The sequence below is a fragment of the Tumidithrix elongata BACA0141 genome (genome assembly GCF_036349135.1).
Lineage (GTDB): Bacteria > Cyanobacteriota > Cyanobacteriia > Pseudanabaenales > Pseudanabaenaceae > Tumidithrix > Tumidithrix elongata.
Genome location: NZ_JAZBJZ010000019.1, coordinates 1 through 57,671 on the forward strand (window position 1 = coordinate 1; position 57,671 = coordinate 57,671).

A 57,671-nucleotide genomic window follows, 5' to 3' on the forward strand; every position below is an offset into this window, starting at 1 on the left:
GTCCCTTTACGCAAAGATCTCTAGGCGTTGCATTTCATCCTTGAATTGGCGAAGGATTGAGCTTTAGAACGAAAAATCTGCTTTTATCTCTTCGACAGACAGTCCCAAGATCTCGGCAATTTGTTCAGCGCTTAGTCCAAGTTCTAACAACTTTTGTATTGCTAGGTTCTTGCCTTCCTTATGCAGGTTGATAGTTTTCGGTTCTGATTTTTCGGAAGCTTGCTGTTCGCCACACAAATGTACGTTCCCAATATGTACAATATCTTTTGCAGCAAAGTTCCCAACTTGATTTCTTTCAAACACTGCCTTCAAATTGGATTTGCGAACCATTTCTCCAAAGACTTCAGAGAGAACTTGCCATAGTTCATAACTAACATCTTTTACATGCCCTTCAGTGCAGCGATATTCTTCAGCAATTTTTGCATAGCGTTGATTTTCCCATACACCTTTCAGGATTGACACTTGCAGATCATCTAAATGTTTGCCCGTTTTTTCAAATACCATTTCGTCTGCTAAGCTCAAAATCTTCTGCATATCCATCATGAAGACGCACACTGAGTAAATGTAAAGCTACTATATTTTGTGCTTTTAGCGATCGCTGATTTCTTTTCTATATTTTTCGTTTTCAAAAAGTGCCGTCTTTATCCGCCCTTATCCGACTTGAAAAGTCTTGATGATTTTGTGAGGATTGATTCATTAATTATTAAGTAAATTTTTAGTTTTTTCACTTAATACATTAAGCCAGAAAGACTATCGCTAAGACTGTTCATTTATTCATCGCTTTCTTCGTCAATCTTCACTCAAATCATGATTCTATGCTTAAGTTGAATAAAATCTCTAGTTTACTTTGTCATTTGTCTCTTGGAGTTCTCACTCCTTTTCTGATTGCTAATCCTAGCAGCGCACAAACAGACCCTAATTATGGATCTCCTGCAATCGCAGGTAGATGTAGTGTAGTAGAAGGATATTGGTGGTACGACGAAAGAAGGTTCCCAGTTAGTTTCTATGCCTCTGGGGATGCGCTTGCTGATGATCCTGCATCAGGAGGTAGGATCTCTGCAACTTGGACTTGTCTAAATCCTGAAGCTGGTCTGGTACAGATCAATTGGAGTACAGGGGCTGTTGATAGAATGCAGGTTATCGACAGTAACACCTTGAGAGGAAATAATCAAAATACTGGAGTGTTTGCAGTCCGACGCTAAGGATCGTGAATTTAATAGCTCCGAATTCTTGCGTAGTAGTTAAAACAAGATCCCCGACTTTTCTTAAAAAGTCGGGGATCTGAATACCTTTTAAACTCTTCGTTGCCAGATGATTAGATCGGAAACATATTCTATAATCACTGTTAGCAAGATTTAACCTCAAGATTCACACAAAGATATTGCAACGGAGTAGAAATTTGATATGAGTACGATGATTTTCCCCGGATCGGCTGTGAAGGTGATCAATGCAGGTGACACCTACTATGGTTTTGAGGGACAGGTGCAAAGAGTAACCGATGGTAGGGTTGCTGTGATTTTTGGTGGTGGCAACTGGGAAAAAATCGTCTCTTTTCGCGCCTCTGAGTTAGAGTTGGTCGATGCTACGATCGGGCCTGGCAAAGGCAAGAAGAAAAAGTAGATCGCAGATTAAAAGCAGTCAGAATCGCGGATTGAGCGGATTAAATACCGTCTGTTCGGGATAAGAAAACCCAAATCGCTATACGCCTCAAGGATCCCCCCCAGCCCCCCTTGCAAAAGGGGGGAGAACTCACTTCACTTTTGTAAGGGGGATGCCCGATAGGGCAGGGGGATCAAACTCCTCGGTTCCAGCAAGTCAGCTTGCTTTGTTCCGAAATCCTTAACCCGAACGCAGGTTAAATAATGATGACACTGATTTTTCAAAAATACAGAAGTATAAAAATCCGTGCTATCCCAAAGTCCGTGAAAATCCGTGGTTCTGAATTTAGGCGATTTTTTATTGGCTTGATTCTAGCCGTCGTCACGTTACTTCTCACCTTAGCTGCGGGAGCGCAGACGCGATCGCCGCAACTACACCTCACCTATCCGCCTTTAAAACACGAAACCTACAGTAACAAAATCTTTTTCATTGGTTCGGCTCCGCCTGAGGGGATAGTCACGATTAACGGTGTGGCAATTAAACGCAATGCGGCGGGACACTTTGCACCTAGCCTGCCATTACAACTGGGGCAAAACAGCTTTACGCTTGAGTATCAAAATTCTCAAGGGCAAAAACAGACTTCGCAGGCGATCGCTACGAACATCACCCGACTTGCTACGAGGATTGCGCCACCTTCTGAGTTGGGATTTATTTCTGATTCTTTACTTCCCAAACAGGATATAGCGATCCAGCCCAACGAACGGATTTGTTTTGAAGCGATCGCCACGCCGAATGCCGATGTTTCCGTAGTTCTAGGCGATCGCACAGTTTCTCTAAAGACTAGCCAGTCAGAGGCACAACTGCCACCTAACTACGCAGTCTTAACAGGCAATAATCAACCCTCGGTGGAACCAGCGATCGGAAAATATTTAGGCTGTACTGCTTTCGCGAACTCTGGCATCCTAGGCAAGCCTGAGTTTCGAGTCACCAAAGCCAATCAAACCATCCGCCAACCAGCCCAAGGAACTGTGGAAGTACTATCACCCGATCGCCTCCAGATCGTGGAAGTTACCGTTCCTTCTGCCATAACTCGCACGGGTGCGAGTAGTGACTTTTCGCGTTTGACCCCACTGCCCAAGGGTTCAAAAGCTCTAATTACAGGCAGACAGGGGGATTGGTTCCGACTTGACTATGGCGCTTGGATTAACCGTAAATCTGTGCGAATCCAAGATGTAGAAGCCCCCATCCATTCAAGCATCCATAGCCTCGGCACGAAAAAAGTCTCCAATTGGACAGAGATTACTTTCCCTTTAGAAGTTCCAGTTCCCATGACCGTGGCGCAGGGCGATCGCACCCTCACGCTCACTCTCCATAATGTGACCGCCCAAACCGATACGATTTTAATTGGCAACGACCCCGCGATCGGGCAAATCACTTGGCAGCAAATCGCCTCGCAACAGAATGCCCCCAGTCAGGTGGTTTACACGATCGGCCTCAAATCTAGCCAGCAATGGGGCTACAAACTACGGTACGAAGGCTCGAGTCTGGTGCTCTCGATCAAACATCCCCCCATCCTCCGATCGCAACCTGCTGCACCTCAACCCCTCGCAGGAATTAAGATCGTGCTCGACCCCGGGCATGGTGGAGATGAAGACTTGGGGACGCGATCGCCGACGGGCTATCCAGAAAAAACAGCGACGCTGATTACCTCTAAACTCTTGCAAGCCGAACTGCAAAAGCGCGGTGCTACCGTCGTCATGACCCGCGACAAGGACATCGATTTAGGCTTGGAAGAACGGGTAGACACAATCGATCGAAATGAACCCGCGATCGCGTTGAGCATTCATTACAACGCGCTTCCCGATAATGGGGATGCCATAAACACAGCGGGAGTTGGCGCTTTTTGGTACCATCCCCAAAGTAGCGATTTGGCGAGATTTCTACAAAATTACTTGGTCAAACAGCTCAATCGCCCCGACTATGGCGTCTATTGGGCAAATTTAGCACTCGTTCGCTCGACTACAACACCATCCGTGCTTTTGGAACTCGGCTTTATGATCAATCCTGATGAATTTGAATGGATCGTCGATCCAGAGCAGCAACAGCGACTGGCAACCGCGATCGCGGATGGCATCACCGCATGGTTCGCCAAGATTCCCGCATCATAGGGACGGATTCACGGAATATTTTGAGCATTTTTATCTAGCTGACTGAGGGCTTCAGCAAAATCTCTGACCCCTTTAAACTGGCGATAGACAGAGGCAAAACGCACGTAAGCTACCTCGCTTACGGTTTGGAGGTGCTCTAAAACCATTTCACCAATCTCCACGCTCGTAACATTGTGATTTTCTCGCAACTGAAGCTGTGATTCGATTTCATCAATCATAGCTTCTAGCTTTTCTTGCAATACCCCCGTTTTTTCGCAGGCACGAACCATGCCGCGCAGCAATTTAGAGCGATCGAAAGATTCTGCCGTCCCATCGCGTTTAATTACGGTAATTGGCACAAATTCAATTCTTTCGTAGGTTGTAAACCGACGTTGGCATTTCAAGCATTCTCTGCGGCGTCGCACGCTATGCCCTGCCTCTGCTGCACGAGACTCTAGTACGCGACTTTCCATGTTTTGACAAAAAGGGCAGTGCATAACGCATCCCAAAAAATTTGGTTCTGTAGGCAACCATTCATTATATAGGCTAGGCTACGCAAATCTAGGAACAGTCTCAGCTTGGCGATCGCATTTCAGAATGCAAAAGGATGTCGCTGAAAATGTTAACATTAAGAAAATCTGTAACTATCACTACCGCGTAAGCATATGGCACAAAAATCTACAGTTATTTCTCCCTCAATTCTGTCAGCCGATTTTAGTCGATTAGGCGAAGAAATTAGTGCCGTTGATGCTGCTGGCGCAGATTGGATTCACGTTGATGTCATGGATGGTCGGTTTGTCCCTAATATCACGATTGGGCCATTAATCGTTGAGGCAATTCGCCCTGTCACCAAAAAGATTTTGGATGTGCATTTGATGATCGTCGAACCAGAGCGATATGTCCCTGATTTTGCCAAAGCAGGCGCGGATATTATCACCGTTCATGCCGAACATAATGCTTGCCCTCACCTGCACCGCAATTTGGGTCAAATTCGCGAACTCGGTAAGTTAGCTGGAGTTTCACTGAACCCCTCTACACCCCTCAGTTTTATCGAGCATGTCTTGGATCTTTGTGACCTCGTGCTGATTATGAGCGTTAACCCCGGTTTTGGCGGTCAAAGCTTTATTCCTACCGTTATCCCCAAGATTCGTCAGTTGCGTGAAATGTGTGACGAGCGCGGTCTCGACCCATGGATCGAAGTCGATGGTGGTCTAAAGGGCAACAATACTTGGCAAGTTTTGGAAGCGGGAGCCAATGCGATCGTGGCTGGTTCGGCTGTATTTAAGGCAAAGAACTACGCTCAAGCGATTTCTGATATTCGCCACAGCAAGCGTCCTGAGTTGGTAACTGCATAGATTGTTAGATTGTTTTACGAATAAAAAAAAGCTGCGATGCAGCTTTTTTTTATTTATCTAGTCATCGATCGGATAAAGCGATCGCCGATCGCGCTACTAGCAACCAAAGTTCCTGACCCGTTAAAAGCCTACACTGTACTTTTACTAAGGTCAGTGATAGAAGTGTGTCACAAATTCAGCCAGCTAAATACCTGTTGAACGGTTAGTTCTAAATCAATCCCACTAAGGACTGGCAGGCGATCGCTATTTCTTAGTTCCTTAACTCGGCGATCGCTATCTATGACTAAAATACTTTCATCTTCTGAGTCGAGTAACCACCCTAGTTCAGTTCCATATTCAGCACAGTGTAATAGCTTTGCTAATACTTGTTTATATCTTTGATCGGGAGAGAGAATTTCAATAGACCAGTCTGGATAGGTCTCAAAACGATTAGCAATTCGTCCTGATGGTAAGCAGGGGATGCGTTCCCAACGAAATACAGCTATGTCTGGAACGATCGCCAAATCACCAAAAACGCAGCGCAACTCTGGAAAGGCTTTACCAATTTTTTGCGGCTTAGCGATTTGATTTATCGTTTCGCATAGTTCGATCTGAAGCTGGCTATGTTCTCCTTGAGGCATAGGTTTCTGTATGATTTGTCCATCAATAAATTCATATGCGGGTTTTGTCTCCGATAGTTGTAGAAATTCTTCTAGGGTTGAGGGTTTGATGGCTGTAGCGGTCATAGTTTCACCTTTACTAAAATGTAGTTAAAACTGTTTGAGGGTTCGCTCACTGCTTTCCATGCTTCTATCTTACAGCGATCGCAATGGGACAAAGCAGTCAGCGATCGCGAACTCTATGATGGTTTAGATAAAAGACTTCCACATACTTTACAGACCAAGATTCACCAACCCTAATCGAAACAATCATTTTTGCCTGATGAACTGTTGGGAGATTGCGAAAAAATTATCTAAGCTTGGATGTGAAGAGATTCCAAGACGTAGTGGTGAATTAGCATCGAAAAAGGTCATAGCTGTTTAAGCCGTAGGATAAACCTACATGGAATTATATCAAATTATCAATATGACAAAATTCGGAATATTCTCAACGCAATATTGATAGAGATTTGCCTAAAAGCCTTAACTTTCGAGGAAAAGAGCCTAAACAGGTTCTATAATCTCATGTAGCCTTGTATAGTCCTGCAATTTAGATTTTGGATTGTACGCAGTTATCTATGGAGTTAAACAACTTATGAATCGCCTCGCCATTTTGAGCGTCTCGGACAAGACAGGACTGATCGATCTGGCACGTGTCTTAGTGGAGTCATACCAGTTTCAACTCATCAGCAGTGGCGGAACCGCTAAAGCGCTCAAAGAAGCAAACTTGCCCGTAACCAAAGTGTCTGACTATACGGGAGCCCCCGAAATCTTGGGCGGACGCGTCAAAACCCTGCATCCTAAAATTCATGGCGGGATTTTATCGCGCCCAGATCTAGAGAGCGATCGCGCCGATTTAACTGCGAATGATATTCAACCTGTAACGCTTGTGGTGGTAAATCTCTATCCGTTTGAGCAGACGATCGCCAAAGCAGGTGTGTCTCTAGAACAAGCGATCGAGCAAATTGATGTCGGTGGTCCAACCATGATTCGCGCCGCTGCCAAAAATCATCAATATGTATCGGTGCTATCAAATCCCGCCCAGTACAATGCCTATCTGGAAGAACTCAAAGCTCACAATGGTGAGACGCGCATAGAATTTCGCCGATCGCTTGCCTTAGCAGCCTTTTCCCATACCCAAGCTTACGATCGCGCGATCGCAGACTATCTCACCAAAGAGATTCTGAATGAGGCGCAGGCAAAAATCGATTTAATGGAAGTTTCATCGACAGGAGCAACTTCTTCTCAACCTTCCCTTTCTTCTTCCTATACCCTGCTGTGTCACAGTCCCAAACCCCTGCGCTATGGTGAGAACCCCCATCAACCTGCAACTTGGTATCAGTTAGGAGCCGCACCTAAGGGCTGGTCGGCGGCTCAACAATTACAAGGGAAAGAACTCAGCTATAACAACTTGCTCGATTTAGAAGCAGCGCGGAGTATTGTGGCTGAGTTTTGGAACGATGCCCCCTGCGCTGTAATCGTCAAACACAATAATCCCTGTGGCGTCGCGATCGCACCAACCATTGCCGAAGCCTATCAAAAAGCCTTTGCCGCAGATTCCACCTCTGCATTTGGCGGTATCGTTGCCTTAAATCGTCCCATTGATGAAGAGACTGCCAAGGCTCTCACCTCAACCTTCTTAGAATGCGTGGTCGCCCCAGCTTGTGTGGCAAGTGTTGCAACGATTTTGGCAGCTAAGCCGAACCTGCGCGTTCTCGTTCTCCCTGAGATGCAACAGGGAACGAGCGAAACCGTCAAGCTAATTGCTGGTGGTATGTTGGTGCAAAAAAGCGACGATCTACCCGCAACTCCCGAAACTTGGCAGGTTGTAACCCAAAAACAGCCCAGCCCAGAGCAAATGCAGGAACTGATCTTTGCTTGGAAAATCTGTCGCCATGTCAAGTCGAATGCGATCGCGATTACAGGAGATCGCGTCACACTGGGCATTGGTGCAGGTCAGATGAATCGAGTCGGCTCTGCTAAAATTGCCCTAGAGCAAGCAGGCGATCGCACGAAAGGCGCAGTACTAGCCAGCGATGGCTTCTTCCCATTTGATGATTCTGTTCGTACTGCTGCGGCGGCGGGAATTACGGCGATCGTACAGCCCGGTGGCAGTATGCGCGATGGAGATTCGATTAAGGCAGCGGATGAGCTAGGGTTGGTCATGGTTCTCACCCACGTTCGCCACTTCCTCCATTAGGAGCTTGTTCTTCTACAGGAATCGCGATCGCACGAGGATAGTGTCTCAGGGAGTAGTGTCTTAGGGAATATTAGGTTGGTTGACAGCATTATCTCAATCCCAAATCTGACAAACTAACCCAGCCCGTTGAGCAGTCGTATTCTTCTAGGGATCGATGTGTTCTAGGATGCTGCTCTCACCGATTATCTTTGATAATATTCATGGGTGAGAATGCCATAAAACTAGTAGAGAAAGCATATACAGAGCTTGGTAGAAATGGGTTAGCATTTAAAGTCTGAATGTTAGCACCTAGCAATATTCTCTACTCATTAATCTATAGCCCTTAATGTATCTATAAGCATGGAAACCAATCATTCTGCAATCTCTCAGCCTTTTTCATTGCGCGATCGCGATGGAATTCCTTTAGAAATGCATAATGTCGATTTGTCTTGGGACGAAGAAGATGGAGATGTGATGAGTTGTCAAATGACTTTTGAGATAGACTTTGAAATCTATCAACAGGGAAGTCTAAGGGAAATGTTTAACCATGAGTCTGAGTTAAGAGCTACTGATTTTGGTGAAGAATTTCATCGCGATCGCATGGTGGAACTAGAGATTATCTTAGATGACGAATGTCTCGACGATTTATTAGTACATGCAAATACGGTAGAAGAGGCGGCGAAATATTTACTGGAACTCAATGGATCGGAATCGCCATTATTAGAAACAGAAAATTGGTATTTGCTTTATGCTAAGCAATCTATGCTTGATGAAGAAGGCTCAAGTGCAGAAATTGTCTATCGTACTCATTGGGCATCGGAGGAGGATGAGTCCGAAGATGTTGGGATTGAGACCAACGAACTTTTTACTCAACTCATAGATTTTTTTGAGTCGGAAGATTGGGATTATGGATTGCTAGAAGAATATGGGATTATCAAGCTTTCGTACAAGGGCTTAAGTGGTGAGTGGGACTGCTTTGCCCTAGGTAACGACCTTGATACTGAAATTGGCTTTTATTCTATTTATCAAGAAAATATCCCTGAGGTATCTCGTTTGCCAGTTTCAGAATTCTTGACCAGAGCGAACTATGGAATGCCTGTTGGTAATTTTGAAATTGACTTAGATTCTGGTGAAGTCCGATTTAAGATTAGTGTCGAACTAGGCAACACGATAATTCCAGAAGAACTGCTCGGCTGCAATGTCGAGCGCAACCTGGCAATCGCAGACCGTTTCTTCCCAATTATCAAGTTGGTAGCAAGTGGCGAGGTTTCAGTAATGCAGGCGATCGCCTTGGCTCAAAATTTAAATTTTGAAACAAATTAGAATATTCATGAATATTCCTAATTCGGAAAATAATACTAGTCATTCTTTAAAAAGACCTCGCCGATGCAAGGTCTTTTTGGGAATGCCTGAATGGACTATGCTGGCTGATGGCAGGTAATGCAGTGAAAGGCACCGCCGCCCAGAAGAATTGTTTTAGCACTCAGCCCTACGGTAGTTCGATTGGGAAAGTGAGCCGAGATCGCTTCGACGGCTTGGCGATCGAAGGGTGAATCATAGGTTGGGACGATGACGCCCCCATTGGCAATATAGAAATTTAAATAGCTGGCAGGCATAATCTCACCATCAGAATCGAGCACCAAACCTGGGGAGGGAATGCGGACAACGGTTAATGGGCGATCGCGAGCGTCGGTAAACCTAGATAGCTGTTCGGCAATATCCTCTAATACTTGATAATTGGGATCTTCTGTGGATGCTGCCTGCATGCACATGACCACACTGGGGGCAACGAACCGCGCGATCGTGTCGATATGTCCGTCGGTGTGATCGTTCAGCAACCCAGATTCTATCCACAGAATTTTGCGCACACCGAGGGCTTGTTTTAGCCCTGACTCAATCTCAGCTTGGCTCATCTCAGGATTGCGGTTAGGGTTGAGCAGACATTGCTTGGTAGTGAGACAGGTTCCTTGTCCGTCTACTTCTACAGCGCCGCCTTCGAGCACCCAAGGAAATTGGAAGGTTGGGATTTGTAAAGACTTGGCAATGCGTTCTGCTACCAGATCGTCCCCTTCCAACATATATTTATGTCCCCAACCATTCCACTGGAAGGTGAGTGCAGCAGTGGTATTCTCTTGGCTTTTTTCTTGATGCTTTGTTGTAAAGATGGGAGAGATGTCACGCATCCAAATATCGCCAAAGGGAATGAGATGAAATCGCACTGGGATATCTTTCAGCGCGGCTTTGGCGATCGCTTCGATTTCCAAGTTAGGAACGAGAATCTCTATCGGCTCTGACTGGGCGATCGCACGGGCAAGGGCAATAAATTCGGCTTGGGCTGCTTCTAGATCTTCTAGCCACAGGTCGCGATCGCTAGGAAATGCCAACCAACAGGCGGTATGAGGCTCCCACTCGGCGGGTTGACAAAATCCCAAGGCTTGTGGTGTGGGGCGATCGCTATCCATGTTTAGATCTTCTGACATTTCCATCTATCCAATCGAATGAGTAAAAATTATCCTATATTTTGGGAGCTATTGTTGGAGCAAAGAGAGGGTTAGGAGAGAGGGCTGTTGAACCCATCATTTTACTTTTAAACATCTGTAAGATGCTATCAGGAATATTTTGCTTGTTTTGGATTAAAACTTCCTTGACAATTGCTGATACCAATTGCCTTGTAAGTTCGCTTAACAGAACTCCCTGGACATCATCCGTACCAATATTTTTTAATTCTATATTCGGCAGACTGAGATTTAACGTACTGAGGACTACACCAAACTGAGAGAGGGTTAATTTCAAAGCAATATTATCCACAGAAGCTAATTTTAATCTCAGCTTTTTCTGGTTTTTGTCTTCCTTCCCTTTCTGCTTTTCGATGTGGTCTAAAACTTCGAGAATGTTATTTTTATTGACTTGCTGCTCAATATTGACACTAACTTCCTTCAGTTTAAATGTCTCCACTTCAACGGTTTCATTGAGGATGGTATTTGGCTTGACTTGAAATTCAAATTCACCGATCTTGAAAAAATGTGGGGTTGAAAAACCCAAAGGATTGGAAACTACCAAACCCTTGATATCAACATGACCGCTGAATAACTGGAGATTTAAATTCTCAATTTTGGCGTTAACGCCTAGAGCCTGACTCACGTTTTGCTCGAAATTGTTTTTTACGATCGCACTGAGATTAAAGAACGCAATTGCGATCGCAACGATAAAAACAATAAAAATCGAAATTACGATCTTTCTAGCTCTCACGATAGATTTCCCAACGCATCTTTCACCCAGCCATCGAGCAGTTCTAAACTGCTATAACCTGTCAGATCGTATTGGAGTGGTGTAATTGTGATGTAGTTGTTGCGAATGGCTTGAATATCGCTATTGGGTGCGGCTTCTTCTTCAATCACTTCACCGGATAACCAGTAATAGGTTTTGCCTCTAGGATCGATACGTTTTTCAAAGATATCCCGATAGCGCCGAATTCCAAGTTTTGTCACCACGACACCGCAAATATCTCCCGCAGGAATCGCTGGAATATTCACATTTAATAAAATCGGATCTTTAATGGGGTGAGCTGCGATCGCTGCCACCATCTGTTTGGCAAAGTTGGCAGCGGCACTAAAGTCGGTTGAGGCAAAGCTGGCAAGGCTAAAAGCGATACTTGGTATCCCCTCCAATACACCCTCCATCGCTGCCGAAACTGTACCTGAATACAACACATCTGTGCCTAGATTGGAACCGCGATTGATCCCAGAAAGCACTAAATCGGGAGGGGAGGGTAAGATGGCATCGAGCGCCAACTTTACCGAGTCAGAAGGTGTGCCCGAGCAAGCCCATGCGGTTACGGATGGATGATAAACATTGGCGATCGCATCGACTCTGAGCGGTTCTTGCAAGGTGAGCGCATGACCTGTTGCCGATCGTTCTCGATCTGGACAGACCACGGTAACTGTATGCTCTCCCCCATTGACTCCTTCACTGAGCGCGTCAGCAAGTGCCCTGACGCCTGGTGAATAGATGCCATCGTCATTACTGATTAGGATATTCATGGATGCCTTTAAATTAATCGATCCCGATAATCCAAGAACCAACATAAACGGGAACGGGGACATCTGCTCGCATGACCCTCGCATCTAATTGAAACATACCGCCAAAATAGGGATTTCGTACGTTTGACAGTACAAGCCGCATGGGTGTGTTAGCAGGAACGGCTTCTTTGGGAACCACAACAATTCGGCGGTTTTCTTTATCCCATGTTGCCGACTCTAACGGAATACTCTTACCGCTACGACAGTCACTAGATAGGCGAAGCTCAATGCCAGACTGGTCAAATACACCTGTGTAATGTTCTGGATAGGTAAGGATTACCTCAGACACCTTAAACTTTTGTGACTTTACTTCTAGGTAATAGCGATCGTAGCGATCGGCACTACCTTGATCGAGGCAATAGTCGAGCGCATTATCTTTGGTATTACCCCATAAAATAAAGCCTGCGTTGGTTTGGGCAAAGCTGGTCTGGGGTAGCACCGATCCGACCAAGCTGATGCCAGCTACTAGACAACTAGAAGCAGCTAATTTATGCAGTACTTTGATGAACATTTGATTGATCCTACTATCTAGAAACGTTATGACTATCTAACAAGGAGATTTCCAGCAAACAAATTACCATAGGTAAGGGTAGCGGTGGTGTGCCTACCCCGAGCGATCTAGAGCAACCACAGGGGGATTGCCCCTAAGGTATTTGATATAGATTTTCTTGGATATTACCTAAGCACTACTATAGCAACCTAAAATCAACCGTTAGAAATTAGCTGTTTGAAACAACTCGAAACAACCGATCGCCGATCGCTACGTTTACATTATGGCTTTTAGACGGTGACCTTAGATCGGGTTGCAGTGTTAGACATCACCAAGGTGACGAAATTTTTTAAAATTTTGATCCCGTCCGTAGAAGATTTTTCGGGGTGAAATTGGACTGCCATCAGATTTTTTTGCGCGATCGCTGCCGTGGCTATTTGGTGTCCGTGGGTTGTTGTCGCCGCGATCGCGGTTGCATCAGTCGGTACAGCATAGTAAGAGTGTACAAAATACATCCAAGGGTTTGCACTCAAGTCTTGCCAAAGCGGACAAACGGGCTGCGTTAGCTCTAGCTGATTCCAGCCCATGTGCGGAATTGTGATATTTGGCTCTGGGCTAAACCGTTTCACCGTCCCCGCTAAAATTCCTAAGCCTGATTCTTTGCCTTCTTCGCTACCATCAAATAGGATTTGCATCCCCAAACAAATGCCTAAAAAAGGTTTTCCCGATGCGATCGCGGCTTTAATTGGGGCTTCTAGATTGTGATGCCTGATTTTGACCATCGCAGGGTCAAAAGCTCCTACTCCTGGCAAAACAATGCCATCAGCGATCGCCAGTTTTTCTGGATCGTTGGTAATTATTGGCGTGGCTCCTGCCAGCTCTAGTCCTTTGCAAGCAGAGTGCAGGTTGCCCATATCGTAATCAATTACAGCGATATTTGTCATAGGGTGAAACTAACTATTTGAATTCTTCTTGGTTTTGACCGATTTGTTTTTGGGGGCTTGGGCTTTGGGGCTGCTTTTTTTAGGCGATCGCTTTTCTGCTATCAGTCGTACCACCTCGATAGAGAGTCCTAAAGCCTCTGTAATTTGCTCTATGCTTAACCCTAGCTCAATTAATTTTGGAACGCTCTCAAGTTTTCCTTCAAGTTTTCCTTCAAGCTTTCCTTCCTCTAAAGCTTCTCGATAGACTCTGGTTTGCCTCAATTCACTTAATTCTCGTAAGTCCAGCATATCTTCGATCTCCTGACGACTTTTTTCGGGAAATTTGTACACTAAAATCGTCTCTATCAACTCTATCAAATCTTGCTGTCTGTCACTGTTTTTGATTTCTCGCCTTGCTTAAGCTCAACCGACAGAAACTGATATCCTTCAAATTGCTGGGGATCTTGCCCAATTAACTCAAAAAAGAAAGCTGGATAGGCTTTGAATAATGTGTAAAAAAGAGTATCAGTTTTCACAGCCAGATGTTTTTCACTGCTTAAGATTCTAGTGCTAAATCAAGACACTGCACCGCTATTTGATGCTGTCAAAGCCTATCTCAAGGTTGACCACGCACCGTTTTACATGCCCGGTCATAAGAGGGGGCAAGGGATCGACCCTGAGTTTGCGGCTTTGCTAGGTGAAAATTTATTTCGGTTAGATTTACCTGAGCTACCGGGACTCGATCGCGCGATCGCTGCTGCCGAAGACCTTGCCGCTGAAGCCTATGGCGCCGATCGCACTTGGTTTCTGGTGAATGGCTCGACCTGTGGTATTGAGGCGATGGTGTTAGCTGCGTGCCAAACAGGCGACAAGATTCTCTTGGGGCGCAACTGTCATAAAGCTGCGATCGCTGCTCTCATCCTATCGGGAGCCGTACCGATTTATCTGGAAACTGAATATAACGCCAAATTCGATCTGGACTGCGGGGTTTCGCCGCATACAGTCAAGCAAGCTTTACTTGCCCATCCAGATGCTAAAGCCGTTTTGATTGTCAGTCCCAATTACTATGGTGTCTGTGGGGATATTGAGAAAATTGCCGCGATCGCCCATGCCCATCACGTACCTTTGCTGGTGGATGCCGCTCACGGTGCACATTTGAGCTTTCATTCCGATCTACCGATCGCGGCGTTGCAGGCTGGAGCCGATCTGGTGGTGCAGTCTACCCATAAAGTCACCTCAGGGCTGACGCAGGCATCAATGTTACACCTACAGGGGGATTCGATCGCGTCCGATCGCGTCAGTCAGGCATTGCAGTTGGTGCAGTCTACTAGTCCGAATCTAATGCTGCTTACCTCTTTAGATGTGGCACGGCGACAAATGGCTTTACATGGCTGTGAATTGTTAGACCGAACGATCGCTTTAGCCAACCAAGCGCGATCGCAAATTTCTCAAATTCAAGGATTCTCAACCTTCGATCAATCACAAGTGCCCACCCTTGACCCCACGCGCCTTACGGTGATGGTCGATACGCACCTTGGCTTAACGGGCTTTGATGTCGATACGATGTTGCATTCATCTTTGGAGGTAATGCCTGAAATGCCCACCTTGACACAACTTGTATTTATTCTCAGTTTAGGCAACCGAGAAGCAGATATCGAGCGATTGGTGACAGGCTTGCAACAGATTTCAGAAAGCGAGCGGTCATCAGCGATTGGCTATCAGCTTCACGATCCAAATCGTTTCGATCCGCATCGTCTTGCTCCGATTGTGAGAATTACGCCGAGGGAAGCATTTTTTGCACAACGCGATCGCTTGTTGTTTGCGGCAGCGATCGGGCGAATTAGTACGGAACTAGTTTGTCCCTATCCGCCCGGAATTCCCATTCTCTGTCCGGGTGAAGAGATTACTGTTGATGTGGTGGCATATTTGCAACGCGTGAAGCAGGCAGGCGGAATCATGAATGGTTGTAGCGATCTTAGTTTAGAGACCATTCAAGTAGTGCGCTAAGCGATCGCGAGCTTATATTCTAAATTTATATAGACCATTCGGGATTGATTAGCTTGCCATGCCAGTCTGTAAGGTTTTAAGAGTTGCTGCCATATCGTTGTTTAGAAGTGCATTGACATTTAGCCATAAACCCTTAAATTCTCGACTGCGGATAATTCCTGCTGTATCGGGTTCTAGGTTTCTATAGGTACTGTTTTCTAAAATAAACCAATCAATTTGTCGATCTAAGGTGCGCCAGACAATGTATTCCTTTACGCCGTTGCGTTCGTAGATGCGTTTTTTACTGTGAAGATCGTAGGAAACCGTACTTGCTGCAATTTCGGCAATTAGCTCTGGTGCGCCAGTAATGTAACCATCAGAATCGATTTGGGCATTGCCACCTAAGCGAAATAGCACGGCATCGGGTTGAGGTTCGTTGTCGCGATCGAGCCTTACCGTCGGTTCGATCCTAACCTCTAGTCCAGCGATCGCTGCTTGATATGTCCCCAGCCAAGTAATGATGTTACTGTGAGGCTTACCGTGAGGGATGAAGCGTAGGGGAGATGCCACGTATACAATTCCTTCGATTAGTTCTGCTTTTTTGATGTTTGATGCTGCATACCGACGCTCAAATTCCTCTCGATTGAGTTTGTCACCATTTTCGAGAATGGTTTCTGGGGATATGGAGTTAGCAAAAACCATAATCATTAGAAATTGTAAGTTTAGGCATTTTATCCCATTTTCAAAAAAGCAGCACCGCCGCTTTTTTGAAAGATCGTATGGAGCGCGGAAATCAAATCCCAATGTGTCGCAATTCCAATTCCAATCGGAATTACCAGACAAAAACTGATTATAAAATGGGAGATGTAAAGCTGAACTGCCTGTGCCAGTATTGTTAAGCGATTGGTAATGCTTTCAGGATAAACTGTTCAAGCTAGAAATATTGATGACTTGGGGCTATGCGTTCTTGATGGATGATTGGTTGATCGTAATTTGCAAACTCAGTTTGTCCCTGTTTGTTGGGGGGCTAATTGGTTGGGAAAGGCAACTCGCCCATAAACCCGCAGGGCTACGCACGCATATGCTAGTTAGTTTTGGTTCGACCCTATTTGTCATGGTTCCACTCCATGTAGGAGGATTTGGCGTGCATCCCAATCCCGATGCTCTCAGTCGAGTGATTCAAGGAGTCACTGCTGGCATAGGTTTTTTGGGGGCAGGTGAAATTTTGCACCAGTCTAGAAACAATCGCGAGACGAAACGTAACACCGTAAAGGTGCAAGGATTAACTTCAGCCGCTGCAATTTGGGTATCTGCGGCTTTGGGCGTGGCAGTCGGAGCGGGTCTATACGCGATCGGTTTGATTGGCGCTGTCTTTACCTTATTTACGCTCAAGCTGATCAAATATTTAGAAGGTCGGATTCCTTCTCTTGCCGATCGCACTCCGTCGATTAAGGTGAGTAAATCCACAGGCAGGCTGAGACAAAAGCAAGATATTTATACAGAAGATTACGAGGATGATTACGAAGATGAATGATGCCATCAGCAGTTCCGCCAAGAATGAAAAAATGGCAGCATTGATCGAACAGGCGATCGCCGACCTCGCCCCTACATTCACCGCAATCGATCGAAAGGTAAAACAGAACCTAGAGCGTGTCTTGCAAGCATTTCGCGACCATCGCGTGGGTGCGCATCACTTTGCCAGTGTCTCAGGATACGGACATAACGATATGGGTAGAGAAGTTCTCGATCGCGTTTACGCTCAAGTCATGGGAGCCGAAGCTGCTACTGTGCGCGTTCAGTACGTTTCTGGAACCCATGCGATCGCTTGCTGCTTATTTGGGATTTTACGCCCTGGGGATGAACTATTGTCCGTGGTGGGCGCTCCCTACGATACGCTAGAGGAGGTGATTGGTGTCGAAGCCAGCGAGGATTCTAAACATGGAGAAGATATTCCAAATAATGGGTTAAATGGTTCCCTCAAGGATTTCGGCGTTCGCTATCGTAAAGTCGATCTGACTACCTCAGGCGAAGTGGATTGGGAAGCTCTGGCAACTGCGGTCAAACCAGAAACCCGCATGGTGTTGATCCAGCGTTCCTGTGGTTATGACTGGCGACAGAGTTTAGCGATCGCGGACATTGCCAAAATCATTCAAATGGTCAAACAGCAAAATCCCAATACGGTCTGTTTTGTGGACAACTGCTATGGCGAGTTTGTGGAAACCTTGGAACCAACGGCTGTGGGAGCAGATTTGATCGCAGGTTCCCTGATTAAAAACCCCGGTGGCACGATTGTTACAGCAGGGGGCTACGTAGCTGGGAAAGCTGAATACGTCAATGCTGCGGCAAATCGCCTGACTGCTCCGGGAATTGGAACTTCGGGGGGCGCTACCTTCGATCAGAACCGCCTGCTATTTCAGGGGTTATTCCTCGCACCGCAGATGGTAGGAGAAGCGATGAAAGGGAATCATCTCGCTGCCTATGTATTCGATCGCCTTGGCTATCCAGTCAATCCCTTGCCTTTTGCCCCGCGCCGCGATGTGATTCAAGCCATCCAGTTGGGAGACCCCGAAAAGTTAGTGAAGTTCTGTCGCAACGTGCAACGCTTTTCACCGATTGACTCCTATGTAGACCCCGTGCCGGGCAATATGCCGGGCTATGTTAGCGAACTGGTGATGGCAGGTGGAACTTTTGTCGATGGTAGTACTTCCGAATTATCCGCTGATGGACCTTTACGCCCGCCCTATACCGTATTTTTGCAAGGAGGTACAACTTGGACGCATATTGCGATCGCTCTAGAAAATTTTAGCCTTTGATTTTAATCCTTGTCTAAGAACATATGTCTATAGCAAAGTTTAAATGGCTTGAAGCTATAATTTAAAACAACTATGGAGTACCCAACCTCACCTCAAAAAATTCACTTGATGTACGAGTACACTAAATACTGTTTGGATATGACCACAGATGCGTTTGTGATGGCGATGGCTTCAAGAGTCTAGAAGATTCCCAGCCCTAAAATATCCTTAAAAATATTCCTAGGGCAGTGCCGATATGACTGCCCTTCCTTGCCTGTATAGTTTTGAGCCTACTTAAATAGACTGGACTTTAACAGTTGCAGACCTTGGCTGAGAACGTCGTTACCAGCAGGAACCGTGCCATCAGGCGTAAGCTTATCAATGACCTGTGGGAGCATTCCCGCAATTTGCGAAGCCAATTGATTTTGGTCTATGCCAAACTGTTGGGCAAGTTGCTGCACTTTGCCATTACCCAAAACTTGCATAATATTTTCGGCAGAAAGCTGTTGGTTTTCACCCAGCCCCACCCAAGAACTGGCCGCTGCTGCCAGACCGCTATCGTTAAATTTCTTAAGCAGTCCGTTGAGTCCACCGTTTTCGTCAATTAGGTGGCTAATTGCGCCCAATGTGCCCTCAGCACCACCTTTACCACCAACCATGCCTAAAACGTCATCGAATAAAGCCACGATCTTTGCTCCTAATATTATTGGGGGATTTTCGTAAAAAAAGGCAGAAATACTGGTCAAGCATAGCAAACAGACCGAAACTGTGTCACGCCTAGTTCAATCCTGCGATAATTTCTCTACAGGATCGTGATAGAAACTGTTGAATTCGGAAAGTAGTAGTTAGTGGATTAGATTGCGAAAATATGCAACCTTTATTGATCGTTGGAACAGATACAGGCGTGGGAAAAACCGTTTTAACCTCCAGTCTTGCGGCTTACTGGCAAACCCATCGCAGTTCCCAAACCTTAGGAATCTATAAACCAATTCAATCTGGCGAAGGCGATCGCGAATTTTTTCAACGCACATTCTCACTTTCCCAAACCTTAGAAGAAATTACGCCGATTTATTTTGAAACCCCCATTGCCCCTGCGATCGCGGCAGTTCAAGAAGGAAAAAGCATCGATTTAGGTAAGATCTGGCAGCAGTTTCAAACCTTACAGCAGCAGAAGCAATGCCTGTTGGTCGAGTCTTTGGGCGGGTTGGGGTCGCCGATTACCTACGAATATACGGTGGCAGATCTGGCAAGCGATTGGCGAATCGCGACGGTGTTGGTCGTGCCTGTGCGTTTGGGAGCGATCGGGCAAGCCGTGGCAAATGTGGCTTTGGCAACGCTAAAAAAGATCGATCTCAAGGGGATTGTTTTAAGTTGCGCTCAACCCTGTTCTTCTCAAGACATCGAGAATTTTGCGGCGATCGATTTAATTCAGAGCTTGACCTACGTTCCAGTGCTGGGGGTTTTGCCCCATCTTTCCGATCCGAGCGATCTGTCTAAACTAGCTCACCTTGCTTCAGGCTTGGAGTTGGAGGTGCTGGGCTTTTAATTAAGCTAAATTTTTTGACGATCTGTAATTACTGTAAAACTTACCCTGTTTATGGGTAGAGCGACTTATGATTGTGTCAAATGTGCGACATTGGACGAAGCGTAAGCGATTATGACAACCAATCACTTAACAGAAATACACAAATATGGGCAGAGTGTTTGGATGGACAACCTCAGCCGTGACGCGATCCAGTCAGGACAACTGGCGGATATGGTAAAGACTAAGGGGATTCGTGGCATTACGTCTAATCCTGCAATTTTTGAGAATGCGATCGCAGGTAACGCGATTTACGATCCCGCGATCGCAAAGGGGATTAAAGCGCGTAAGTCCGTACAGGAGATCTATGAATCCCTCGTATTTGAAGATATTCAGAATGCTGCAGATATCTTGAGAGAAGTCTTTGATGCTTCGGCAGGGAAAGATGGCTACGTTTCCATAGAAGTCTCACCCTATTTGGCAAATGATACCGAAGGAACGATTGACGAGGCCATGCGGTTTTGGACTGCGCTCGATCGCCCCAATATTATGATCAAAATCCCCGGCACAGATGCAGGATTTAGTGCCGTCGAGCAGGTAATTCGCGCGGGAATTCCTGTGAATATCACCCTGCTGTTTTCCATTGCTGATTATGAAAAAACCGCATGGGCCTATATTCGGGCATTAGAAACTCGCGCCGCTCAGGGAGAGCATGTCAAGATTGCCTCGGTTGCCAGTTTCTTTTTGAGTCGGATCGATCGCAAAATTGACGATCGCCTAGATGCCCGCATTAAGGGTGCGATCAGCGATGCCGAAAGAAAGAACTTAGAATCTTTTAAAGGGAAGGTAGCGATCACCAATGCCAAACTTGCCTATCAAAGGTTTAAAGAAATTTTAACCAGCGATCGCTGGCAGGCACTCAAAGCCAAAGGCGCAATGGAACAACGTCTATTGTGGGCAAGTACCAGTACTATAAATCCCACCTATAGTGATGTTATGTATGTCGATAATCTAGTAGGGACAAATACGGTCAACACTATGCCACCTGAGACCATTTTTGCCTGTCTCGATCACTGCGATGTTGACGATCGCATCGAAATAGATTTAGACGTTGCCAAGCAAGTGATTGCGAATGTAACTGCGATCGGAATCGATATCGAGCAGATTATGTTTGAACTTCAAATTGAAGGTGTGGATAAGTTTGTGAAGCCCTTCGCATCTTTAATGAATTCTTTAGCAAGTAAAATTAGGCAACTTACTCCAGCTTAAATATTTTCCAGTCAAAGAAGAGGCTATATTCTCTCTCTTTAAAGCATTCTCTCTCATCGTTAAAGTAATCACTCAGGAACTAAATCCCATGGCTAAAAATTTACTCGAACAACTACGAACCATGACCACCGTTGTGGCTGATACCGGTGACATTAAAGCAATTGAAACCTTTACGCCACAGGATGCCACCACAAATCCCTCCTTAATTACAGCGGCGGCACAGATGCCTCAGTATCAAGAGATTGTCGATCTAACCCTAAAACAAGCAAGAACGGAACTGGGGAAATCAGTTAGCCCCGAACAGGTGGTTTCGCTTGCCTTCGATCGCCTTGCTATTTCGTTTGGACTGAGGATTCTAAAAATCATTCCTGGGCGCGTATCTACCGAGGTTGACGCCAGACTCTCTTATGATACAGAAGCCACGATCGCCAAAGGCCGCTACTTAATCTCGCAATACGAAGCAGCAGGAGTTTCGCGCGATCGCGTCTTGATTAAAATTGCCTCCACTTGGGAAGGCATTCGCGCTGCCGAGGTGTTAGAAAAAGAAGGAATTCATTGCAACTTGACCCTATTGTTCGGGCTGCATCAAGCGATCGCCTGTGCCGAAGCAGGAGCCAAACTGATCTCTCCTTTTGTGGGTCGCATTCTCGACTGGCATAAAAAAGAAACAGGCAAGGTCTATGCTGCCACCGAAGATCCGGGGGTACTCTCTGTCACTCAAATCTATAACTACTACAAAAAATTTGGCTATAAAACTGAAATCATGGGAGCCAGTTTCCGTAATATCGGTGAAATTATCGAACTTGCCGGCTGCGACCTACTGACCATCTCTCCTGCTTTACTGGCTGAACTTCAATCTACGATCGCAGAATTACCTCGCAAGCTAGATCCAGCGATCGCTTCTCAGTCTGACATCGAACGCATCTCTATGGACAAAGCGACCTTCGAGCAAATGCATGCAGCCGATCGCATGGCATCGGAAAAACTGGATGAAGGAATTAAGGGCTTTTCCAAAGCTTTGGTGGTACTAGAAGAGCTACTAAAAAATCGTCTTGATGCCCTTGAGGGTGGAGAAACACTCAACCATGCCGCCGAGGATATTTTTCATGTATACGATCTGGATGGGGATGGCTTTATCACCCGTGAAGAATGGGCTGGGACTGATGCGGTTTTTGATGCCTTAGATGTTAACCATGATGGCAAAATCACCCCTGAAGAAATGGCAGCAGGATTAGGCGCAGTCCAAAATTTTGCAGGAGTTTCATCGTAGAAAGCGAACACTAAAAAATCAATAACCTCAAGAATTCTCTTGGTAGATTAAGCATTTTTAAGATCGATTTTTAATTAATCTCAAAAAGCCCATAACTTAAATGCTTAATTTAGCGTAAAATTAAAAGACAGAAAACTGAAAATTTTAAGTAAACCGTTCAAAATAGCTCCCATTATGTACTATGTTGAGCGGTTATTACAGCAGTTTTCGAGCCGATTTGCCACGAAGCTGGGTTGCAGGGCGTTACCCCGCATTGGGCTTTAGATTTCTGCCTGTGGTGCTTTTGAAGCTAATTTGCTGTAAACATCCCTATGACGATAGGGAAAAGCTTAAATATTCTAAAAATAGCCTAAGAATAAAATAGGATATTTATTATATTGAAGTGAAATCAAGATAGATCTTTGCTACCTAGTGCTATAATCTATCACTTAAAAGTGAACATAAGTCTTTAGATTTAGTTGACTAAATTATATTAAGTTTTGGTGGGGACTATGCATAGCTGTAGAAATGCCATTGAAGAACTAGTCATTGAGGAAACCAAAGCGCAGGTAGCAAGGCTATCATCGGAGAGGGCTCAAGCGATCGATTTAAGTGAGGTGGTTGCTCATGCCTTAAATCGTTTGCCGACAATGTATGCCACCACTAAAGTTGGTTGGTTACAGCAACGCAAGCGGGCTCTTAACGAGCTAAAGCAGCAAATTGAGTCTGCGGTACGTCGCGCGTTGGTTAGTGTTAAACCTGATGCCTTACGAGACTCCACACCCTTACCTGCCAAAGAACTTGAAAATCAAGCTAGATCCTTGGCACAGCTACAGGATATTTTGGGAATACCCACGCTAACTTGGAAAGATGTTCCTGAAGCCTTAGAAAATGCCTTGATGACGGTAAAGTTAAAAAGTGCGGTTAGCTATACCTACTTGAATGAAGCGAAGCGAAGTACCATTGACGTTCAAGATTTTATTCGACGAAGTCGCGTTGACGATGTTAACTGGAAGGGTAGACAAGCTGGAATCAAAATTAACAATTTAGATAAAGATAGATCTCCAGAGGCAAAGGAGTTTGCAACCTATATGCTGTCAGCCTCCTACAGTTTTAGTAATGTGCTGGAAAAACTCGTGTTGTCGCTAGCATTTCATCAAGTGCAAAAGCTTAATCCTACGATTGGAGAAATCATTGACCTTGGTGAAGTGGTTGCCTATGTGCTCAACCGTTTACCACCTATGTATGCCACAACAGAGCGAGGTTATCAACAACTCCGTCTGCGTGCTAGAGAAGTGCATGGGAAGCAAGTTGTTGAGACTATCAATGAGGCAATAAAACTTATTTTAGATTCTCCGAACCGAACCAGAATACCCCTTGCTTTAACAAAGTATGAAGCCGAACAAGAAGAAGCTTTAGAAGAGATCAAGTGGATTTTAAAGCGAGATGACATCAACTGGCGTAATGTAGCAACCATTATTGAAGAATCTCTAGGGAATGCAATATTTGGTGAAATTGATTGGCAGCGTAGACCACAAAAAGCTCCAAACAGTTGGGCTTGAGATTGTAGAATCGATGCTAAAGACTATTTGTCCGCAATTTTGTCCAAATTTCTTTATATTGCTTTGCGGTTGATTCTGAAAGAGGCAGAAGGACTTCACTTTGAGCGATCGTCTGTGGCGCAGGAAATTTGATCGTATCTGCTCTGACACTGGCTGGCACTTGTTCTAGCGCGGAGGAAGTTGTGACAGCATCTGTGAGCGCTGAGATTTGTGCGGCGATCGCTGGGGTAAGACAGTAGTCCATCCAATGACAGGCTGCTGCTTGATTATCAGGATTTCCTTGTTTAGGTAAGACCCAAATATCACTCCAGAGGGCAGTTCCTTCGGTTGGAATGATTACCTTGATATTGGGGTCTTGTAAAGGCAGTTTTCGCATATCCTGCGACCATCCCACGGCTACCCAACTATCATCGATTAGCAAGGGCTGTAGGTAAGTGTCAGAAGTGTAAACAAAAACCTGTTGGTGTAGTTGCTTGAGTTCTGCACTAAGTGCTTTGATCGAGTCTAGGTCAGCTTGCTGATAAGAATCGCCCAATTTCTTCAATACAATTCCAATCACTTCCCTCGGATGATCGGGCAATGTAATTTTTTGCTTGAGTTCGGGTCGCCATAGGTCAGCCCATTTGGTAATTTCAAATTTAACCTTATCCAAGCGATAGGCGATCGCGGTTGTCCCCCAACGGTAGGGAATCCCCCACACCTGTGATTTCTCCCCAGTTTTGCGGGTGACCAGTTGCTGCCAGCGCGGATCTAACTTTGTCCATTGAGGCATCTGTGCCAACAGGTTAGGAGAGATTGGCTGAATCAGAGATTGCGCGATCGCACTATCTAGCCAAGCATCACCAATACTGGTCAGATCGAATTTTTTATCGGCATCTGGTTTCGAGAGCAGCTCTTGCCAGAGTTCTTGAGAGGTCTTAGCCGTTTTTAACTCGGTCGCTTTGCTAAACGCACCTTCAAACTGTCCCACAACTTTGCTCGGAATCGCACCTGCCAGACCCAAGATTCGCAAACGGTTCGCATCTGCAAATAAACTACATCCTCCCACACCAAGCATGACAGAACTACCAATGAGAAACTCTCGCCGTTTCATAATTTTTTATACTTTGGTGCAAATCATAGGTTAGTTATCAGCATTAAGAAATTGAGGCTTCAGTTTACCGAATCCTACCTCGAAGCCATATTCTCAAATTTGGTTAAACGGGGTTCAAACAGTAGTTTAACCGTTCCCACAGGACCATTTCGGTGTTTGGCAATAATAATTTCGGCAATGCCGCGATCGGGGGTATCAGGATTATAGTATTCATCGCGATATAAATTAATTACTAAATCTGCATCTTGCTCGATAGAATTATGGGCATAAAAGCCTTGGCTAGAGAAATTTTCTAGGGTTGGAACGGTTAGGTCATAAACCATTTCTTCACCTAGAAAATCAATTTTCTCGATCTTTTCCCAAGCAATGTCCTTAGTCGCTAATCTTGCGATCGCTTCTGGTGTTTGGGGACTTAAGTTTTGGCAAGACATGGCAAGGCGATCGCCAACTTTAAACTCATCTAAACGTTTCCATCCTTGGATCGTTAAAAATTTATGGTTTGCGGTTGCCTTGATCGATCGCCCCAAGTTTGTGGTTAAAGCCCACACGGGTTTTGTGCCTGTACAGAAGGCATTACTGGCGATCGCTCGTTCCATTTGCATGGTTTCGGTATTCACTGCCCAAATCGCAAACCCAGATTTACCTTCCAAATCTCGTATGGGAATTTCCTCGCCAGTATCTGCCATGGTCACGAGGGAATCACCACTCAAACAGCCTGATTCTCTCAAGTCAGATAGCATGGGGCGCTTGTTCGTTCTGGCTTCTACACCGCGACTCAATTGAGAGAGGGCAATTACAGGCACTTGTAGTTCGCGGGCTAAAGCTTTAAGCGATCGCGTAATTCTCGACAATTCTTGGACGCGATTGTCCGAACCCGAACCTTCCATTAATTGCAGATAATCAATCAGAATTAAGCCCAAAACACCTCCCTTTTCTGCTTGCAAGCGCCTTGCTTTGGAACGCAACTCGGTTACGGAAGGATTGGGCGTATCGTCAATGAAGATAGGCAGATCGGACAGGGTACTAATTGCCATCGCTACAGTTGCCCATTCGTTCTCGCTGATTTGTCCCGATCGCAGACGATTGCTATCAATGCCAATATCCGTGACCTTCGATTTAGATTGGCTGGAAAGCAGACGATAAACGAGCTGCTCCTTGGACATTTCTAAACTGAAAATCGCGATCGGTAATTTGTGATTTTCTGCCATTTTTCTGGCGACTTCTACACCAAAAGCAGTGTTATGTACACAAATGTCATTGGCAACAAAATTATGAGTTTCAGGAATTGTCAAGTCATAAACTTGTTTCTCCCCGACAATCTTGATCGCTGTAATTTTGTCCCAGTAGATATCGCTAGTGGCAAGATTTTGTAATGATAGGCAATTAACGGCTTTAGCTAGTTTTAATAACTTCTCTCTAGTAGGAGCGCGTTTGCCTACATGGATATTAGAACTGTTAATACCTGCTGTTTCTGCTAACTTTTTCCAAGAAAGATCGCCTTTGACTAAGGTCAAATCATGCCAAACTTCAACAGGTATTAAATCAGTATTAGTTTGATAGCGCTTCGTAACTAAAGCTAATTGAGCTTTGTTAGTAGCATCTTCCTTTCCAAAAATACCAATTTCGTTAATTAGAGTTTGTAATGATAAAGCATCAGTAATATCAAGTTGCCAACAGTGTCGAAGTTCTTGTTTATATTTAACTTGCTTGTGTTTAAGCTTCGCAATTACACCAAATCTTAATAACAAATGTTGGACTTGACGAGCTAATTTTGCGCTGACAGTGGCATAACCTGCTTGTACTTGACCACTACTTAAAATAGACATCCAGCCATCTGTAGCTAATAAACGATTCAAAAATAAAGCAATTAATTTCTTTTCTAAACGAAAAATGCAATCGGGAATAGTTTTGTGATGTGCTTTTTTACCCCAAACTTCTAAATTCCTTAACCATTGAATTAAGGGGTTACCTGCACCTCTCTTTTGTGCCGTAATATGCAGAGTTGCAGTGCGATCGCCATGAGTATCAATAGTTACCTTTAAATTAGGGGAAAACTGTTCTATGGCAGTAATAAAATCATCTTGAATCTTAGAATTGATATTCATAAATCTAGGACTGGTCTGGGTTAAACAACCATCACCTAAAAGATAAGCTAAGAGTTTAATTTCGCAGGAACGTTGGACTTCTTTCCCAAAAACTTCAATTCGGCGGGGAAGGGCAATTTTATCGCCTACACATAACTTACTTAGCGGTTGCCAACCCGTGATTGTTAAAAATGGATGCGTTAAAGTTGTTTCAATCTCTCGTCCTAATGCAGTTGTAACTCGAAATACTGGCTTAATACCATCATCAATAAAAGCAGATGGTTGTGTTAGATGAAAATGCCAATTCTCGCCTAATGTTAATAGACTAGGCTTAGTTTGGTTTTGTTGATACTGCTGATAAATTGTTTCGATAGTTTTAATACTGCCATCGGCTAAAACCAGTTCACTATCAAAGGCTAAGCATTTGCCCATGGAAGGACGACCTGCAATGATGATCAAATCTGATCGCTGCAACCCGTTGGTCATGGCATCAAAGTCATAAAACCCTGTGGCTAAACCAGGCAAACTGGTGCTTGCCGAGCCAAGCGCATTAAATCGATTTTCTAGCTCGTAAAAGGTCTTGGTCAGAATATCGCCTGCGGGAATTAAGCCTTGCTGAGTTCGGGCTTGGGTGACCGCAAAAATCTTTTGCTCCGCTAGATCGAGTGCCTGAGACAACTCCATCTCTGAGTTAAAACTAATGTCCACTGTGGCGCGTCCAGCTTCGCCGAGTCTGCGGCGGGTGAACTTGTCTACGACGAGTTGGGCATAGTAGTCAACGTTGACAGCACTAACCGTGCGATCGCATAGCTGTACGATCTTGCTCTGCCCGCCCACTTTTTCGAGGGTATCGCGATCGCTCAGCCAAGTCGTGACGCTCATCATATCCGTGGGATTGGACTGGTTGTGCAGCATCAAACAGGCACGATAGATCTCTTGATGGGCGGCGACGTAAAACATCTCTGGTCGCAGCAAGTCCATCACACGCGAGATTGCTTCTGGATCCATTAAAATCCCCCCTAAAATTGCCTCTTCAGCCTCAATATTTTGGGGAGGTAAGCGATCGCTCGCGCTTTCAAACTCGTTACTCATCCGTTAACTCTCAGAACTACACTCACCTATCTATGTTTATAGTCTTATACATCAGACCCATAAAACATCAGCGTAAGCTAAGGAAATACTCATGATTTGGGGCGTAATGGTGAGATAAAGATAACCCTGTGGGTTAAGTAAACACTCCTCTACTTCTGCTATGCCTACCATAGCGATCCTCCATTGTTTGTGAATGTAGTCAAGACTGGAAGTCTGTGCAGGCGCCTGCGCTACAAATTAATTACAAACCCTTTAGGATCGCTATATCGCAACTAACTTTTTGCTGTAGCTTTTTTGGCTGAAGTACGGGTAGTCTTGGCAGCAGCGGGTTTGGCAGCAGCTTTTTTCGTCGTCTTGGCAGCCGTCGTTTTTGTCGCAGTTTTCGTGGTGGTTTTGGTCGTTGTCGCTTTTTTCTTGGTAGTAGTTTTGGTTGTTCCCTTCTTTGTCTCTAGCAAAGTGATCGCTTGTTCGAGGGTAATGTCGTCGGGAGACTGCTCTTTAGGCAGGGACACATTCACCTTGCCATGCTTGACATAGGGCCCATATTTACCCTCGATCAGTTCGACAGGTTCGCCATCCTCAGTATGCTCGCCCAAGGCTCGTAACACTTTGGCACTTGCCCCTCGTACAGCCTTAGGTTGTGCCAAGAGTTCTAGCGCCCGCTCAAAGGTAACCGTATAGGGATTATCGTCTCCTTTGAGCGATCGGTAATCTTTGCCATCTTTGCCCTGATCGTGCACCACATAGGGACCAAATCGTCCTAGATTTGCCTGAACTTTTTTACCCGTGACTGGATGCAGCCCTAGGGTGCGGGGCATCTGCAGTAGATCGATCGCCATTTGTAAGGTGGCTTGTTCGGGTTTTACACCTTTGGGTAAAGAAGCGCGTTTGGGCTTGGGTTTCTCATCTGTAGCCTTACCCAACTGCACGTAGGGGCCATATTGCCCCATCAGCACAAAGATGGGCTCCCCTGACTCTGGATCTATGCCTAACTGATCGGGCCCTTCGAGTTTTTGCTTGAGTAAAACCTCAATTTTTTCAGGCACGAGATCGGCGGGGGTCAAGTCTTGCGGGATCGAAGCGCTAATGGTGGTTTCGCCATCAACCTTTTGGATGTAAGGACCAAACTTACCGATTTTGATCTTAAAATCTTCCAAACCTTCAAGGACAACTGTGCGCGCTGTCTCACCATCGATCTGGCTATCCCGTTCTTTAACTTGGCTATTGAGACCTTGACTGCCAGAATAAAATTCCCGCAAATAGGGCAACCATTCCACGCTACCAGTCGAGATATCGTCTAGGGTTTGCTCCATTTTAGAAGTAAAGCCGGGATCGACAAATTTAGGGAAGTGTTCTTCTAGTAAAGAAGTCACAGCAAAGGCAGTAAACGTGGGCACGAGGGCATTGTTAAGTACCTGTACGTAGCCGCGATCGCAGATCGTACCAATAATGCTGGCGTAGGTACTGGGACGACCGATCCCCTCACTTTCTAGCATCTTCACCAGTGTGGCTTCAGAGTAACGGGCGGGGGGTTGGGTTTCGTGACCGATAGGGGCGATTTGTTGGCAATTCGGATGGTCACCTACAGCCATTCTGGGCAGAACCACCTCTTGTCCTTCTAGGGCGGCATCGGGATCGTCGGAGCCTTCGACATAGGCGCGAAAGAACCCAGCAAAATCAATGCGCTTACCTGAAGCACGGAATAAAGCATCCTCAACCTGCACCTGTACGCTGATTAAGGTCTGTTGTGCATCTGCCATCTGAGATGCCACGGTACGCTTCCAAATCAGGTCGTAGAGGGCAGCTTCTCGCCCCGTGAGACCAGTTTGCTTTGGCGTACGGAAGGTTTCTCCCGCAGGACGAATGGCTTCGTGAGCTTCCTGTGCACCTTTCGATTTGGTGGAATATTGACGGGGTTTAGGGCTGAGGTAGTTTGCCCCATACATTTGCTCTACACACTGACGGGCAGCAGAAATCGCCTGCTGCGACAGATGTACCGAGTCCGTACGCATGTAGGTGATATAGCCTTGCTCGTACAGTGCCTGTGCCACGCGCATCGTGTCTCGCGCCGACAAACGCAATTTTCGGTTTGCCTCCTGCTGCAAAGTGGAGGTGGTAAATGGGGGGGAAGGCTTACGGGTGTTGGGTCTTTCTTCTTGGTTGGTGACTGTCCAAACCTTGCCTGTTAAACGATTTTGCAAAGCGATCGCAGCGGCTTCATCTAGCAAAAGCACATTGCGCCCTGCGGCGATCTTGCCCGTAGATTCGTCGAAATCTTTGCCCGATGCCACCTGTCTGCCACCCACGGAAACCAACTGGGCGGGAAACTCATGTTCTGGGGCATAGAGATTGGCTTTAAGATCCCAAAAGCTACCCGATTTAAACGCACGACGTTCGCGTTCCCGATTGACGATCAAACGCACTGCCACGGACTGTACCCGTCCCGCCGAGAGTCCCCAAGAAATCTTTTTCCACAACAAGGGGGAGAGGGTGTAACCCACCAAGCGATCGAGAATTCTTCGGGTTTCTTGGGCGTGGACTAATTTTTCATCGATGGTGCGGCAGTTTTGCAAAGCGTCGCGAATTGCCTCTGCGGTAATTTCATGAAACACCATGCGCTTGGTGGGCACTTTCGGTTGCAGGAGTTGCAACAAATGCCAAGAAATACTTTCGCCTTCACGATCTTCGTCAGTTGCCAGAATTAGCTCGGTGGCATCTTTGAGAGCGGCTTTTAAGTCCCGCACGATCTTCTTTTTGTCGTCAGGAATAATATAGAGGGGCTCAAAGTCTGCATCCACATTCACCCCCAGTTTTGCCCATTCTTCGGACTTGACGCTAGCTGGTATGTCACTGGCAGACTGAGGCAAATCCCGCACATGCCCCATCGAAGCTTCGACTTGGAAGCTTTTGGGCAAAAAATTGCGAATGGTGCGGGCTTTTGTAGGTGACTCGACAATGACAAGGGTTGACATGGTTAGCCTATGACATCCATAAGAACTGTGAAAAAACTTAGGTAGTTTAAACTCCTTCTTAACCTATATACAATGTTTAGTCAAAATTTTGCTAGGTTTAGAGGGGCGGCGATCGCATCTTTAGACTACGGAGAACCGTCTTCGATCTAGGAATTTATTCCTTTAGATAGACTTTAAAGTGACTTTGTTAATTGTTGTAAATATAACAATTCGCGATGCACAGGCAATAGGTCATCGATCGCGAGAATTTCTGAATAACCGATCCCCAATATATAGAGTTATGTCCTCAGAGGCATCTTTCGATCCAGCTCCATTGAAACATCGATCGGAGGAATTCCCAGAGGGATTTCCAGAGAAATTCTCACAGGGATCCCCAGAAGATACATCACGGGGATCGCAGGCAGGACTCACCGAGCAGCAGCAAATAATTCGCCAAAAAATTTGTCAGGGGCACGCACAAAATCGGGTTCAGGCATTACCACCTCCTGGAAACGCCCCCTTTGGCTATAAACGGGGCAAAGATAGGTATGCGATCGATCGCGCCAATGCACCCATTGTCAAAGAGTTTTTCGAGCATTTTTTACTGTATGGCTCTCTGCGAGGGGCTGTCAGGTATATTGCCCAGAAATTTAATAAAGCGATCGCGGTTTCTACAGGAAAACACTGGCTGACCAACCCCACCTATCGTGGCGATTTAGCCTATCAATCCGTCGATCCACCCCAAATTATCCGAGATACCCATAAAGCCATTATCTCGCGGGACGAGGCTGCCCAAGTCGATCGCCTGCTCCGTCGCAATCGGTCGTTACCTCCCCGCTCGGCAAGTGCAGAGCGATCGCTCGCAGGGCTCGTATATTGTGCGACTTGTCAGGGCAAAATGACCGTGGCTTCGGTGGGCGATCGCGGCAAAAGACAAAAGCTCAAAAATCCCAAACAAAAGGATCGCGTAAAGTCCTATCTATACCTACGCTGTCAAACCTGTCCGCAACCGCAAAAATGCCGAGGGCTAAACTACGATCGCGTCCTCAACCAAGTCATCGACAAGATTTGCAACGAACTGCCTAAAGCGGTAAGCGGTCAGGGTGTATCGCAATTAGGAAATATTAAAGCTCAAATTGAGTCCGTCATTCTTGCCAAGCAAGCCATGATGGAGCAGATTCCACCCTTGGTAACTTCAGGGATTTTAGATACAGAAACCGCAGATTTGCGCCTTTATAAAATTCGCACGGAAATCGCTGACCTCGAAACCAAACTGTCGCAGCTACCCCCGATCAATTTAGTGGCGATCGCGCAGACCATCTCTATCCCTCAGTTTTGGCTAGATCTTTCCGAATCAGAGCGAAGGTTCTATTTTCGCGAGTTTATTCGCGCGATCGGCGTTGATGCTTCCCAAAAGAGAGAAGAGGATTGGAACCTCCAACTTATTTTTGTGTTTTAAGAAGTTCCCAATTCCGATCCCCATACAAAGTCATAGCGGTGTTCGAGCCACTTAAAAATCTGGGTCGCAGGGTTACGGACTGTATTGGTTTTTAGATTTCTGTCTGTGGTGCTTTTGAAACTAATTTGCTGTGAGACTTGTCTAGGCTCTTCCAGTAAAATGTACGGCTCTAAAATGGAGCGATTTTCTTTGCCAATCCGTGTCAACTCGAGTTTTGGTTTCGCAGTCATCCAAAATAGCACGAGAGTATTAAAACGAATTGAGAAAAATAGCTGAGAATAAAACCTAAGCAACCGCAAATCCCGTAAGTGGACGAATTGACGGCTCATGGAATCCTAGCACAATGTCTTCTTTAGGAACGCCAGACTGGAGTAGTTCTTGAGCGATGCCATCCTCTGTGCCATCCACCTGAATCCAAACCTTACTATCAATAATCTCAACATGGATCAAGACACCATGAAGATGCTGAAGCTTATCCCATCCTTCTGAAAGAATAATATACTGATCTGTTTCAGTATCAAAGGCAGAACGGTTTTTGACATTCACATTCGCGTAGCGGATATCCGTATAGGGTTTAAGTACGGTGCGGATAATTTGACGGTATCTATCTAGTCGATCCATTTTTCAATTACCTCAGTTTCTGGGTTGAACGTTAAAAGTTTAAGAACCTTGTTTTCTAAAAGAATTTGCCCAATCTCTTGCTCAAATAGTTTACAGAAAACCGCCTCTCGAATTGCCAGATATAAAACGCGATCGGGTTCTATTCTACTTAGAACATTGTGATAAAGAATGTACTGACCTAACGCATTTTCTAGATCCTGAATTTCTGAAGGACTGACAAAGCTTTTAATTTCAACTGCGATCTTTTGAGAACCTTTCTCTGCACTAATTAATTTTTCGGCTCCGAGATCGATAAACAGATCTTTTCTGCCAACCTTTAAACTATAAGGATCGTGGCTGATCGACCACCCGTCTTTAATAAGGGCTATTTTCACGCAGTCATGAAAAATATCTTTGGCGGGCATAGGGTAAATCTATTTCGTCTATTCCACTGTAACACTTTTTGCTAGGTTCCTTGGCTGGTCTACATCTAAGCCTTTGTGAGCCGCGATGTGATAAGCAAGCAGTTGCAAGGGAATTACGGTAAGAATCGGCGAGAGGATTTCATCCACAACGGGAATGGGAAGGAGATGATCGAAGGTGTCAACGGCGACAGGATCGTCAATCGGAGCCACCCCAATCAATTGCGCTTCTCTGGCTCTTGCTTCTTGGGCATTCGAGAGCACCTTTTCATAAACAGTACCAGGTGTAGCGATCGCCACCACAGGCATATCTTGATCGAGCAAGGCGATCGGTCCGTGTTTCATCTCACCCGCAGGATAGCCCTCAGCATGGATGTAGCTAATCTCTTTGAGCTTGAGCGAACCTTCTAAAGCGATCGGGAAGTTGATGCCACGACCGAGATAGATAAAGTCTTTGGTGTGGGCGAAGGTGTGGGCTAGTTGCTCGATATAGCGTTCTTGACTTTCGAGAATGCGTTCGATTTGGGCGGGGAGTTGGCGTAAACCTTCAATTAAGTTTTGTGCCTTGGCTTCGCTAATCGATTGTTGATTGATGCCTAGCTCTAGGGTGAGTAGATAGAAGATCAGGAGCTGGGCAACAAAGGTTTTGGTCGCTGCTACGCCAATTTCAATTCCTGCTTGGGTATCGAGAATCTGGTCGGCAATGCGGCTAATGGAACTTTCAGTGCGATTGGTAATCCCCAAACAGCGATCGCCCCGTGATTTTGCCAGCTCTAAAGCTGCGAGGGTATCAGCAGTTTCCCCAGATTGGGTCACACCAATGACGAGGGTATTGGGAATTACAGGCGGTGGCGCATAGCGATACTCTGACGCATATTGAACGCTGGTGGGAATATTCGCCACCTGTTCCAATAGATATTTGCCAACTAGTCCTGCATGCCAACTCGTACCACAGGCAAGAATCTGCACGCGATCGATTCCTTTGAGAAAATCTGGTGTCAAGCCCAAATTTACCCAACCCGCATCAGAAACATAGCTAGCCAATCCTGCTCTAATTACGCCCGGCTGTTCATAAATCTCTTTGAGCATATAGTGGCGGAAGCCTTGTTTCTCAACCATCACAGGATTCCAGTTGAGGGTTTGAGGGCTGCGACGTTGGCGATCGCCTGCAAAGTTAAAAATCTCGACGCGATCGCGGGTTAAGCGGGCAATTTCGCCATTGTCAAGCGCCAGAACTGTGCGGGTATATGACACCAAGGCAGGGGTATCGGAAGCACAGAAGTTCTCTCCTTTGCCTAGTCCAATCACCAAGGGAGCTTGTTGGCGAACGGCGATAATTTGATCGGGATAGTCGGCATGAACGACTGCGATCGCAAAGGCACCTTCGAGTCGGCTTACCGCTAGGCGCACAGCTTCCATTAGCTCTGGGCTAGTGGGGGCTGCGGGTGCATGTTCGGTTCTGATTTTGCCTCTGGTTTGCTCTAAGTATTCCGCAATCAGATGGGGAATGACTTCTGTATCGGTCTCTGTGACGAATTCATGTCCTCGTTCCTTTAATTCTTGACGCAGGGCATGATAGTTTTCGATAATGCCGTTTTGCACTACTGCCAACTGATCCGACATATCGGTGTGGGGGTGAGCGTTATGTTCTTCGGGTTTACCGTGGGTTGCCCAGCGCGTATGTCCGATACCAATTTGAGAAGCGTAGATGATATCTTCTTGGGCTAATTTTTCTTCTAGGTTAATCAGTTTGCCTTTGGCGCGGGTGCGATGCAACTCTGGCAAGCCTTTAGGAATTGTGGCAACACCTGCCGAGTCGTAGCCCCGATATTCAAGTTTGCGCAAGCCCGAGATCAATACTTCATTGGCAGAGCGATCGCCGATATAACCAACAATTCCACACATAAGCTGAGTGATTTTTTAGGGTTTGATGATTTAGAAGACTGGTATTATAGCTTTTATAGCATTTAGCGATTAGCTTTTAGCTTTTAGCTTTTTAAAAGCCTTGCAATTTAAGGGTCTTGGGATTTTAGATTTAATTGCTGGAATCGATCGCCATTGAACAGTCCGACGTAACATAATATTTTGAGCGCACTCTAGATCGTCAATATCTATCGAGCTACTACTTGCACTTGATACTATATTCCGTTGTGAATTCCAGATAAAGCGTAAAGCAATTGCATTATTAATAGGTGAGATTGACCGAATTAAAAAGTCCCAAAAGTCCCAACAGTCCCAATTATTGCAGCTACGATTTTTTATTCATCTATTTGCTAGGAGAATTACATTCCTATGGAATATAAAGAGCGATACATTCCCTCTGAGGAGGAATATCTTGAAGCATTTCGGGCGATTTATAAAGATTTGAACCCTGGACATCAGGCAATTTTAGAAAAGCTGTATCAGCATTGTTACTTTATGGAAGACAATCGTCGCTTGCGTACCCAAGAGCTATCTGAAAGTGCTGAATATAAGGGTGACTCAAGCGGACAGATCGGACTTATAGGTAAGAAATTTTGCAAGTTCTTTGGCTCCGAAGAGAAATTTAGGCAACCAGGACTTGCAATAGTCAGTTGGTTTCCCGATGAAGTGAAAGGCTACTGGTATATAGAGTTGCTGCCTGAAGCAGCCAGAGCATTTAGAAGTTTTCGTCTTGAATACTCTGTCGAAGAGTAAGGGTTTTAAGCTTATTCACTTATGGGTTCATACCTCACCAGAGAAATCCCGAAAAGTAGAATAGAATAATGAGCCTACTGATAGAGCACGAGCCATTGGTATCTCTAAGTAAGAAGCATCCAAGCACAGATAGGAGAAAGCAGATGACTGCCTATATGTTGGAGCAACAGCTCAAGCAACAGTTCAAGCACAAATTCACAGTGCATCAGTATCACCAAATTGCCGAAACGGGCATTTTCTCTCCAAGCGATCGCGTGGAATTATTAATCGATGGAGAAATCATCAAAATGTCACCTGTGGGTCGAAAACATGCAGCTTGTGTGGCAAGACTAAATGATACATTCTCAATATTGGCATTCCCAGATTTGAATTGTGTCTGGACGGATATGTTCGCAAATTCTTTCGACCGTCCCAACGTTTAAACCTAATGTCTAAATCGAGAAATCCATGACAGCAATCACTTGGCTAGATCGAGTCGGTAACTGGAATCCACAGCTATTGCGCGAGTTTAGGGGCAGACTGAAGCCGCGTACGCTTGCCGTAGCAATTATTGCCTCAGTCCTCGTGCAGTTCTTGCTAGTCCTATTTTTTAGCCAACAACTACCTAGTGACATCTGTAACTCCTCAAGGTATTGCTGGATTCGCGACTGGCAGACATGGTGGCTGTATCAGTTTCGGATTATTACATGGGGCATTCCCTATGTGCTATTTCTATCGGGCGTGTTTAGTCTGATTGCCGATCTCACCCAAGAAGAGCGCAAAGGTACGCTCAACTTTATTCGGCTCAGCCCGCGATCGAGCGCAAGTATTCTGATCGGCAAAATTTTGGGCGTCCCCATTTTGCCCTACATCAGTATTTTGCTGATCGTACCTCTGCATTTGATTACAGCAGCAGGGGGAGGCGTCTCATGGGGCTTTATGCTGAGCTACTATCTCATTCTTATTACTACCAGTGCTTGTTTGTTTAGTGGGGCACTGCTTGTTGCCTTTTTGAGTAACTCCCGCTTAAATATTGGGGAGCAATCGATCAATGCAATTCTTTACACTTTTTTGACTTTCACCATTTTCACTCCCATATTTTTTGCTTGGAACTTAAATACGATATGGAGTCAGTTTGGTTTTGTGTTGACAGGAAGTGAAATCAAAGCTGCAAATTTTCAGTGGTTCTATTTACCGATCGCGAGATATTTGCCCGTTGCTCACTTGTTCATCTTTTTCAACTTACTATTTGTGACTTTGGGAATCTGGCAGTTGCTCAAACGGCGTTTTCATAATCCCTCTGCCACGATTTTGAGTAAGCAGCAAAGCTACGTGCTATCTGCCTATGTGGAATTGTTTGTAATGGGCTTTTTCGTACAGGGAAATACCTATCGCTTCGATAATTCAAATTTATCCAATATTGCCACACTAATCGCTTTACATATTTTTCATCTAGCTTTCTTTTTTGGGCTGATTTCTACCTTGTCCCCTAATCGCCAGTCTTTGCTCGATTGGGCTCGCTATAGCGCTTTAACCCGAATGACCGTTAGAAACGATCGAGATTCCACACAGAATTCATCGCAGCAAAGTAATACTTGGGGTTATCTGTTACGAGATCTAGTATGGGCAGAAAAGAGTCCAGCCCCTGTAGCGATCGCTGTCAATATCTTGATTACCCATACCATCCTTTTGATTTGGATATATACCAGTTGGCAAACTACAACGAAGGAATACACTCAAGCATTTTTCATTTTGGCATCGCAAACTTGCATCATTATGATCTACGCTGTCTTGATCCAGCTAATTTTATTGGGTAAGATGCGCCGACCTGAAATTTGGGCAGCAGGAACTACGATCGCCCTATTCTCCCTACCACCCATCATCCTGTCAATTTTGTCGATTCGTCCTGCAAATGCCCCTGCTCTATGGCAATTTTTGGGGTTTCCTTGGATAGCACTTCCCTATGCATCACAACTAGATGTAACGTTGGGATTTTTAGGGCAAATTTTTGTGATTCTGTTTTTAAGTTGGCAACTGAGTAGCAAGCTACAGAGAGCAGCACAGATTGATGGTTAATTGGTACTTGGTTATCGGTATTTTGGGGATTGCCACTGAAACCGACAACTGACAACTGATAGCTGACAACCGATCGCTGACAATTGGCAACTGAACAACTGAAGTTTAATGTTATATTTCGGCTGTTGACTTCCAATCAATCCCATCAGGAAGAGGAACATACATGATATCTGCTTTGCCTAGAACAATTCATCCTGCTGGGGCGTATACCCTTTATGGTTTGGTGTGGCAGGTTGAAGCCCCAGATGGCAAACCATATGCGATCGCCCTTGATGCCTATCAAGGACATTTGCTCAAGATCGATCCCTTTACAGAAAGTGCCACCGTTCTAAATGCCCACACAGCTCTGGACTTTCGGGATGCTACAGGCTTTGCGATCAATGCAGGAATTCTCTGGGTAGTGCGGGGCAACACAATTTACTACTGCAATATGGTTGATTTCGACCTTCAACCCTTTATGGAACTGCCTCAGCCCATCGAAGGAATTGCCGTATCCGAAGGAGGCGTTTACATCAGTTCGCGCTCTGCTGAAAAGATTTTTGTAGTCGGACGCACGACCCGAAGCTTGCTGCGCACCATTCCCACACCCGGTAGTGGTGTGGAGTCCCTCACTCTGCGTAATGATGAGTTGTGGGTCAGCGATCGCAATGAGGAAACCGTTTATTGTCTGGATGCCAAAACAGGTGAAATTAAGTTTCGCGCCCTCACCCCCTTTGCCAACCCATCTGGTATCGGCTTTTGTGAGAACGATCTCTATGTCGTCTACACCGATGATGAGTTTTACATTCGCGATAATCCCAACGATCCAGATCCTTTGTCAGTACAAGTACGCGATCGCACGTTTATTCACCAACTGCAAATCACGCAAGTAGCCAGTAAGGCTCGCCACACGCTATCTAATGGCTATTTAGTCGAGATGGTCTACCTTGAGGAAGCTTCAGCAGATGAGCCTCAGGACGTCTTCGATCTGACTTGGCGCATCGCTTTACCCGATGATACCGATCGCCAAAAATTGCTCTCTGTCGTTCCCATGGGAATGCCCTTTGAAGAAGAAGTTAAAGATGGGCAACGCATCGCTGTCTTTAAAATTGGCGATCTCAAAGCAGAGGAAGCGAAGCTATTTGGTTGGAAAGCTACCTTAGAGCTGCATGGGATTAAATACGAACTCAAACCAGAGGAGGTAGAAAGCTTACCGCCGCTATCTTCAGAAATGCAGAGCCTTTACCTAATCGACGATGATGGGTTGGGAATGGATATCCCTGCGATTAAAGTTGCTGCTAGGGAAGCCGTGGGTGGAGAGACAAATATCATTCGACAAATGCTCAAGATTCGAGAATATGTCTATGACAAACTCTCCTATCGAATGCAGCCCTATATCGATAGCCCTGACGTAGTTTTAGAGCGCGGCACGGGTTCTTGTGGCGAGTATGTGGGATTGCTTTTGGCATTAGCAAGATTGAATGGAATTGCCTGTCGCACCGTGGGTCGATATAAATGTCCTCCCTATGCCGATCAACAAAATGTCATCCTGCACCAATATTACAATCACGTCTGGATTGAGTTTTATATTCCTGGCTTTGGTTGGTTCCCAATGGAATCTAATCCCGATGATACAGGCGAACGTCCCTATCCCACGCGCTGGTTTATGGGCTTACCTTGGTATCACGTCGAAATCGGCAAGGGTATTACCTTTGAAACCATTCGTCCGCAGCCCTTCTCTATTGGAGAACTCGCTCTCAATCACGTACGATTCAAAATCCTACGAGAATTGTAAGGTTTTTTCAGATTGTCATATAGAACCCATTTGATATCTTAGGAAGCAGGCACAAGGCGTTTAAGCATAAGTCTGAAAAAGCAGAGATTGAGCCTAGTCTCAGCATTAGCTAAAGTTCCGTTAACGTTCTTGACAAGGCTTTTACATCTCTCCATCCAAGTATTGGATCTTTCAACAATCCAACGCATGAGAATGCTAACAAAACCAGATTTCCCTTGTGCTACCCTTTCCTCTTTTGAAATTTTTGGGGAAACATTAAATCTGATCTTAGTCATAATTTGTGGATAGATCTTCTCTAGTTATGTAGTCAAATGTTTAGGATCATAACCATGATCCACCATGACTGTAATCTTGGGGATATTCACTGGTTTAGGTTGAAAATAATCCATATTTCTTCAAACATCTCGATTAACCCTCGATTGTCAGATACACTGGCTTTCGTGCAGTGGATGCAGAAAGGAAAACCAAGCGTATCAACAGCTAAATACCGTTTAATGTCGTTGGTGGCTTTATAAGAAAAAAAACTCTAATGTCAACGGTTTGGAGACTGCAATTACCATTTCCCAATCCTCGGTAATAAGCTAACGCTTAAGGTACAGAAAACTATCGTACTGCATTAATTCTCATACTTGTTGAAATGTTTTGACCACTGATTTTCAAGCAAGAAAACCAACTTTTGCAAAATCTTGAGCTAGCACTTGTTTAGGATCGACGCGATCCCATTGGCTGAGGATTTCGGAGTAAACACTGCGAAAATCTATCTTCATGGGTAAATTTCCTTTCTCCAAACTATCCAAAGCTGGATTTCCGCCATATAGCCCCGATCGCACTTTTCCCAACAAAATTACGGGACCCGTTGTGCCGTGATCGGTTCCACCTGAGCCATTTTGAGCGGGTCGCCGCCCAAATTCGCTTTGCACCATAATCAAGACATTTTTGTCCATGCCCCTAGAAATTAAATCTCGATTCAGCGCCGCCAAACCTAAGCCCAATTGTTCCAAAAGCTGTTGTTGTCGGCGTGCCTGACCTGTATGCGTATCCCAGCCTCCAATTCCTAAATACAGCACTTTCGGATTTGCCTCTAGAACCTTGCCTGCAAGGGCAAATTGTCGCCCGATCGCGGTTTTAGCATAGCCATGATTGTCCACGCGGCGATCGAGATCTTGGGCGAGTTTTTTGACTGCTTGTTCGCTCTCGATCACAGAGCGGCGTACCTGTTCTGCTAGAGGACTGGTCTGTGGTGTGGCATACATGGCGGCAATTGCCTGCCCAAATTTACCGCTACTGCGCACAGCGAGATTTGGGGATAGTTGTAAGAAGCGATCGCGACTGCCTGTCAAGGCCAAGGGATACTCTTCTCCTAAAAAAATCGCATCTTGGGTATTTGCGTTTACAGATTCTAAATATCGGGCAAGCCAGCCTGTTTCCGCCGCCCCCTGAGGATTGCCACTCTGCCAAATATCTTTGGAACGGAAATGAGACAGACTGGGGTTGGGATAGCTGACGTTTTGTACGACAGCAAGCCTGCCACTATCTAGAATTGGCTTTAGCTCCTTGAGTGCGGGATGCAGCGCAACCGTACTTGAGATCGGAATGCCATCCTTGATTCCCAAGCTAGGTCTGAGTTTGAAATAATTGGAATCTTTATAGGGGATAAAGGTATTTAAGCCGTCATTCCCACCCGCCAACTCAATCACCAGTAGCGTCTTCGCCTCGCTACTACGCCCAAAACTTGGTTCTAAAGCAGTCAGAACTGCTGCGCCCACCACCAAAGTCAAAAAATTTCGTCTTTTCATCGGTTTAGAATTTCAGTTGTCAGTTGTCAGTGCAAATTACAAAAGTATCGATAACCAATAACCAGTTACCGATAGCCATATTCCTCATGCCAATTGATAGGTAGGTGACGATAGGAGCAGGGCTGTGACTTCGCGTGGAGATAGTCCCGAAAACGAACTCACCAGACTGGGATCGGCTTGACCGTCTAATAACAGGGTCACCAGATCGGAGTTGGAAAAGCGATCGGGATTAAAGTCAAACCCACCATCATCGCCATAGTCTTTTGTCAGTTGCTGGGCGAGATTGAGCCTTGTTAATAAAGAAGGTGCAGTTAACCAACCCGAATCCCCCAACCAGCCTTTGACGCTCGGCGCATTGTAGGGAGATTGCCCCATCGCACGTAAACTTCCCTGTAGCTTGTCATAATCGACTTTGATCTGAAGCTGTCTGAGACTACCAACAATAAAGTAAATCGGAGTTTTGATATGACTGCGATAGGCTTTGGGGCTATAAAATTCAGGGCTGTTAAAGATTGCCTCCACCACAGCGCGAATACTGCGCTTGTTTTGCGTATAAACATTAGCTAAGCGATCGACGATCGCAGGCTCAGGATCGTTATAGGCAAAAGTACTCCAGAGTTTGCTCCCGATTGCTCGTGCCGTACTGGGATGATTCGCCAAAATCTCGACCACATCTTCGGTTTTGAAATTGCCCGTGCGTCCCAAAAAGGTTTTGACGCCGCGATCGTGACGACGGGGCAAAAATAAAGCCTCGGCAGTTCCCGCTCCCCGATTGGGTTTGATCAGCCAGCCTGTCAGCGATCGCGCCCCTTCTTGAATATCCTTTTCTGTATACTGCCCCCGCCCGATCGTGAATAACTCCATCACCTCGCGGCTGTAATTTTCGTTGATTTTGTCGGCCTGATTTTGGGCATTATCTAAATAACTCAGCATGGCAGGACTGGTGGTGACTTGCCATAACAGTTCTTGAAAGTCTCCTAGGGCATAGGTTCTCAGTCGCTGTTCATAATCAGTGAGAAACTGCGGAAATTGCACCTTTCGCAAGGCAACGACAAAATGATCGCGCCAAACGTTGGTGATTTTTTCGTGGAGCGGATTGGGGGCTGAGGTAAGTTGGGTGAGTAACCATCGACTAAATTCGCGTACCTGTTTTCCCCTTCCTTTACCTTTGATGACACCACCCAGACTCGGCACAGCGATCGCAGGACTTTGTTGCAACCAATGCCCCAGTAGCGCATCGGGTCTTGTGTCACTGTGTAACTCATCCAGCGTGCCACCAAAACTGGCTCTCCGCAAAAAATGGGCTTTCTGAATCATTGGCTCCATAAGTTGGCTCCCACAGACTTAAATTCGTTGCACACAGAGTTAAGACTGCTACATTAGCAATAGGGTTCAAAGCATCAACATGAAAATTTTAGCTAGGTTAGGAGCGATCGCTTGCTTGGGTATATCTGTACTTACAGCGAGCGAGCTTTTTATTCACCAGACTGCCATGGCTCAAGAGAGCGACGGTTGCTTTATGGTGGACTCCAAAGGTAGAAAAATTAACTTGGGTGGACTGTGTAACAACGGTTCGCAGCAGAGATCGCAGACTCAGCCTTCATCAACCGTTACTAGTGGTGGTGTGATTCAGGCAAGAATTAAACGACGAGATCACGGTACACCGATCATTGATGTCACCTTCAATAACAATCAGACCTATGAAATGGTTTTAGATACGGGAGCTTCAGGAACCCTAATTACCGCACAGATGGCTTATTCTCTACAACTTCAAGCTGTAGGAGCCGTGAATGCGACCATTGCCGATGGTAGCAAAGTGCGATTTCCTGTGGGGATTGTGCGATCGATCTCTATAGGCACGGCAACGGTAACGGATGTACCTGTGGCGGTTTCAGACCACATTGAAGTGGGGTTACTAGGGCATGACTTTTTTGAAAACTTTGATATCAAAATCAAAAAAGATATTGTGGAATTCTACCCACGTTAGGATTCAGCTCAGCCCGATTCATTGAATTTAGTTCGGCTTTGCTCGCTGCTCATCGGGCGTAGATCTTACTGGGTCAAATTTATGAGTCAGCCTCTGGCTCACCCATGAGCAAACGTAATGCCATTCCTGCAAAAATGATTGCCGCGATCGCTTTGAGCAATCTCGTGGGCAAAAATTGCGATGCACTATCCCCAAGCAAAACGCCAATGAGACTAGCCAGTAACAAAGCCAAGGACGAACCCAGAAACACATATCGGGGTGCATCAGAGTTCCCGCTTAGTCCAATGGTCGCGATCTGACTTTTGTCGCCTAGCTCGGATAAAAAAATTGTGCCAAAACTCAGAAAAAATAGCTGCCAGTCCATGTTGATCTCTCAAAAATAACCTACGATGTCTGCATAAGCATCAATCCCTCAAGGGCAATTCATGAATTGCCCCTACCTCACAGCATCCCAGACTAAGCCCACAGCTAAGCAAAGGAAACTAAACCCTGCTAGGGTGTTGAGTAATTTGGGTGGTAAATGCTGATGCAGCCACTTACCTGCTATCACACCTAAAAAGCTGGTTAAGACCAAAGCGATCGCCGCACCTAAAAACACCACAATGGGAGACTTTGCCTGTGCCGCAATCATCAGGATTGTAATTTGGGTCTTGTCGCCCAACTCAGCTACAAAAACCGTTAGAAACGTAGCAACAGTAATTTTTAAGTATTCTGATTTGAGCCATGAAGAATCTTTGAGGTTATGATTCGATGCAACCTCAGGATTCATCTCAAAGCTAACTTTAGGATTAATTTCGGGTGTGTTTTCAGAATCAGCTTCAGATTTAATTGTAGACTTCACAGCAGTCATAAAAAGATTTTGCTTTCATAATCCTTTCATACTCTAGCCGATTTTTGCGAATTTTATATCTTTAGTGGCAAAGATTTCTAACTTGATTGCAAGGCTATAAGACCATAAGAGCTAAATTTGACAAAGGATCTCTTAAAACAAAAATAGATGGCGATCGCTCTAAGTAGAGAATCACCATCTATTTTCAGAAATTAGTCTAAGTTACTTGCTTGTCACCAACTTGAAGATTTACTTCAAGATCTTGGTGACAACGCCCGAACCTACAGTACGACCGCCTTCACGGATAGCGAAGCGCATTTCGTTTTCGATCGCGATCGGGTTAATCAACTCAACGGTCATCTTGACGCGATCGCCAGGCATAACCATTTCAGCAGCACTGCCATCATCAGCCGTAAAGGTAACGATGGTACCTGTTACGTCAGTGGTACGCACGTAGAACTGAGGGCGATAGCCAGGGAAGAAAGGAGTCTTGCGACCACCTTCTTTATCGGTCAGAACATAGACCTGAGCTTCAAATTGGGTGTGGGGTGTGATCGAACCGGGCTTAGCAATTACCATGCCGCGCTCTACATCCAGCTTTTGAATACCACGCATCAGAACGCCGATGTTATCTCCAGCGAGACCTTCTTCCAAGGTCTTTTGGAACATTTCTAGACCAGTAACAGTGGTGCTACGGGTATCACGAATACCGACGAGTTCCACAGAGTCACCGATCTTGACCTTGCCACGCTCGATCCGACCCGTGGCGACAGTACCACGACCTGTGATCGAGAATACGTCTTCAACTGCCATCAAGAAGGGTTTGTCAATTGCACGCTCTGGGGTTGGAATAAACGCATCAACAGCATCCATCAATGCGTAGATTTTATCAACCCAAGGATTTTCTCCTTTCTTGATTTTAGGATTAGAGGCTAGGGCTTCAGTTGCTTTTAAAGCCGATCCTCTAACAATCGGAATCGCATCACCGTCAAAGTCATAGGAAGATAGCAACTCGCGAACTTCTAGTTCGACAAGCTCGACCAACTCTTCCTCGCCTTCCATTTGGTCTTCTTTATTCAGGAACACGACCAGATTGGGTACACCTACCTGACGCGCCAAAAGAATGTGTTCGCGAGTTTGAGGCTCAGGACCATCAGCAGCTGACACCAAGAGGATGCCACCATCCATTTGGGCTGCACCGGTAATCATGTTTTTTACATAGTCAGCGTGCCCAGGGCAGTCAACGTGAGCGTAGTGACGTGCGTCAGTTTGGTATTCTACGTGAGCTGTGTTGATGGTAATGCCACGCGCTTTTTCTTCAGGTGCGGCATCAATGTCTTCATATTTTTTTGCTGCTGCCTGACCATTTGCTGCCAAAGTCATTGTGATTGCAGCAGTTAGGGTTGTCTTACCATGATCGACGTGACCGATGGTACCAATATTAACGTGGGGTTTGTTCCGTTCAAACTTTGCGCGTGCCATTTAAGTTATATTCCTTACTCTGTTATTCCTTTGATACTTTTTTACTACTCTTTGCTCTTGCTTTTGGCAATGATAGCTTCTGCAACACTACGAGGAACTTCCTCATAGTGGCTAAACTCCATAGAGAATATACCTCTACCCTGAGTTTTGGATCGAATGTCAGTGGCATAGCCAAACATCGAAGCCAGAGGGACTTTCGATGATACTTTAGCAATACCCTGTTCTGAGCCCATACCCTCAATTTGACCTCTACGAGAGTTGAGATCTCCAATCACATCTCCCAAAAAGTCCTCAGGCACTTCGACTTCCACTTTCATCACCGGTTCAAGCAAGACTGGACCAGCCTTCATCACAGCTTCCTTAATTGCCATTGAGCCAGCAATTTTGAAAGCCATTTCAGAAGAGTCAACATCATGATAGGAGCCATCAACCAAGGTTGCTCTTAAATCAATAACAGGATAACCCGCTATGATCCCCGATTCACAGGCTTCTTTCATGCCCTGTTCAGAAGGATTGATATATTCCTTAGGAACAGTACCTCCTACAATCTTAGAGACAAACTCGAAGCCAGTTCCAGGCTCTGTTGGCTCAAGTTCGATCACAACGTGACCATATTGTCCCTTACCACCGCTTTGACGAATAAACTTACCTTCAGCTTTAACAGCCTTACGGATCGTTTCACGGTAAGCAACCTGTGGTGCGCCCACGTTTGCTTCGACTTTAAATTCGCGTAACATACGGTCTACGAGAATTTCTAGGTGGAGTTCACCCATCCCAGAAATAACGGTCTGGTTAGTCTCAGGGTCAACCATGACTCGGAATGTAGGATCTTCTTCTGATAAGGCTTGTAAAGCCTTGGATAGCTTTTCCATATCTTGCTTTGTCTTGGGCTCTACTGCCACAGAGATAACTGGCTCTGGAATAAATAGAGATTCCAAAATAACTGGGTTGGCATCATCCGACAGCGTATCACCTGTAAATGTGTCTTTCATCCCCAGCACAGCACCCAAGTCACCTGCACGCATTTCATCGACTTCAATACGGTCATCAGCTTTCAAAATAATCAAGCGAGAGATGCGCTCTTTCTTGTTCTTACTAGAGTTCAGAACGTAGGAACCTTTCTTTAAGACACCTGAATAAACTCGGATGAAGGTAAGGCGACCATAGGGGTCAGACATAATTTTGAATGCCAAAGCAGACATAGGGGCACTATCATCTGCCTCACGAGTTGTCAGGCTACCATCTGGTAGCGTGCCTTGAATAGGAGGTACATCAATTGGAGCAGGAAGATAGTCAATCACTGCATCTAAAAGCAACTGTACGCCTTTATTTTTAAAAGCAGAGCCGCAAACAAGAGGGACAATGGTTCCTCTGAGCGTGCCTAGACGCAAGCCTGCTTTGATCTCTTCTTCAGTTAACTCAATCCCTTCTAAGTACTTTTCAGTAAGAGCATCATCAGTTTCAGCAACAGATTCAATCAGCTTTGTGCGAAACTCATTGGCTTTGTCAAGTACTTCTTCTGGAATGTCAGTTTCAAGAATATCTTTGCCAATTTCATCTTTATAGATGTAAGCGCGCATCTTGACGAGATCGACAATGCCTCGCAGATCGGCTTCACTTCCGATGGGGATTTGGATCGGGACAGCATTTGAGCGCAAGCGATCGCGAATTTGTCCGTAAACTTTGTAGAAGTTCGCACCAGTGCGATCCATCTTATTGACAAATACAATACGTGGCACTTTATAGCGATCGGCTTGACGCCAAACAGTTTCTGACTGGGGCTGAACGCCACCAACAGAGCAGAATACTGCGATTACACCATCCAAAACGCGCATGGAACGTTCGACTTCAATCGTGAAGTCAACGTGACCGGGCGTATCAATAATGTTGATTTTATGATCCTTCCAGCTTGTGGTGATCGCAGCTGCTGTGATGGTGATGCCGCGTTCGCGTTCTTGCTCCATCCAATCAGTTACTGCGGTGCCTTCATGGACTTCACCCATTTTATGTACAACACCGGAGTAAAACAAAATACGCTCTGTAGTAGTGGTTTTTCCAGCATCAATATGAGCTGCAATCCCAATGTTGCGTACTTTATCTAGAGCAATGGTTCGTGCCACGACGGTTTCCTCGTATTTGTCAGGAATTGAAAATTTGTATTAAGAATAATATAGCAACTTAACGGAGCGCAAAGATATAAATCTTTACTAGGTAAGTGCTACAGAGTGAATTAATAGCGATAGTGAGCAAAGGCTTTATTTGCTTCAGCCATACGGTGGGTTTCTTCACGCTTGCGAATGGTTGCACCCGTTTCGTTGGCAGCATCCATTAGCTCGTTGGCTAACTTGCTTGCCATGCTCCGACCGGGACGAGAGCGAGAATATTGCACTAGCCAACGCAGGGCAAGGGCAACACCGCGATCGCTGCGAACTTCCATGGGCACTTGATATGTTGCACCACCAACCCGTCTTGCCTTGACTTCCACGAGGGGAGTGGCATTGCGAATAGCGCGATCGAAGACCTCAATCGGAACGCTACCAGTCCGTTCCGCAACAGTATCCAGTGCCTCATAAACGATATGGGTAGCAACAGATAGCTTGCCACGGGTCATAATGCGCCTAATCAGCATATTAACTAAGCGACTGTTATAGACAGAATCAGGTGGGGTGACGCGCTTGGCGACTTTAGTACGACGAGACATTTTACTGAGTGATGAGGTTTAAGTTTGTTGTAATTGAAAAGCTTTCACTTTGAGAATATTCGCCACTTGTCATTTGCTTTAACGTATCGACGATGAGCGAATGATAAGCCTTGAATGGACTATCTCTTCTTTCCGGCGGGTGCAGCGGCCTGACCGGGCTTAGGTCGCTTAGCACCATATTTAGAACGTCCTTGCTTGCGATCTTTGACACCCGCTGTATCTAGTGTGCCGCGAATGATGTGGTAGCGCACACCGGGTAAATCTTTGACACGACCGCCGCGAATCATCACAACAGAGTGCTCTTGCAAATTATGCCCAATACCAGGAATGTATGCTGTTACTTCAAAACCAGAAGTTAGGCGGACTCTTGCTACTTTTCTCAGGGCAGAGTTGGGCTTTTTGGGGGTGGTGGTGTACACACGCGTACAAACGCCTCTGCGCTGGGGACAGCTCTTGAGGGCAGGAGACTTGGTTTTCTGGTTAGTATTCTGGCGCTCACTACGAATGAGCTGCTGGATAGTGGGCATAAAAGTTTATTGTGCTTGCGGTTTTATAGTGTAAATCAACAGCACATCATCTTAACAAAATATGCTAAATTAAGTCAATTTTTTAACAGCAAATTTTCTTGAGTTAAGTTTTTATTGGGGTGCTGTATCTGTGGTTAAGCTTGAATATTGCAGGATGGGTTTAGGGACTTTGGTAGTTGACAATGCGAGCAAAGCCTGTGGCATCAAGGCTTGCGCCACCCACTAACACACCATCAATTTCAGGTTGTGCCATGATTTCGTCAATATTCTCAGGTTTTACTGAACCACCATACTGAATTGTGACATCAGGATTGCTCAGTTTGCTGCGAATTAAACGAATCACGCGATTGGCTTCGGCAGTTTCACAGGTGTCTCCTGTACCGATCGCCCAGATTGGCTCATAGGCAATAATCAAATTTTGCTGATCGACTTCTTTCAGTCCATATTCTAACTGAGAAAAGATCCATGCTTCGGTTTCATTGGCATCACGTTGTTGCTTGCTTTCTCCCACACATAAGATGGGAGTGATACCGTGCTTTTGAGCGGCTTTTAACCTTTTGTTTACCGTTTCGTCGGTTTCACCAAAAAACTGTCGTCGCTCACTATGACCAACGATCGCAAACTTGATCCCCAATTCAACCAGCATGGGGGCGGCAATTTCACCGGTGAATGCGCCACAATCGGTCCAATGCAGGTTCTGGGCGCCGATATGGATGCTAGGTGATGTGACCGAACTTGCGACTACTTGCGAAATCGCTAGATCGGTAAATGGGACACAAATAAGGATTTGCTGGTTGGTTACGCTTGCGGCTTTTGCTGTAGCGTTAAGCTGTGCTGGGAATTCAGCAAAAAAGGCTTTTGCTTCAGACTGGGTTTTGTACATTTTCCAGTTGCCAGCAATGACGATCTTACGCAATGCTTGATTACCCCTGAATGTAAAAATTTAAAACGGTTAAGTAACTTTCTAGTTTACCGAAAAAGTGTATTTAACTCTCAGGAATTGGGTTAACCATGTCAAAACAACCATTAACCCAATTTTTTAAGAAGATTTCCAAGGTTAAGAATTTAAAACTTGAACAGGCTATGCCCCTATCTCACGTAAGAAGTGATTAGGGAGAAACTGAAAACTGCCCGTAAAACAACCTAGGCGATCGCTCATTCATATTTTATCAATGTCTTGCAAGGGATGAATTGAGTTACACTCAAAATCGTGTTTCTACAAAGCTTGTGCAAGATAAGTGAATAATTTTTAAGTTGATGGATAAGTTTAAAGACAAGATTCAGTTATATTTTGAGCAAATTGCGCCTGATTTAGATCGGTGGAGCGATCGCAACCGTTATTACTATAGAGATATCCAAAAGTTACACCAATACTTGGTTCCCAAGGGCAGTAAAGTCCTAGAAGTTGGCTGTGGTACGGGAAGTCTACTTGCTGCGGTAAAGCCAAGCTTAGGTGTAGGTATTGACTTTTCCCCATCTGCTATTGAGATCGCCAAAGATAAGTCTCAAACCAGCCATCAGGAATCTCAGACTTCTGGCTTAAGTTTTTACTGTCTTGATGCCGAAACTCTCACACCAGAAGATTTAAACTCAGAGAAATTTGATTTTATTCTGCTAGCAGGGGTTCTGGGTTATCTCAACGATATTCAGTCAGTACTCGATCGCCTCCAAGCCTTTTGCCATCCGCGCACGCGGATCGTTCTTGTCTTCCATAATTATCAATGGGAGGGTCTTCTACATTTTGCCGAACTGATCGGACAACGACGTCCGCAACCTCCACAAAATTGGCTTTCCCAACATGATGTACTGAACTTACTGATGGTTACTGGTTATAGTACGGTTAAGATTGGGAAGCGATTCCTTTTCCCAAAGTGGATTCCGTTGCTTGCGAACTTTATCAACCGTTATATTTGCCAACTGCCAATCATTGATAATCTCAACCTCACGAACTATATTATTGCCCGCCCTTCAATTTCCAGCGCTACCGAGGCGATCGCTAACTACTCAGTAACCGTGGTGATCCCAGCGCGAAATGAAGCAGGAAATATTCAAGCTGCTGTAGATCGCATGCCTGCATTGGGCAAACATACAGAAATTATTTTTGTGGAAGGTCACTCGCAAGATAATACTTGGGAAGAGATTCAACGAGTTGTTGTTGAAACGCAAAGAGTGGAAGAAGAGAATGGTTCCGGACAGTTCTCCTTTAAAATCATGCAGCAAAAAGGCAAGGGGAAAGCCGATGCTGTGAGATTGGGATTTGCCGAGGCAACGGGCGACATTCTGATGATTCTCGATGCCGACTTAACTGTTCAGCCCGAAGACTTACCTCAATTTGTTCAAGTTATCGCACTGGGTAGAGGCGAATTTATTAATGGTTCTCGACTAGTTTACCCTCGATCTGGAAAGGCGATGCCTTGGTTGAATACGTTGGCGAATAAATTCTTTGCTAGGGCATTCTCATATTTACTTGGACAATCGCTCAAAGACACCCTATGTGGAACAAAGGTGTTATGGCGCTCTGACTACGAACGCATCGTCGCCAATCGCAGCTATTTTGGGGACTTCGATCCATTTGGGGACTTTGATTTGCTGTTTGGGGCGGCAAAGCTAGGTCTACATATTGTGGAAGTGCCTGTAAGGTATCAGCCTCGCACCTATGGACAATCTAATATTGCCCACTTTAAAGAAGGCTTGGTGCTTTTACGCATGTGCTTATATGCCGCTCAAAAAATTAAGTTCATCTAACTACCCGATGAATTTCTGGTTTTCTTGCTGTGAAGGCTGAAAAATTACAATATGACCCAAGATTTCGTTAAGAAAAGTGCCGATCGCAGGCTTTTGGTAGTCAGCTTGTGATAGGTTTCAAAGACTGGGGGACGGGAAAGTTTGGTGTGATTCCGACGCTGTGCCGCAACTGTAAAAGCCAGAATGCCGATCCTCTAAGTGTTTGATGCTTAATGTTTGAATCTTAGTTCCCTGCGTCGCACAGGGAGGAGATAGTTCGTTGTCACATTCTAAACAAATACCCGAATTGCAGATTGATATAAACGCGAAATTACCAATCTGCCCAGGCTTATTTTATGGTTCCGTTGCCAAAGATGGCGTTTTGATGCGTATGCGGGTTGTGGGAGGAATTCTCGACCAGCCGCAGTGTGAAGCGATCGCCGACCTGACCGAGCGCTATGGGGATGGTTATGTCCAAGTGACCAATCGCGCCAATCTCCAAATTCGAGGGGTTCAGACAGCGATCGCCCCAGAAAGCTTTCGCCACTTACAAACCTTGGGTTTAGCGCCTCGCGAGATCGGCATCGATCCGATTCGCAATATGATGATAAGTCCTACGGCAGGGATCGATCCCCAGAGTCTGCTTGATGTTCGTCCTTTGGTAAAGGCTTGGGATGACTATTTGCAAACCCACCTCGAACTAGTCAACCTATCCCCTAAGTTTAGTGTTTGCTTTGATGGCGGGGAATCCGTTTCAGTCCGACATCTTCGCAATGATATTACCTTCGTCGCCGAGCAAAAAGCCGAGCAAATAAATAATCAGGAATTGGGCGATGCTTCAGGGATTTTGTTTCGGCTACATTTGAATGTAGAAGCCGATCGCACAGGCATGACAAACGTTGCGATCCCGCCAGAGCGAACGGTGTCTCTGTTAGCCGCCCTCGCTCAAGTGTATCTGGACTATATCGATCTGAAACGTGAAGCCTATCCCAGCAATCGTAAGCCCCGTCTGCGCCATCTTTTATCCGATTGGGGCGTAGAGCATTATTTGGAACGGGTGCAACAACTTCTATCTTTTCCTCTAACAAGGAGTGAAGCTTCCCCAGAGGCGATCGCTGACGAATCCTTTGACAAACCCTTCGCGCATCTTGGTAGTCACGCCCAATCTCAGCCAAACCTGTTTTATTTGGGAATTGCCTTGCCCCTTGGGCGCGTCACATCTTCCCAGTTACGTCGCTTAGCAGTGCTAGCGCAAACCTATGGTGGTGGGGAATTGCGGTTAACCCCTTGGCAAAATATTCTGATCGCAAATATTCCCAGCGATCGCCTACTGGCTCTACAAACAGAGATTGCTGACTTGGGGCTGCACTGGTCAGCTACGCGCTTAGATAGTGCCATGGTTTCCTGTACGGGACGAGGGGGCTGTGCGTCAGCCGCGACCCATACCCAAGACCATGCTCTAGAACTCGTGAAAACTTTAGAGTCTCAAGTGAGCCTAGATCGACCGATCGAGATTCATTTTAGTGGTTGTACTAAGTCCTGCGCTCAGTATCGGCACAGTGACATTGCCTTGGTGGGAACTGAGATTGTCAAGGAGGAGCGATCGCTCGAAGCCTATGACATTTATGTGGGAGCAAGAGATAAATTCCTGAATTCATCCTTTGGACGACCGCTATTGCGAGCAGTGCCCGTCGAGGAAATTCCTGTGGTTGTGGAACGGATGTTGCAGGTGTATCAACAGCAGCGATCGCCGGATGTAAATCTGTCGCCCCAAACGCCGTTTAGTCCATCCTTCAGACAGTTTGTAGATGGTTATTCTATTCCCCAGTTGCAGGAACTCTTTAATTTGGGATTGAGCGATCGTGACGATTCCAGAGAAGTCGGCAAGGAAATTGTAAATGCATTAACAAGTGAGAATTCATAATGATCGACTCCGAGATAGATCCAGAGATAAATCCTGAGATAAATGCTGCTGATGGAGAGCACGATCGCACTCCTCAAACAGGTCGCCTCTATGGCTTGGGGATTGGTCCGGGCGATCCAGAGCTGATCACACTCAAAGCCTATCGAATTTTACAATCAGTACCCGTGATTGCCTATCCCACCATGGAAAATGGTAAGGTGTTAGCGAGAGCGATCGTCGCCGACTGTCTGCGTGCCGATCAAATCGAAATTCCCTTGCCCCTGCCCTTTAGTCCAGTTCGCTCTTCTCAACCCTACTACGATCTAGCTGCCGAAAAATTGGCAGGTTATCTCAGTAACGGTCAAGATGTGGCAGTCCTGTGTGAAGGAGAACCATTTCTATATGGCTCCTTTATGTATCTATTTAATCGCTTGTCAGGGCAGTTTAAAACAGAAGTCGTTCCAGGAATTTCTTCTACAATGGCGAGTGCATCGGCATTGGGAGTTCCTTTGACCTATCGCGATGATGTATTGAGCATTATGCCTGCGACGCTCTCAGCCGAAGTTTTACGCGATCGCCTTGCGGTTGCTGACTGTGCAGTGATCATCAAACTAGGTCGTCACTTCAGTAAAGTGCGGGATGTCCTCGTAGAGTTGGGATTATTCTCAAGGGCACTGTATATCGAACGGGCGACGATGCCAAATCAAAGAATTGTAGCGATCGCGGAAGTCGATCCCGCCGAAGTTCCCTATTGGTCGCTAGTTGTGATCCCCAGTCAACAAAAGTCAGTGTCATGAAGCCTTCAGATCCTGTCTTTCCAACGCTTGCAGTCGTGGTGCTTGGGCAAAATAGCGTTCCCACAGCAAGGCAATTCATGGCTGCTCTACCCAATTCCATTCTCTATGGCTTGGTGGGGCGAACAGAGGGTGTGGATATCAGCTTCAGCGATTTCGGCGAAACGCTACGGGAACTGTTTGCTAAAGGAACACCAATTGTGGGTATCTGTGCCGCAGGCATTCTGATTCGTACCCTCGCACCGCTTTTGACCGATAAGCGTTCTGAGCCACCCGTCTTAGCCGTTGCCGAAGATGGCAGTGCTGTTGTGCCTTTACTGGGCGGTTTGCATGGCGTGAACGATCTAGCGCGTCAAATTGCTGACGCGCTGGGGATTGAACCCGCAATTACGACAACGGGAGATATCCGATTTCGCACGACATTGCTGAATCCTCCACAGGGATATAGGCTGGCAAATCCAGAGGATGCCAAGAAGTTTATTGCCGATCTACTCGCTGGTGCAACCCTGCGCTTAGAGGGAGAAGCCCCTTGGTTGCGCCAAAGCAAGCTACCGATTACCGACGATGGTGAATTGCTCATTCGTGTCACGGAAGAAATTGTTCCGCCCACGCCTAATTGTTTAGTCTATCATCCTACAAACGGTGCAACGGCATCGCGAGGTAAACTCACGATTGTCGGTACGGGACCAGGCAAGCCAGAATGGATGTCGCCTGAAGTGAAAGCCGTCCTGCGATCGGCAACGGATTGGGTCGGCTATAAGTTCTATCTCGATTTAGCAGGTTCCTTACATGCTGGGCAACAACGTCACGACTCAGATAACCGCGAAGAACTAGATCGAGCCAGATTTGCGCTTGACCTCGCCGCCACAGGAAAATCCGTCGCTGTGGTTTCCTCTGGCGACCCTGGAATTTTTGCGATGGCAGCAGCGGTATTTGAGGTGTTGGAACAGGAAGCCAAACCCGAATGGGAACCGATTGATATTCGTGTCGAACCTGGCATCTCTGCGATGCAGGCGGCGGCAGCTCAGGTGGGTGCACCCCTTGGGCATGACTTTTGTGCAATTTCCCTCTCCGATCTGCTCAAGCCTTGGTCGGTAATCGAGCAAAGAATTGCCGCAGTGGCTGAGGCAGATTTTGCGATCGCTTTTTACAATCCCGTTTCAAAACAGCGGACTTGGCAGTTAGGCAAAGCAAAAGAGATTTTATTGCAGCGGCGATCGCCTGAAACGCCTGTGGTATTGGCTCGTAATCTTGGTAGACCTAAGCAAGCGGTTCAAGTCTGCACGCTCGGCAATTTTAAGCCCGAAGATGCCGATATGCGAACCCTGATTATTATTGGTTCGAGTCAGACCCGCACCATTTCACGTAAGGATGGAAAGGTTTGGGTTTATACGCCAAGGCGATACGATCCCCCCAGATCCCCCTAAATAAGGGAAGAGAATCTGAAAGTCTCCTTGCTTGTGCGCAGGAGATTCATTGGACAAGTTGTTCCATTAGCCATGCGATCGCTGTGTCTACACTATCAACCTGCTCGACGGATGGGATCGGTGGGCGTTGAATGATAACAACGGGAATTCCTAATTCTCTAGCAGCAACGATCTTGGCACAGGTGGCATCGCCACCACTATTTTTGCTGACGATCGCATCGATCTGATATTCGATCAGCAGACTGCGTTCGCTTTCGAGGGTAAATGGGCCTCGTTTCAAGTGCAGCTTGCCATGAGGAACTTTAACGTTGGCGGCAGGTGGATCGATCGCGCGCATTAAGAACCAAATGGAATCGAGATCGGCAAAGGCTGCGAGTTCCTGTCTGCCGATCGTGAGGAAGACGCGCTTTGGAGAATTTCCTGCAAATTCGGATAAGGCTTGGGCAGCGGCAGTATGACTTTCAACTTCAATCCAGCGATCGCCTGTTTGCTTTTGCCATGGGGGACGAACGAGGATGAGATGCGGGATTCCACAGGTAGCGGTGGCGGTGGCAGCATGGGCGGAAATCTGGGCGGCAAAGGGATGGGTAGCGTCAATCAGTAAATCGATGTGGTTGTCTTGCAAGTAGGCTGTGAGTCCATCCTCTCCACCAAATCCGCCTATTCTGACATTTCCTATGGGTGCGATCGGGTTTTGCGTGCGACCTGCGAGAGAACTGATCGTTTCAAGCTTTGGAATCTTTGTGGCTTTGTCTGCTAAAGCGATCGCGTCGCCTGTTCCGCCTAAAATCAGTAAGCGTTTCATATTTTGATGAACTATTTGCTCATTCTTTTTTGTGCGGCAGCTATGGGATATCGAGCGATTTCTATCAATGTTTCTCGCTCTAGAATGCGTTCGTCGTTATTGAAATCAAGAATCCGTGCGGTCACTTCGCCAATATCTGTAGTTGATTGAATCACTGCCCCATTTAGTTGAAAGTGTTCTCCCCAAAAGTCTCTGCGGGGATTAAAGAACCTGACAAGCTCTCCATTGCGCCAGTTAATAGAGCCTAGATCTGTTCCTTTTTGCAGGTTGCAGAATGTACAGGCATAACAAAGATTGTCGGGTGTTGTGGCTCCACCATGTTTAACACTGATGATGTGATCGACTTGACAGCCAGACGATCTATCTACTGAAGAAATCAAGCAATATTCACAGAGGCGATCGGCTCGTTCAATGACTAAACGACGCAGTTCAACACGAATATATGGTCTATGCATTTTGCTTAGTTCCAGCGTTGGTGAGCAAGAGCTTATGTGCTTTGGCTTTGGCTAGAGTCATAATGTGTTCTAGTGTTAAAAAGCGATCTAACTCTTGCTTATCTTCTTTTGTAAGCTCATTGTTTTTAGCACCGTAGATTAAGTCCTCTAAACGTTCTTGTGCGGTTTCAGAGAGGCGAAAATCAATGACGCTTTGGGGAGTAGTACCAGCAGCAATAAAGTCGATGATTTCGTCATAGACTTTG

53 protein-coding genes, 1 pseudogene and 1 riboswitch (1 of these 55 running past the window's edge) are annotated in these 57,671 nt (G+C 45.9%); of the genes and pseudogenes, 22 read left to right on the top strand and 32 right to left on the bottom strand.

Translation table 11 applies throughout. The features are described 5' to 3' along the window. Nucleotides 1–63: 63 nt before the first annotated feature. Nucleotides 64–540, bottom strand: a complete 477-nt coding sequence (locus V2H45_RS06720; protein ID WP_330482853.1) for a hypothetical protein — start codon at nucleotides 538–540, stop codon at nucleotides 64–66. Nucleotides 541–1,413: 873 nt separating this feature from the next. Between V2H45_RS06720 and V2H45_RS06725 the strand changes: the two genes are divergently transcribed. Together V2H45_RS06725 and V2H45_RS06730 are read left to right on the top strand one after the other, a co-directional pair. Next, the gene (locus V2H45_RS06725) at nucleotides 1,414–1,620 is read left to right on the top strand and encodes an NAD(P)H dehydrogenase subunit NdhS (protein ID WP_408648743.1); all 207 of its coding nucleotides are present in this window, start codon (nucleotides 1,414–1,416) and stop codon (nucleotides 1,618–1,620) included. Between the two features lie 242 nt (nucleotides 1,621–1,862). Then, on the top strand, nucleotides 1,863–3,767 hold the full coding sequence (locus V2H45_RS06730; protein ID WP_330482855.1) for an N-acetylmuramoyl-L-alanine amidase: 1,905 nt from the start codon (nucleotides 1,863–1,865) through the stop codon (nucleotides 3,765–3,767). A gap of 8 nt (nucleotides 3,768–3,775) precedes the next feature. On the opposite strand, the gene nrdR is transcribed toward V2H45_RS06730, so the two are convergent. Next, nucleotides 3,776–4,243, bottom strand: coding sequence for a transcriptional regulator NrdR (gene nrdR, locus V2H45_RS06735; RefSeq protein WP_330482856.1), 468 nt, complete (start codon nucleotides 4,241–4,243; stop codon nucleotides 3,776–3,778). A 168-nt stretch (nucleotides 4,244–4,411) separates the two neighbouring features. Here nrdR and rpe point away from each other — a divergent pair, with 168 nt between their 5' ends. Beyond that, the gene (gene rpe / locus V2H45_RS06740; protein WP_330482857.1) at nucleotides 4,412–5,101 is read left to right on the top strand and encodes a ribulose-phosphate 3-epimerase; all 690 of its coding nucleotides are present in this window, start codon (nucleotides 4,412–4,414) and stop codon (nucleotides 5,099–5,101) included. A 167-nt stretch (nucleotides 5,102–5,268) separates the two neighbouring features. Here rpe and V2H45_RS06745 read toward each other — a convergent pair whose 3' ends face one another. Further along, nucleotides 5,269–5,826, bottom strand: coding sequence for a Uma2 family endonuclease (locus V2H45_RS06745; protein ID WP_330482858.1), 558 nt, complete (start codon nucleotides 5,824–5,826; stop codon nucleotides 5,269–5,271). A gap of 508 nt (nucleotides 5,827–6,334) precedes the next feature. Between V2H45_RS06745 and purH the strand changes: the two genes are divergently transcribed. Further along, a complete protein-coding gene (gene purH, locus V2H45_RS06750) occupies nucleotides 6,335–7,939 on the top strand; it encodes a bifunctional phosphoribosylaminoimidazolecarboxamide formyltransferase/IMP cyclohydrolase (RefSeq protein ID WP_330482859.1) in 1,605 nt (534 codons plus the stop codon). 339 nt (nucleotides 7,940–8,278) lie between these two features. Then, nucleotides 8,279–9,241, top strand: a complete 963-nt coding sequence (locus tag V2H45_RS06755; protein ID WP_330482860.1) for a type III secretion system chaperone family protein — start codon at nucleotides 8,279–8,281, stop codon at nucleotides 9,239–9,241. Nucleotides 9,242–9,336: 95 nt separating this feature from the next. Here V2H45_RS06755 and V2H45_RS06760 read toward each other — a convergent pair whose 3' ends face one another. From V2H45_RS06760 to V2H45_RS25545, 7 genes are all read right to left on the bottom strand, one after another. Next, nucleotides 9,337–10,398, bottom strand: a complete 1,062-nt coding sequence (locus V2H45_RS06760) for an agmatine deiminase family protein (RefSeq protein WP_330482861.1) — start codon at nucleotides 10,396–10,398, stop codon at nucleotides 9,337–9,339. Between the two features lie 34 nt (nucleotides 10,399–10,432). Then, nucleotides 10,433–11,167, bottom strand: coding sequence for a DUF748 domain-containing protein (locus tag V2H45_RS06765; RefSeq protein ID WP_330482862.1), 735 nt, complete (start codon nucleotides 11,165–11,167; stop codon nucleotides 10,433–10,435). Further along, nucleotides 11,164–11,958 (bottom strand): 5'/3'-nucleotidase SurE, encoded by a 795-nt coding sequence (surE, locus tag V2H45_RS06770; protein WP_330482863.1) that lies wholly within the window; start codon nucleotides 11,956–11,958, stop codon nucleotides 11,164–11,166. The genes V2H45_RS06765 and surE overlap by 4 nt, the downstream gene beginning before the upstream one ends. A 13-nt stretch (nucleotides 11,959–11,971) precedes the next feature. Beyond that, complete coding sequence (locus V2H45_RS06775; RefSeq protein WP_330482864.1) at nucleotides 11,972–12,508, bottom strand: DUF2808 domain-containing protein; 537 nt, start codon at nucleotides 12,506–12,508, stop codon at nucleotides 11,972–11,974. A 269-nt stretch (nucleotides 12,509–12,777) separates the two neighbouring features. Further along, on the bottom strand, nucleotides 12,778–13,431 hold the full coding sequence (gene hisH / locus V2H45_RS06780) for an imidazole glycerol phosphate synthase subunit HisH (protein WP_330482865.1): 654 nt from the start codon (nucleotides 13,429–13,431) through the stop codon (nucleotides 12,778–12,780). 9 nt (nucleotides 13,432–13,440) lie between these two features. Next, nucleotides 13,441–13,761: an RpnC/YadD family protein gene (locus V2H45_RS06785; protein ID WP_330482866.1), complete on the bottom strand. Its 321-nt coding sequence runs from the start codon at nucleotides 13,759–13,761 to the stop codon at nucleotides 13,441–13,443. A gap of 23 nt (nucleotides 13,762–13,784) precedes the next feature. Further along, complete coding sequence (locus V2H45_RS25545; protein ID WP_408648742.1) at nucleotides 13,785–13,946, bottom strand: DUF2887 domain-containing protein; 162 nt, start codon at nucleotides 13,944–13,946, stop codon at nucleotides 13,785–13,787. 31 nt (nucleotides 13,947–13,977) lie between these two features. Between V2H45_RS25545 and V2H45_RS06790 the strand changes: the two genes are divergently transcribed. Further along, nucleotides 13,978–15,417, top strand: a complete 1,440-nt coding sequence (locus V2H45_RS06790) for an aminotransferase class I/II-fold pyridoxal phosphate-dependent enzyme (protein ID WP_330482867.1) — start codon at nucleotides 13,978–13,980, stop codon at nucleotides 15,415–15,417. Nucleotides 15,418–15,465: 48 nt separating this feature from the next. Here the strand turns inward: V2H45_RS06790 and V2H45_RS06795 are convergent, their stop codons facing one another. After that, nucleotides 15,466–16,098: a Uma2 family endonuclease gene (locus tag V2H45_RS06795; protein ID WP_408648744.1), complete on the bottom strand. Its 633-nt coding sequence runs from the start codon at nucleotides 16,096–16,098 to the stop codon at nucleotides 15,466–15,468. Nucleotides 16,099–16,342: 244 nt separating this feature from the next. On the opposite strand from V2H45_RS06795, the gene V2H45_RS06800 reads away from it, so the two are divergent. Further along, a complete protein-coding gene (locus V2H45_RS06800) occupies nucleotides 16,343–16,930 on the top strand; it encodes an MgtC/SapB family protein (RefSeq protein WP_330482869.1) in 588 nt (195 codons plus the stop codon). A gap of 31 nt (nucleotides 16,931–16,961) precedes the next feature. Then, nucleotides 16,962–18,209 carry a methionine gamma-lyase family protein gene (locus V2H45_RS06805; RefSeq protein ID WP_408648745.1) on the top strand — a complete coding sequence of 416 codons (1,248 nt, stop codon included), beginning with the start codon at nucleotides 16,962–16,964 and terminating at the stop codon, nucleotides 18,207–18,209. A 269-nt stretch (nucleotides 18,210–18,478) separates the two neighbouring features. Here the strand turns inward: V2H45_RS06805 and V2H45_RS06810 are convergent, their stop codons facing one another. Continuing rightward, nucleotides 18,479–18,874, bottom strand: coding sequence for a YidB family protein (locus V2H45_RS06810; RefSeq protein ID WP_330482871.1), 396 nt, complete (start codon nucleotides 18,872–18,874; stop codon nucleotides 18,479–18,481). A 182-nt stretch (nucleotides 18,875–19,056) separates the two neighbouring features. On the opposite strand from V2H45_RS06810, the gene bioD reads away from it, so the two are divergent. The 4 genes from bioD to V2H45_RS06830 all read left to right on the top strand — a co-directional run bounded on the left by bioD (nucleotide 19,057) and on the right by V2H45_RS06830 (nucleotide 23,790). Then, nucleotides 19,057–19,734, top strand: coding sequence for a dethiobiotin synthase (gene bioD, locus V2H45_RS06815; protein ID WP_330482872.1), 678 nt, complete (start codon nucleotides 19,057–19,059; stop codon nucleotides 19,732–19,734). 111 nt (nucleotides 19,735–19,845) lie between these two features. Continuing rightward, nucleotides 19,846–20,979 carry a transaldolase gene (tal, locus tag V2H45_RS06820; protein WP_330482873.1) on the top strand — a complete coding sequence of 378 codons (1,134 nt, stop codon included), beginning with the start codon at nucleotides 19,846–19,848 and terminating at the stop codon, nucleotides 20,977–20,979. Nucleotides 20,980–21,067: 88 nt separating this feature from the next. Further along, nucleotides 21,068–22,249, top strand: a complete 1,182-nt coding sequence (locus V2H45_RS06825) for a transaldolase (protein WP_330482874.1) — start codon at nucleotides 21,068–21,070, stop codon at nucleotides 22,247–22,249. Nucleotides 22,250–22,740: 491 nt separating this feature from the next. After that, on the top strand, nucleotides 22,741–23,790 hold the full coding sequence (locus V2H45_RS06830; RefSeq protein WP_330482875.1) for a late competence development ComFB family protein: 1,050 nt from the start codon (nucleotides 22,741–22,743) through the stop codon (nucleotides 23,788–23,790). A 16-nt stretch (nucleotides 23,791–23,806) separates the two neighbouring features. Here V2H45_RS06830 and V2H45_RS06835 read toward each other — a convergent pair whose 3' ends face one another. From V2H45_RS06835 to topA, 3 genes are all read right to left on the bottom strand, one after another. Beyond that, nucleotides 23,807–24,883, bottom strand: a complete 1,077-nt coding sequence (locus V2H45_RS06835) for an ABC transporter substrate-binding protein (RefSeq protein WP_330482876.1) — start codon at nucleotides 24,881–24,883, stop codon at nucleotides 23,807–23,809. Between the two features lie 74 nt (nucleotides 24,884–24,957). After that, a complete protein-coding gene (gene dnaB / locus V2H45_RS06840) occupies nucleotides 24,958–28,059 on the bottom strand; it encodes a replicative DNA helicase (RefSeq protein WP_330482877.1) in 3,102 nt (1,033 codons plus the stop codon). A gap of 272 nt (nucleotides 28,060–28,331) precedes the next feature. Further along, a complete protein-coding gene (gene topA, locus V2H45_RS06845) occupies nucleotides 28,332–31,031 on the bottom strand; it encodes a type I DNA topoisomerase (RefSeq protein ID WP_330482878.1) in 2,700 nt (899 codons plus the stop codon). Between the two features lie 280 nt (nucleotides 31,032–31,311). Here topA and V2H45_RS06850 point away from each other — a divergent pair, with 280 nt between their 5' ends. After that, a complete protein-coding gene (locus V2H45_RS06850) occupies nucleotides 31,312–32,469 on the top strand; it encodes a recombinase family protein (RefSeq protein WP_330482879.1) in 1,158 nt (385 codons plus the stop codon). Here V2H45_RS06850 and V2H45_RS06855 read toward each other — a convergent pair. Genes V2H45_RS06855 through glmS form a run of 4 tightly spaced genes read right to left on the bottom strand, consistent with a single transcriptional unit; the run spans nucleotide 32,466 to nucleotide 35,396 of the window. Continuing rightward, entirely contained in the window at nucleotides 32,466–32,699 is a 234-nt protein-coding gene (locus V2H45_RS06855) for a hypothetical protein (RefSeq protein WP_330482880.1), read from the bottom strand. The two genes, V2H45_RS06850 and V2H45_RS06855, sit on opposite strands and share 4 nt — an antisense overlap. Nucleotides 32,700–32,754: 55 nt before the next feature. Next, on the bottom strand, nucleotides 32,755–33,090 hold the full coding sequence (locus V2H45_RS06860) for a XisI protein (RefSeq protein WP_330482881.1): 336 nt from the start codon (nucleotides 33,088–33,090) through the stop codon (nucleotides 32,755–32,757). Continuing rightward, nucleotides 33,078–33,494, bottom strand: coding sequence for a XisH family protein (locus V2H45_RS06865; RefSeq protein ID WP_330482882.1), 417 nt, complete (start codon nucleotides 33,492–33,494; stop codon nucleotides 33,078–33,080). The genes V2H45_RS06860 and V2H45_RS06865 overlap by 13 nt, the downstream gene beginning before the upstream one ends. A gap of 18 nt (nucleotides 33,495–33,512) precedes the next feature. Then, nucleotides 33,513–35,396, bottom strand: a complete 1,884-nt coding sequence (gene glmS, locus V2H45_RS06870) for a glutamine--fructose-6-phosphate transaminase (isomerizing) (protein ID WP_330482883.1) — start codon at nucleotides 35,394–35,396, stop codon at nucleotides 33,513–33,515. A 387-nt stretch (nucleotides 35,397–35,783) separates the two neighbouring features. Between glmS and V2H45_RS06875 the strand changes: the two genes are divergently transcribed. The 4 genes from V2H45_RS06875 (at nucleotide 35,784) to V2H45_RS06890 (ending at nucleotide 39,996) form a co-directional block, all read left to right on the top strand. Further along, on the top strand, nucleotides 35,784–36,167 hold the full coding sequence (locus V2H45_RS06875; RefSeq protein ID WP_330482884.1) for a hypothetical protein: 384 nt from the start codon (nucleotides 35,784–35,786) through the stop codon (nucleotides 36,165–36,167). A gap of 143 nt (nucleotides 36,168–36,310) precedes the next feature. Continuing rightward, a complete protein-coding gene (locus tag V2H45_RS06880; RefSeq protein WP_330482885.1) occupies nucleotides 36,311–36,589 on the top strand; it encodes a Uma2 family endonuclease in 279 nt (92 codons plus the stop codon). 25 nt (nucleotides 36,590–36,614) lie between these two features. After that, nucleotides 36,615–38,222: a hypothetical protein gene (locus tag V2H45_RS06885; protein ID WP_330482886.1), complete on the top strand. Its 1,608-nt coding sequence runs from the start codon at nucleotides 36,615–36,617 to the stop codon at nucleotides 38,220–38,222. A 163-nt stretch (nucleotides 38,223–38,385) separates the two neighbouring features. Further along, nucleotides 38,386–39,996, top strand: a complete 1,611-nt coding sequence (locus V2H45_RS06890; RefSeq protein WP_330482887.1) for a transglutaminase domain-containing protein — start codon at nucleotides 38,386–38,388, stop codon at nucleotides 39,994–39,996. A gap of 38 nt (nucleotides 39,997–40,034) precedes the next feature. On the opposite strand, the pseudogene V2H45_RS25550 reads toward V2H45_RS06890, so the two are convergent. The 3 genes and pseudogenes from V2H45_RS25550 to V2H45_RS06900 form a co-directional block, all read right to left on the bottom strand. After that, nucleotides 40,035–40,492, bottom strand: a pseudogene (locus V2H45_RS25550) (transposase). A 160-nt stretch (nucleotides 40,493–40,652) separates the two neighbouring features. Continuing rightward, complete coding sequence (locus V2H45_RS06895; RefSeq protein ID WP_330482888.1) at nucleotides 40,653–41,792, bottom strand: DUF1501 domain-containing protein; 1,140 nt, start codon at nucleotides 41,790–41,792, stop codon at nucleotides 40,653–40,655. An 84-nt stretch (nucleotides 41,793–41,876) separates the two neighbouring features. Beyond that, nucleotides 41,877–43,118 (bottom strand): DUF1800 domain-containing protein, encoded by a 1,242-nt coding sequence (locus V2H45_RS06900; protein ID WP_330482889.1) that lies wholly within the window; start codon nucleotides 43,116–43,118, stop codon nucleotides 41,877–41,879. Nucleotides 43,119–43,197: 79 nt separating this feature from the next. On the opposite strand from V2H45_RS06900, the gene V2H45_RS06905 reads away from it, so the two are divergent. Next, entirely contained in the window at nucleotides 43,198–43,779 is a 582-nt protein-coding gene (locus V2H45_RS06905; protein WP_330482890.1) for a retropepsin-like aspartic protease family protein, read from the top strand. Between the two features lie 79 nt (nucleotides 43,780–43,858). Here V2H45_RS06905 and V2H45_RS06910 read toward each other — a convergent pair whose 3' ends face one another. The 7 genes from V2H45_RS06910 to tpiA form a co-directional block, all read right to left on the bottom strand. Further along, nucleotides 43,859–44,143, bottom strand: a complete 285-nt coding sequence (locus V2H45_RS06910; RefSeq protein WP_330482891.1) for a TMEM165/GDT1 family protein — start codon at nucleotides 44,141–44,143, stop codon at nucleotides 43,859–43,861. 72 nt (nucleotides 44,144–44,215) lie between these two features. Beyond that, on the bottom strand, nucleotides 44,216–44,629 hold the full coding sequence (locus V2H45_RS06915; protein ID WP_330482892.1) for a TMEM165/GDT1 family protein: 414 nt from the start codon (nucleotides 44,627–44,629) through the stop codon (nucleotides 44,216–44,218). A gap of 228 nt (nucleotides 44,630–44,857) precedes the next feature. After that, complete coding sequence (gene tuf / locus V2H45_RS06920; RefSeq protein WP_330482893.1) at nucleotides 44,858–46,090, bottom strand: elongation factor Tu; 1,233 nt, start codon at nucleotides 46,088–46,090, stop codon at nucleotides 44,858–44,860. A 44-nt stretch (nucleotides 46,091–46,134) separates the two neighbouring features. Next, the gene (gene fusA, locus V2H45_RS06925; RefSeq protein ID WP_330482894.1) at nucleotides 46,135–48,210 is read right to left on the bottom strand and encodes an elongation factor G; all 2,076 of its coding nucleotides are present in this window, start codon (nucleotides 48,208–48,210) and stop codon (nucleotides 46,135–46,137) included. A gap of 110 nt (nucleotides 48,211–48,320) precedes the next feature. After that, complete coding sequence (rpsG, locus tag V2H45_RS06930; RefSeq protein ID WP_330482895.1) at nucleotides 48,321–48,791, bottom strand: 30S ribosomal protein S7; 471 nt, start codon at nucleotides 48,789–48,791, stop codon at nucleotides 48,321–48,323. A gap of 119 nt (nucleotides 48,792–48,910) precedes the next feature. Continuing rightward, entirely contained in the window at nucleotides 48,911–49,318 is a 408-nt protein-coding gene (rpsL, locus tag V2H45_RS06935; protein WP_330482896.1) for a 30S ribosomal protein S12, read from the bottom strand. Nucleotides 49,319–49,478: 160 nt separating this feature from the next. Next, nucleotides 49,479–50,234 (bottom strand): triose-phosphate isomerase, encoded by a 756-nt coding sequence (gene tpiA / locus V2H45_RS06940; RefSeq protein ID WP_330482897.1) that lies wholly within the window; start codon nucleotides 50,232–50,234, stop codon nucleotides 49,479–49,481. Nucleotides 50,235–50,575: 341 nt separating this feature from the next. Here tpiA and V2H45_RS06945 point away from each other — a divergent pair, with 341 nt between their 5' ends. From V2H45_RS06945 to cobJ, 4 genes are all read left to right on the top strand, one after another. Further along, on the top strand, nucleotides 50,576–52,063 hold the full coding sequence (locus tag V2H45_RS06945; RefSeq protein WP_330482898.1) for a glycosyltransferase: 1,488 nt from the start codon (nucleotides 50,576–50,578) through the stop codon (nucleotides 52,061–52,063). Nucleotides 52,064–52,188: 125 nt separating this feature from the next. Next, nucleotides 52,189–52,260, top strand: a riboswitch (adenosylcobalamin-variant (AdoCbl-variant) riboswitch). Nucleotides 52,261–52,322: 62 nt separating this feature from the next. After that, nucleotides 52,323–53,966 carry a precorrin-3B synthase gene (cobG, locus tag V2H45_RS06950; RefSeq protein WP_330482899.1) on the top strand — a complete coding sequence of 548 codons (1,644 nt, stop codon included), beginning with the start codon at nucleotides 52,323–52,325 and terminating at the stop codon, nucleotides 53,964–53,966. After that, nucleotides 53,966–54,742 (top strand): precorrin-2 C(20)-methyltransferase, encoded by a 777-nt coding sequence (locus V2H45_RS06955; protein ID WP_330482900.1) that lies wholly within the window; start codon nucleotides 53,966–53,968, stop codon nucleotides 54,740–54,742. The genes cobG and V2H45_RS06955 overlap by 1 nt, the downstream gene beginning before the upstream one ends. Further along, the gene (gene cobJ / locus V2H45_RS06960) at nucleotides 54,739–56,166 is read left to right on the top strand and encodes a precorrin-3B C(17)-methyltransferase (RefSeq protein ID WP_330482901.1); all 1,428 of its coding nucleotides are present in this window, start codon (nucleotides 54,739–54,741) and stop codon (nucleotides 56,164–56,166) included. The genes V2H45_RS06955 and cobJ overlap by 4 nt, the downstream gene beginning before the upstream one ends. Before the next feature lie 46 nt (nucleotides 56,167–56,212). Here the strand turns inward: cobJ and V2H45_RS06965 are convergent, their stop codons facing one another. The 3 genes in view from V2H45_RS06965 to V2H45_RS06975 are tightly spaced (at most 11 nt apart) and all read right to left on the bottom strand, a layout consistent with a single transcriptional unit that may run on beyond the window. Continuing rightward, nucleotides 56,213–56,971: a cobalt-precorrin-6A reductase gene (locus V2H45_RS06965; protein WP_330482902.1), complete on the bottom strand. Its 759-nt coding sequence runs from the start codon at nucleotides 56,969–56,971 to the stop codon at nucleotides 56,213–56,215. 11 nt (nucleotides 56,972–56,982) lie between these two features. Beyond that, nucleotides 56,983–57,426 (bottom strand): HNH endonuclease, encoded by a 444-nt coding sequence (locus tag V2H45_RS06970; protein WP_330482903.1) that lies wholly within the window; start codon nucleotides 57,424–57,426, stop codon nucleotides 56,983–56,985. Beyond that, nucleotides 57,419–57,671 carry the 3' portion of a hypothetical protein gene (locus V2H45_RS06975; protein ID WP_330482904.1) on the bottom strand. It continues 23 nt past the right edge of the window, so only the last 253 of its 276 coding nucleotides appear in the window; its start codon lies beyond the right edge, outside the window; the stop codon is at nucleotides 57,419–57,421. Before V2H45_RS06975 ends, V2H45_RS06970 begins: the two co-directional genes overlap by 8 nt.

Coding starts and splice junctions, on each gene's coding strand:
- V2H45_RS06720 (WP_330482853.1), bottom strand. CDS start 540: ATGGATATGCAGAAGATTTTGAGCTTAGCAGACGAAATGGTATTTGAA.
- V2H45_RS06725 (WP_408648743.1), top strand. CDS start 1,414: ATGATTTTCCCCGGATCGGCTGTGAAGGTGATCAATGCAGGTGACACC.
- V2H45_RS06730 (WP_330482855.1), top strand. CDS start 1,863: ATGATGACACTGATTTTTCAAAAATACAGAAGTATAAAAATCCGTGCT.
- nrdR (WP_330482856.1), bottom strand. CDS start 4,243: ATGCACTGCCCTTTTTGTCAAAACATGGAAAGTCGCGTACTAGAGTCT.
- rpe (WP_330482857.1), top strand. CDS start 4,412: ATGGCACAAAAATCTACAGTTATTTCTCCCTCAATTCTGTCAGCCGAT.
- V2H45_RS06745 (WP_330482858.1), bottom strand. CDS start 5,826: ATGACCGCTACAGCCATCAAACCCTCAACCCTAGAAGAATTTCTACAA.
- purH (WP_330482859.1), top strand. CDS start 6,335: ATGAATCGCCTCGCCATTTTGAGCGTCTCGGACAAGACAGGACTGATC.
- V2H45_RS06755 (WP_330482860.1), top strand. CDS start 8,279: ATGGAAACCAATCATTCTGCAATCTCTCAGCCTTTTTCATTGCGCGAT.
- V2H45_RS06760 (WP_330482861.1), bottom strand. CDS start 10,398: ATGTCAGAAGATCTAAACATGGATAGCGATCGCCCCACACCACAAGCC.
- surE (WP_330482863.1), bottom strand. CDS start 11,958: ATGAATATCCTAATCAGTAATGACGATGGCATCTATTCACCAGGCGTC.
- V2H45_RS06775 (WP_330482864.1), bottom strand. CDS start 12,508: ATGTTCATCAAAGTACTGCATAAATTAGCTGCTTCTAGTTGTCTAGTA.
- hisH (WP_330482865.1), bottom strand. CDS start 13,431: ATGACAAATATCGCTGTAATTGATTACGATATGGGCAACCTGCACTCT.
- V2H45_RS06795 (WP_408648744.1), bottom strand. CDS start 16,098: ATGGTTTTTGCTAACTCCATATCCCCAGAAACCATTCTCGAAAATGGT.
- V2H45_RS06800 (WP_330482869.1), top strand. CDS start 16,343: ATGACTTGGGGCTATGCGTTCTTGATGGATGATTGGTTGATCGTAATT.
- V2H45_RS06805 (WP_408648745.1), top strand. CDS start 16,962: ATGGCAGCATTGATCGAACAGGCGATCGCCGACCTCGCCCCTACATTC.
- bioD (WP_330482872.1), top strand. CDS start 19,057: ATGCAACCTTTATTGATCGTTGGAACAGATACAGGCGTGGGAAAAACC.
- tal (WP_330482873.1), top strand. CDS start 19,846: ATGACAACCAATCACTTAACAGAAATACACAAATATGGGCAGAGTGTT.
- V2H45_RS06825 (WP_330482874.1), top strand. CDS start 21,068: ATGGCTAAAAATTTACTCGAACAACTACGAACCATGACCACCGTTGTG.
- V2H45_RS06830 (WP_330482875.1), top strand. CDS start 22,741: ATGCATAGCTGTAGAAATGCCATTGAAGAACTAGTCATTGAGGAAACC.
- V2H45_RS06835 (WP_330482876.1), bottom strand. CDS start 24,883: ATGAAACGGCGAGAGTTTCTCATTGGTAGTTCTGTCATGCTTGGTGTG.
- dnaB (WP_330482877.1), bottom strand. CDS start 28,059: ATGAGTAACGAGTTTGAAAGCGCGAGCGATCGCTTACCTCCCCAAAAT.
- topA (WP_330482878.1), bottom strand. CDS start 31,031: ATGTCAACCCTTGTCATTGTCGAGTCACCTACAAAAGCCCGCACCATT.
- V2H45_RS06850 (WP_330482879.1), top strand. CDS start 31,312: ATGTCCTCAGAGGCATCTTTCGATCCAGCTCCATTGAAACATCGATCG.
- V2H45_RS06855 (WP_330482880.1), bottom strand. CDS start 32,699: ATGACTGCGAAACCAAAACTCGAGTTGACACGGATTGGCAAAGAAAAT.
- V2H45_RS06860 (WP_330482881.1), bottom strand. CDS start 33,090: ATGGATCGACTAGATAGATACCGTCAAATTATCCGCACCGTACTTAAA.
- V2H45_RS06865 (WP_330482882.1), bottom strand. CDS start 33,494: ATGCCCGCCAAAGATATTTTTCATGACTGCGTGAAAATAGCCCTTATT.
- glmS (WP_330482883.1), bottom strand. CDS start 35,396: ATGTGTGGAATTGTTGGTTATATCGGCGATCGCTCTGCCAATGAAGTA.
- V2H45_RS06875 (WP_330482884.1), top strand. CDS start 35,784: ATGGAATATAAAGAGCGATACATTCCCTCTGAGGAGGAATATCTTGAA.
- V2H45_RS06880 (WP_330482885.1), top strand. CDS start 36,311: ATGACTGCCTATATGTTGGAGCAACAGCTCAAGCAACAGTTCAAGCAC.
- V2H45_RS06885 (WP_330482886.1), top strand. CDS start 36,615: ATGACAGCAATCACTTGGCTAGATCGAGTCGGTAACTGGAATCCACAG.
- V2H45_RS06890 (WP_330482887.1), top strand. CDS start 38,386: ATGATATCTGCTTTGCCTAGAACAATTCATCCTGCTGGGGCGTATACC.
- V2H45_RS06895 (WP_330482888.1), bottom strand. CDS start 41,792: ATGAAAAGACGAAATTTTTTGACTTTGGTGGTGGGCGCAGCAGTTCTG.
- V2H45_RS06900 (WP_330482889.1), bottom strand. CDS start 43,118: ATGGAGCCAATGATTCAGAAAGCCCATTTTTTGCGGAGAGCCAGTTTT.
- V2H45_RS06905 (WP_330482890.1), top strand. CDS start 43,198: ATGAAAATTTTAGCTAGGTTAGGAGCGATCGCTTGCTTGGGTATATCT.
- V2H45_RS06910 (WP_330482891.1), bottom strand. CDS start 44,143: ATGGACTGGCAGCTATTTTTTCTGAGTTTTGGCACAATTTTTTTATCC.
- V2H45_RS06915 (WP_330482892.1), bottom strand. CDS start 44,629: ATGACTGCTGTGAAGTCTACAATTAAATCTGAAGCTGATTCTGAAAAC.
- tuf (WP_330482893.1), bottom strand. CDS start 46,090: ATGGCACGCGCAAAGTTTGAACGGAACAAACCCCACGTTAATATTGGT.
- rpsG (WP_330482895.1), bottom strand. CDS start 48,791: ATGTCTCGTCGTACTAAAGTCGCCAAGCGCGTCACCCCACCTGATTCT.
- rpsL (WP_330482896.1), bottom strand. CDS start 49,318: ATGCCCACTATCCAGCAGCTCATTCGTAGTGAGCGCCAGAATACTAAC.
- V2H45_RS06945 (WP_330482898.1), top strand. CDS start 50,576: ATGGATAAGTTTAAAGACAAGATTCAGTTATATTTTGAGCAAATTGCG.
- V2H45_RS06955 (WP_330482900.1), top strand. CDS start 53,966: ATGATCGACTCCGAGATAGATCCAGAGATAAATCCTGAGATAAATGCT.
- cobJ (WP_330482901.1), top strand. CDS start 54,739: ATGAAGCCTTCAGATCCTGTCTTTCCAACGCTTGCAGTCGTGGTGCTT.
- V2H45_RS06965 (WP_330482902.1), bottom strand. CDS start 56,971: ATGAAACGCTTACTGATTTTAGGCGGAACAGGCGACGCGATCGCTTTA.
- V2H45_RS06970 (WP_330482903.1), bottom strand. CDS start 57,426: ATGCATAGACCATATATTCGTGTTGAACTGCGTCGTTTAGTCATTGAA.